Here is a 43,763-nt window from a genome sequence, read left to right on the forward strand (position 1 = left end):
ACCTGCTCAGAGGCATGGCGGCGGTTCGCTCTGCGATACGGGCCGCGTCCGGCCGGGGGTCCCGAATGAGTCATTCGCGACCTCCCGGTGACCCCGGCCGTGGCTGGAGTCACTCCAGGTCGTTAGCAAAGCAAACGATTACCGCCTAAGCTCGCGGCCATGGAGTTTCGTCGTCTCGGCCGCAGCGGCCTCAACGTCAGTGAGATCTCGTACGGGAACTGGCTCACCCACGGTTCCCAGGTCGAGGAGGACCAGGCCCGGGCCTGCATCCAGGCCGCCCTCGACGTCGGCATCACCACCTTCGACACCGCCGAAGTCAGGCAGTCACAACTACCGTACGCGCCCCTCCCGCCGCGGATCCAGAGCGTAGCTCCCAACCCACCCGGCGGCCCGTTGGCCGCCGTATTCGCCGCCGATCTTGTAGGACGCCCACCCCACCCAATGGCCCGTGGTCGTCCTGTGCCACTGGTGGATCATGCCCGGGACGACCGCCTGAAGATCTAGGCCGTGCGGGTACACGCCGAGCGGCTCACCGAAGGGGTAGATGCGCGCTAGGTCAACCCACACCGGCTTCGGCGGCCGGAGAGCACGGATTTCTTTAAGGCTCGGGTGCGGTTCACCCTGCGGCACTTGTCCGAACATGCGTTCGAGTATGCGTCAAGCGCTGGACCGCGGCAACGGCGCCGTCGCCCTCGGTAGGCTCGGACGCATGAGGATCACGAGAGCCGTCGAGCTGACCGAGGGCACGCAAGAGGAGTTGCTCGCCGAATTGCGCCGGCTGAAAGAGGGTTGGGAACACTTCGGGAATGACCGGCTGGCAAGCGAAGCCGGGCAGGCTATCGACGCGCTCACTCTCGGCGCATCGTCCGTACGGGTGGGACACACCGTGTTCGACGTGACAGAGACATAGATCACGCGTACTGTCGCTGGAATCCGCCCGGCAACGGGCCGGGCCTGATTGAGGACAATTCCATGATCACCCAAGCGGACACCGCGTACGCGGTGAGAAGGTCACTTGACTCTCAGCCCGTTGCGGGCCTGTGGGCAAGCGAGCAAGACAGCTTCCCCGGGTTCCGGCGGGCTGAGTCATGACGGCGTTTCAACCCGAGTTCGTCGAGCAATTCACATTTGACTCGTCTGGCAACCGCGTTGCCGATTTGCCCGTCCAAGAGCGCGTCGAGTACTGGCAACGGCGCGGCGCGGTTTACCCCACCCCGGCGGATGACCGGGAGGAGGTGACCGAGTCGTGTGGTTAAACCTCCGTGTCTGGTGGGCGAACAAACGTCGCCCGCTCCGCAAGGGGTGGCGGTGATGACGACCGTGTCCACCCCTAACCCCTCCGCCAGTCTGCCCCTTGAAGACCTGTTGGCGAAGCTTCGTGAGCGCCGTTGGACGCTTCATGTCTTCGGACCGCCCGACGCTCCCGATCTCTACGCCTCTTCCGTCTACTGGGGCGGCTACACCGACGTCCTTCTTATCCGCAGCGAAAAGTCCGCCACGGCGTATCGGGTGCCGATGCTCCCGGGCGTCGATTTCCTCGCTCCGCGCGAAGTCGTGTGGCAATACCACTCGGCGCCGACGTGGACGGTGCGGGCCGTCCTGGCTTTGCCGGCGCCGGGTTTGCACGGGGCGCCCTCGAAACCCGAGCGGCCCAACGTGTTGTGCAAAGTGCCACAGGAACTGCGGCAGCGACGAACAACCAGGCGATCCGGGCTGAATCAACCGCCCGACTGGTCCTGGTTCTAAGACCCCGGCCGGCGTGCGTGACCTTCGACCCCTCGCGCCGGCCGGGCCCCCAACGGAGGAAACGAGATGGCACCACGAGAAGAGGCGCAGGGGGACGAGCCCACCGACGCCGAGAAACGCCGCGTCGCGGAGGCGGCTAAAAAGGCGGTGGAGTGGGCCGTGGGCACGCCAGAGCCCGAGGACTAACCCCGTAAACGCGAAAAAGCCCCCTCCTGAGTCCGCTAGGGACCCGGGAGGGGGCTTCGCTTACTTCTGCCTGCGTTTCAGGGCCTCGGCCATCAGGGAGGCGCCGGCGATCAGGTCTAGCAACTCGTCGTATCGGTCGCCGTCGTCCTCCGCGGTTAGGGCCTCCCAAAGCTCTTCCTTCAGCAGGGAGTCCCACCCGAGGGTCTTCGTCCTCCGACCGTGTTCGACTTCGCGCCGGGCGGCCGTGAGACGCCGGCGGTACTTCTCCCGCCGGTCCGCGGGAAGCGGGCCGCCGATGTCGGGCAGCTCGTCCCCGTTGCCCCACCGGTCGCGTACGGCCTCGATCCGGCCGGCGATGTCGTCCTGAACGCTCACGCTCTCCAGTGTGGCACGGTCCGGGATTACCAGCTCTCGCACGACAACCCCGGGCCACACCACGACCGTGTGGACGGTCACTCGTACTCTTCCCACTCGACGGCCGCGCGCTGAGTGCGGTACGGCGCCCGGCGGGTGTCGCCCCACCGTGCGTCTCTCTTGCCCAGTCTGGTTGCGTGCCGGCGGGCCGTCCCGCGGTCCGTGTAGGCCACGGGGTTATCCCGCCCGACGGCGACCGCGCGGCCGTCGTTGTCGACGACCCGGTAGACGAACTCGGTCATGCGGCCTTTCCCTTCGTCAGCTCCGCGCGCCACGCCGTGAGCGCGGCAATGGCCGCGTCAACCCTCGCGAGGTCGTCAGCGTCGTTGTGTAGGAACGGGAACACCGCTGACCGCAACCGCCCCCGCAGGTCCGCGGCGGCCACCTTGACGGCCGTCGGGCTATCCGGGTGGACGGCCTGATAGTGGTAATGCGACCACGCGGCCGTCCCGAGGGACTTCGTCCGCATGTCCCGCAAGCGGAACCGGTGGGAGAAGCCCTCCACCGTGAACGAAAGCTTCGCCACCGTGCGAACGGTCGTCAGCGTGAGGCCGCCGTCATCACGGCCGGCCGTGTAGTAGGCGATCGGTGCGCCCGGCTTGATCCAGTCGGTATCAGGCACCGGCGGCCACCTTCACGACCCGGTTCGCCGCCGGCCAGCACACCCGAGGCGAGTACACGGAGTGCACCTTGCCGAACATCGATTCGAAGTCCACCACGATGCCGATCCGGCCGTCCTTGGCTACCTCGGCGACGCGGCCGACGCGAGTCTCCGCGGTGTTGCCCGAGCGGACCGAGTAGGCCACGCGGTCGCCCGGCTCGACGGCGACGCCGAGCATGTCGACGGCCCGCGAGACGTCCTCGACAACGCCGGCGGTGTCCACCAGGAAACGGGTCATGGCAGCAGTTCCTTCCAGGGTCGAACGGGCATTGAGAGGGACTTCGCTACGCGGACTTCGAGCCGGGCCCCGGGGCTGCCGCGCCATCCGGGCAACGTGGCCACCCGGTCACACGTGACGAGAACGCCGAGGTCGTATCGGAGGTAGTCCGCCCACGCCCACCCGGGAACGATCCCCTTGTCGGACGGGTCTTCCACCGTGATGCCGGCCGCGCGGAGCTCCGCGGCGGCGGCCCGGAAGGCCGGGAAGTTGTTGTCCGGCAACCCAGTCATCGGGCCGGAGAGGTACACCTTCACGCGGCCTCCCGCTTCGCCGTCAGCGCGTCGCGGATCCGCTGAAGCACACGGAGCGGGTGTTGCTCGCCGAAGACGAGCGACCCCGGGCCGATGGAATCGACGACCCGGAGAGCCTCGACGATCCGCGGGTCCTCGGCCGGCGGAGTCTGCGCCATCTTCCAGCGAATCAGCTCGATCGCCTGAACGTTGAACCAGCACGCGGCGGCGTGGTCTTCGTCGTCCTGGCCGGCCAGCAGCTTGAACGTGTGCCGGAGAAGCGACGCCTTCGCGTGCTCCAGGGCCTCGGGCCCTGAGAACTGCTCCCAGTTGCGATCCGCGTACTTCGCCGCCCCGAGGGCCATCCACCGGGCGGCCCTGGTCAACATCTGGGCTTCGTACGGCTGGCACTCCGTCCACAGAAGCTCGAAGCGTTCCTTGCCCTCGGCGGTATCCCGGATGCCACCGCCGGCGAATTCCTTGCGGTTGCCGGAGTCTTCCACGTTAGCCCTCCTCTGCTGCTTGGTATTCGATTTCGTCGGCGACCGCACGGAGAGCACGTGCTAGCGCGCCGTCCGGGTCCGCCTTCAGGTCGGCCACGTCCACCCGGTAGACCACGTGGGGGTCCAGGTGGCCGAGCTGGATCCGGAGCGGGAGCTTCGTCATCCGCGGTCCCACTTCTCCGGCACCGGCCGGCCGAGGGCACGGAGAACGTCTCCGGCCTTGTCCTTGCCGACGACAGACGCCACCTTCTTGAAGTCGTCGCGGTAGTCCGTCTCCCACGAGATCTTCCAGTCGTCTTCGTTGATCTCTTCGACCGAGAAGATCCGGGGTCGTGGCGGCCGGATCAACAGGTCGGAGTGATAGAACTCGAACTCGTGCTCCGGCTTGGTCGTGAGCAGCGGGCTACGCGGGTTCTGGTTCCGGGCCTCGATGACGATGCGGCGCAAGTAACGGTGCTCGTTTTCCATCAGTAGTGCTCTCCGTTCGCGTCGGCGAGACGGTCGGCGACCGCCTTCAAGGACGCTTCGAGCTCTCCCAACGGGACTTCGCCGATCAGGCGAAGGTCTTCGACGGCCGACGTCATCGCGCGGGACAGTCGCTGGGCCAGTCGGCCAGAATCGTCCAGGTCGACGCCCATCGTGCGGATGGTCGACTCCGAGAGCGTCACCTCCGCGTGCAGCTCTTCGATGGCACGTTCCTTGCCGGCGAGCCGTTCGCCGAGTTCGAGGACCTGCGCGTGCAGCTTCTCGTTCTGCTCGGCCAGCTCGGTCTCCCGCGCGGCGCGGGCCAGCTCCGAATAGATCGACATTCGTTCTCTCCTCTTAGTCGTGGGTGGCGAGCATCCACGTGGCTCCGCCGGCGCCCGAGGACGCCGGGAAGTCGATTCGCTGCCCCTTGCCGTGCTTCGGTAGGTGGCTGTAATTCATCAGGTTGAGTACGTACGCCTGGTGCCGTTCGATGTTCTTTTTCGGGATCGACATCACGAGTTCGTCGTGAATCTGCGCCTTGACTCGGCGCAGGACCGGGAGCGGCATCTTCAGCAAGGCGTCACAGATGATTTCCCGAGTCGTCGATTGGCCGATGAGGGCCGGCGCTTGCGTGTACTCCCGGCCTTTCTCGACCCGCATCACGCGGCCCCAGTCGTTCACGACGTAGCCGTGTCGACGGGCGAACTTGACCATCGCGTCCTGCCAGGCGACGACCCCGCGGAACGCCTTGTTCATGTTGTCCAGGAACAACTTTGCTTCGGCTACGGGCTTCTTCCACAGTTTCGCCAACTTCGGCGGGCCGACCCGGTAGCCCCACGCGTGCCCGCCGGGCTTCGCCTGGTCGCGGTACTTCGCCGTCACCGGGTCGTGCTTGTCGGTGCCGACGACGTCCTTACCCCACGCCGCCCACGCGTTGATCAGGTGACCGTCCTTGCCCGGCTGGAACCGCTCGGCGAAAGCCACGTCGCCGCTCTCCGCGGCGACCGCGCGGGCATCCGCGTTCGAGTAGTCGAACGAGACGAGCAAGTCGTCTTCGCTGTCCGGCAGGTAGTAATCCCGCTCGACGCGGCCCGGGCCGCGGGCCGTCCACACGGTGAGCCCAGGCTTCGTCGTCGACCACCGGCCGGACGCCTGAACCATCGTGATGTCCGGGTGAACCCGGCCGTCCGGGTGGATCGAATCGAGCGTGAGCTGTGCGAGAGACCTTTGCCCCTTCAGCTCGGCCAACGCCGCGCCGAGTTCCTCGGCGTCGGTGTCCTTGGTCAGCTCGATCAGCGTCTCGCCGCCGAGGGATAGCCCGTAGGCCACCGGCCACGGATCCGCTTCGAGAGCGGCTATCTCGGCTTCGTGTTCCGCTATGCGCCGGGTCTTCGACTCGACGGATCGCCGAGTCAGCGCACGGCCGCTCTTCGCCGACACGCCGGCTTCGAGCTCCGCACGCCATTCGTCGACCTCGGCCTGACGCTTCTCGATTTTCGCCCGGACCTTCTCCAGGAACTCGGCCCGCTTCTTGTCCGAGTCAGCCGGCGTCTTCGGCCAGTCCGGCGTGTTCTCCGGCGTGATCCCGCGGTCAGCGAGGGCCGTCAAGATGGCGGCCTTGCCTTCGTTGGTGTCCCACGGTGCGTCGCCCTCGGTCGGCAAGCCGTAGTCGCGCTCCAGCTCCCCCACGATGACGTCCCGTCGGGCCGCGAGTTCGTCCCTGCGGGCCGTCGCCCCTTGCTCGTCGACAAGCCACCCGTTCGAAGAGATGACCGCGGCCCGCGCGGCGATTTCCTGTTCCCGCATCGGGTACCCGACGTATTTCCGGCCGAGGTACTCGTACGTCTCGCCGCCGCCGGACAGCTTGCCGCGCTTCAGCAGCGCGGCGGCCACCCGCTCGGACGCCTCGACGTCGCCGACCAGGTACGCCTGATAGCGAGGGTCGTCGAGCGGGATCCGGCCGTACCCGAGGGAGATGTCTTCGCCGGGCTCGACGAACTCTTTCGCCAACGCGGCGAGGTCGTCCGTCTTGCCGGACACGCCGAGCTGGTACGCCTGTTCGTCGAGCCCGAACCACTTCATCGCCTTGCCTGGTGTGTCGGCGATCAGCTCGTACCCGTGGCGGGACATGTACTTGTACGGCGCCTGATTCACCAGGCCGGCGTGAGTCAGGGTGTCGTACACGCGGCCGGCCATCGCGAACTTGACCGGCTCGTTCGACCAGCACCCGAAGATCACTTTCAGGTCGAACATGTGAATGTTGTGGCCAACAATCCACCGCGCCCGCCGGATCATTTCGCGCATCTCTTCGAGGTCGGTCGTGATCACGACTTCCGACTCACCACGCCACCGGTAGCCACCGATGCGGAACATCTTCTCCGGCGGCAACGTGTAGAGCTCGCTCGCCGAGAACGATTCAACATCGAACGTCAGCGTGCCGGACGGCTTCCGCATCGGCGGACCCTCCTATCCCGGATACGACTGGATGATTTCCGCGAAGACCCGGCGCGTTTCCGTCCACCCGTTCCGCCGAGCGTGAAGGACGTAGAACCGGGTTTCCTTGCCGGCTTCGTCTCGGGCCGCGTACAGCCGGCGGAGCAAGTCCGCTTGCCAGTCGGTGAGGGCGAAGCCGTGGGCTCGCGCCCACACGGCGACGTCAGCCACGGTGGTAGATCCCGCGGACGATGCGGGAGACGGTCGCGCGGTTGACGTCGTACGCGTCGGCGATTTCCCGCTGACTAACTCCGCCGTGCCCGTACCACTGCCGGATCCGGAAGACTTCGTCCTCCGTCAGCTTCTTCGCGTTCGAGCGCGGTTCCCGCTCGATCGCCGCGAGTGCGTCGGTCAGCTCGCCGGCGGCGAACCGCAAGCGGGCCGCTGCCTGGATCACTTCGGCGTGCTGCTTGGTCAGTGCCATTCGTTCTCTCCTCTGGGAAAAGACCCGGGGTCCCGCGTGGGACCCCGGGTCCGCGTTCAGTTATTGGCCGATCAGAAAGGCGGGTCGTCGTCGTAATCGGCCGCCGGCGCGGCCGGGGCCGGCTCCGCCTTCTTCGCCGGTGCCGCCTTCTTCGGCGCGGCCTTCTTCGCGGCCGGCTTGCTCTCGCCGGCGCCGCGGTCGACGAACACGCGCGGGAGTGCGTAGGTGTGCTTTCCGTCCTTCGTCTTCGCCGACTCGATCACCACCTTGATCCGGTCGCCCGGGTTCAGGCCGGCGGCCTCGATCCGCTCCAGCAGGATCTTCCCGGCGGGGAAATTCGCCTTCGTGCCGTCCGGGGTGTCGATGTCCACCCACCGCACCGGGCCGTAGTCGCCCTCGCGGAGGTTGCCGACGCGGACGACCGTGCCTTCGAACTCGGCGCCGATCTTCGTCGACAAGCGCTCGCGCTCTTCGTAGTCGCCGCCGCCGTTGCCCTCGACTTCGTCCCAACCCATGTGTCAGTTGCCCTTCTTGTTCGGCTTGTTGATCCAGACACCGGCGCACTGGGCCGGATCCGGGTACCTCACGGCGACGCACTCCCAGACGTGCCCGATAGAGCCGTCCCGGTTGTTCGTCGACTTGTATTGACGCTTCAGGCCGTGGTCACAGTCCGGTGCTTCGCCGGCCCACTCGGGGGCCTCGACGCTGCCCGGCGGTTGCCCCGGCCTCAGCCTTTTCCCTGATCGCCCTCCGGCTTCGCCTTCGCCGCGGTCTGCTTGAACCACGTGTCGATGGCGACGGCCTGTTTCATCAGGGTGGAAATCCGGCCGTCGAAGTCCTTCACGTTGAGCGTCTTCGCGACGAACTCCGGATCACCGTGCACGGTGCCCGAAAGCTTGTCGTACCCGGAGTCACCCAGGAACGTGAACGACACCCAGTTGTCCTCTGCGGCCATGATCGGGCCACTCTCCTTCCAAGGGTCGTCGGACGGCGTCGAGCCGGCCGGCTTGTCTGCGGGCGATTCCTCGGCCGGCGGAGCTTCCGTCTGCGCTTCGTCGGCGTCGTCGTCCTTGAACGGATCCCAGTCGGGGTCGTCAGTCGACACGGGTGTACACACCCCCGCAGTAGGCTTCCCGGTCCTCGGCCGGCCAGTGGTCGACGCACATCGGCCGCTCTTCCGGGTAGAGCTCCGGGACCACGGCCGCGCGGTACATCTCGCCGCGGTCGATCGTGATGTCGAACAGGTTCACGCTCACTGGGCGCCCCCTTCGAATCGGGTCAGCGACTGGGCCGCCGAGTTGGACACGACCCGGCGAGAGCCGGGGCCGTCGTGCACCGCGTTCGCCGCCTTGCGGGCAGCGTTCATCGCCACGGCGAGCGCGTCCCGGGCACGGGTGAGCGTCTTCCCGTTGTCCCCGGGCGGTTCCACGTAGTCGCCGGCGACGTAGTAGCAGAAGATCACTTCGGCGTACCACGGCGAGATGCCGCCGAGGCCGGCTTGCGTGTCGAGCCACTCGACGTGAGAAGGCGACCCCGGAACCTGGTCGGCACCGCCGTTTTCCAGGATTCGCCGGACGTCGTCCGTCGAGTAGGTCACGTTCGCGCTGAAGTGCTCCCGATCCGCCATCTCGGCGCCGGCGCACTGCCGAGCGATGGCACGCAACACCTTGCCGCGCTGCTCGGCCTCATAGGACAGCAGGGCGGGCAGAGTCCGCGGGGACTCCAGGATCTTGACCCACATGTCCTGTTCGATGTCCTCGGCGTCGAGTGCACCCGTCCACGAGCGGGTGGCCGACTTCGCCGCCCGGGTGACTTCCGGGAGTAGGAAGTCTTCGATTTCGACCGTCAATTCGTTCTCTCCTCGGGTACGCGTTCAGTTTCAGACGCGGTATTCGACGCCGTCGACTTCGAATCGGCCGCCGATGATGGGAATGGGGTACGCGTGCACCCGCTTGCCTTCGACCTTGACGACGGCGAACCCCTGCTGCCAATTCGGCGTGGCACCCTTCAGGTAGCCGGCGAGCTTCGGGTTCATCAGGTGCCCGACCTCGACACCCGTCAGGATCTTCTCGGTCCCGCCGACGCCGTGGGTTGACCACATCTTGCCGAGCCGGTGAGTGTGACCCATGATCACCGACTTGAGCGTCTTTTTCGCCGCTCCGTAGGCCGTCATGCCGGCGTTCTGTGTCAGCCGGATCCCGCCGCGGTGCCCGTGCGTCATGATCCAGTCGGGGGCGAACTCGTAGAACTCCGGCGCCTTCTTGAAGCCGAAGTCGTCGAAGTGCAGAAGGTTTTCCATGTCGAACGCGTGCGTCCCGGCGAGCGCCGGCGCGTACTTTTCGAGGTAGACCCTCGGCCGCTCGTCGTGGTTTCCCTCGAAGATCAGAACCTCGCCGTTGAAAACCTCCCGAAGCGGCTTCGAGAACCTCTCGGTGACGTGTTCGGCGTCGCGGTAGATACTCCCCTCGAACTCTCCGCGCGAGTCCTTGTTCCAGCGCGACGGTTGCGGGAAGTCGGCGAGGTCGCCGATTTGCACGACCGTGTCCGGCTGGTAGTCGCCCACGAAGTTGAGCACGGCCCGCAGGGCCTTGCGATCCTCGAACGGCGCTTGCACGTCCGAGATGACAACGTACGTCTTCGTCATTCCTTGCCTTTCTTTCGGCCCTTCCCGAGCCTTTCGAGATACGCCGCTTTCCCGTGTTTCACGACGACGGAGTTCACGTCTTCGCCGTCCGGCATCGGGCAGTGCCGGGCGTTGCTCGGCAATTCCGAAAGGACCTTCTCCGCGAAGCCCTGGCCGGCCGTGTCGCCGTCCGCAGCGACGTAAACCGTCTGGTAGCCCTGGAACGGCGGGTTGAAATGGGGCTTCCAAGCCGTCGCGCCGGGGGCGCCGACTGCCGGTTGTCCGCACGCGGTCGACACGATCGCGTCAATCTCGCCCTCGGTCACAACGATTTCGTCGTCGTGGTCGATCAGCGCAATCGTGTTGAACAGCCGGGGCCGGCCGCCCGACGTGGCCATGTACTTCTTGTGGTGCTTGCCCTGCGTCTTGCAGTCGTGGTCTTCGATGCACCGGAATTTGATGTCGACGACCGTCCACTCTCCGCCGAGCCCGCGACGGAGATACGGGATGGCGAGCATCCCGCGGAACTTTTCATGCCCCACCAAAGGATCGGCGACGTACCCGAGCCTGAACTTCGCGACGGCCTCGGCCACGCTCGGGGCCATCAGGCCGCGCCTCGCCAAATGCTCGGCGGCCGGACTGTCGGGCAACGCCGCGTGGTATCGCTTCGTCGCCGTCACCAGAAAATCTCTCTGCAATGCGGAAAGCCTCTGCATAGGGAACCTCCTCCCCCGGCTTCTCCATTTGCCGGATGATCGATACGACGTCGCCGGCGAACCCGCAGGCTTGGCACTTCACTGCCCCGAGCTCGTAGGAGACGGCGGCCGACGCCCGGCGCTCTGTGTGCGCCGGGCACCGACACGCGTTCCACTTCCGCCGATCCGCCGGCGGGATCCATCCGGGGAAGTAGTGCGTCAGCACGCGGGCAATGGGTTCATCCATTGCCCTCCCGTCAGAATCGGACGACGCGGAATTGCCCGCTGTCACGGAGATCGGAGTACTTCGACCAGATGGCCGCCGACGACCACTTGCGGGAACTGGCGAACCAGTACTCCGCGGGTGCCTCCGGACCGTCGCCGGAGACGACGCGGTAGAGCCGGCCGCGCCCGCGGAAGTAGACGTACTTCTTCGGGTCGACGTCGGCGCCCGTCTCCGGATCCCGCTTCAGCAGCGGGATGACCCGCTCCGGCGGGTCGGCCGGCTTGCCGAAGCTGCCCGGCTTCAGCGGCGGCCCGCAGTAGATCCACTCGTCGAACGACGCGCCCGGCTTGAACAGGTTCGGGTGGGCGCCCGGGTCGAACAGGTGCGTCTCGTCGAAGGCGAGCAGTGCAGCCGTGAACGCGCTGTCGACCGTCTTCGCTGCGCCTCGGGTCGTCCACGCTTTCTGTGCCGCCGACGGTCGGCCGGGGGTGAACGCGTTGGTGGCCGTCAGCGTCCGGGGCTTGACGGCGAGGGCCGGCGGTTCCAGCCACGCGAGGTACTTCTCTGCCCGCTTGATCACCTCGGCCGGCTCGTCGCCGATGTCGGACAGCGCTACAGCCGCGTCGAGCGCGGCCCGGCGGTTCTTGTCGCTCACTCCGTCACCTCGGCGCCCGTCTCGACGTCCACCAGGCGGTAACCGACGTTCGGCAGGCCCCACGAGTAACCGGCCCCTTCCGCGTCCTCTCGGGAGTACGCCCAGACGAAGCGGCCGGGGCGGACCTCGTAGGCGCGCTCCCGTTCGACGAACGAGCCGTTGTCACGCCACCCGATGCACGTCCGCAGCTTCGCCGGTGCCGGCTCGGGCGCCTCTGTCGTCTCCGGCCTCGCGCCGAACTTCTCGTTCAGCGCTTCGGTGATCACCGCGGCGAACTTGCGGTAGTGATCGATGCTTGCCGGGCCGTCGACTTCGAACGCGAATCGTCCGTTCGCGTCCCTGACGCGGCGTCCCTCGACCGAGAAGGGCGCCGGGTACTCGGGAACGTCAGCCGGCTTCGGCCCGATGAAAGTCGTCATTCGTTCTCTCCTCTGCGCTTTGGACGGGCGGGCTACTTGGACGGCTTGCACCGGGGGTCATCCGGGATCACGGCGATTCCGGATGCGAGGCCGCCGCCGTTCTGGCCGCCGGCGAAGTCGGAACCGCGGGAGGTGACGACGAGCATGTTGCCGCCGTCGTCGCACACCTCGGCGACATTGCGGAACCCGTTCGGCAGACCGACCACCTGGTGCGGCGGGACCATCTGGATCTGTGCCGGCGTCGGGTCGGGCGCCGATTCCTTCGTGGCGCCGGCGCACGCCGACACGGCCAGAGCGACGGCGGCGAGGCTACCGGCGAATACGAGCTTGCGCTTCATTCGTTCTCTCCTCATGAAAAAACCCGCCGAGCCGGCGGGTTGGCGAGATATTCGATTGCCCTTCGGAAGAAATCCGGGCTGTCCCCGGCTCTCCCTAGCTCCTGATTGCAGGGGCCGCACAGCAACCCCCGCACGCACCGACCGCACGAAGTCGGCCCGGCGCAACACGCGTGGTCGTGGTCGACGGCTAACGCCTTTGTCTTCCCGGTGGCCCGTCGACACCACGCACACTTGCCGCCCTGCGCCTGGTAGAGACGCTGGTAGTCCTCGGCGGATATCGAGTACACCTTTTCGAGCCGCGCAGCTCTGGCGCGCTCTCGGGTGTCTTTACGCCGAGCCCGGAAGTGCGTCACGCACAGGGGCGTCCTCGGCCCGCCGTGCGGGGTGTCCCTGTATCGCGGCACGCCGTCCCGGATGCAGTCGACGCAGACGGGGCTACTCGGCACCGAAGTGCGCGTTCAGCAGTTTGACGACCAGCGCGGCGAACTCGCGATCCTGGCCGGCGGTCGTGACGGCCCCGGAGATCCCGCCGACGTGCTCGCCCCGAGCGTCCAGGATCGCCGCACGGTCGACGCGGAAAGGCGTCTGAATGACAGGCCCTTCGACCGGCTTCGGCGCTGGCCCGACGAAGTCGAGCGACACCAACCGCTCGATGTTCTCCGGCAGGACACCCGAGGGTCGCTCGCCCTTGTCCCACGTGACGTAGACGTTCCCGGCGTTCGCCTGTTCCCGCACGGTGCCCACGGCGCCGGCCAGATCGCGGGTGTAGGTGCCGCTGTAGCGGACGCGGTCGCCCGGCATGAAGGTCGACATTCGATTTTCTCCTCTGTCAGTACGGCCCGGCGGCCGAGATCGGCCGCTCGGGGTCGCGAATCAGGTACTTGTCGCCGATGAACTCCAGCTCGGCGAACGTGTTTCCACTCGCGTCCGCTTTGCCGCCGCGGTTCTTGACCGCGGACACCCCGATGATTTCGGGGTTGTGGTCGTCGCCCTTCTGCTTGTGCAGCGTCAGGACCATTTCCGGCACCCGGGTGATCTGGCCTTTGACCCCGGACAGTGGGATCGGCTTCTCGCCGTCGTTGAACCCGCCGGTGACGTGGTGAAGCCCGATGACGGCGGCCTCGGTCTTCCGGGCCATGTCGTGCAAGTAGTCCATCAGCCCTTCCAGGCCGCTGAACGGGTCGCCGTCGTCACCGCCCATCCCCGACTGCACGTTCGTCACGTTGTCGACGACGACCAGCGCCGGCGGGCCGTCGAAGACCTCGGAGAATGCTTCGAGGCTGAGTTCCAGTTCGGACAGCGTCGGGCTCGCCGAGTAGTTGAACCGGATGGGAAGCGCGGCGAGCTTGCGTTCGACCTCGGACAGGCCGGGCGCCTTCGCCAGTCGGACCGCGGTCGGCTCGTCCACCCCGCCGACGACGCACAGCGTGCGGACGTACTGCGTGAACGGGTCCGAGTCGGCCGAGAAGTAGAACGTAGGTACGCGCGCCTTCAGCGCGTACGTCAGGGTGAAAATGGACTTCCCGGTTCCCGGGCCGGCGCACACGAGCGTGAACTGTCCGCGCCGGAGCTGGATCTTCTTCGTCTCCAGGGAACGAAAAACGACCGGTAACGGATCACCGGTCGCACCCATTGCCCTCTTCGATTGGATGGCGCTAAGCATCGGCCCTCTCGATCTCGTCAGCCATCGCGGTGAAAGTCAGCCGGTACGCCGGCGGCACGATCCCGGCCACTTCGCGAAACGCCGCCACGACGGCGGGCTTCACGCCGGCTCGGAAGTCACCACAGCAGCCGACGCCGTAGCACGTGGTGTCCTCGAAGGCCGGCCCGCCGGCCTCCTCGGCGGCCTTGAGCACCCGTGCGGCGAAGTCGCTCACTGCGCCCCCGTCCGGTTCGGCGGGTCGTTGGGGTCGCCGGGGATGACGTACAGGGCGTCCAGGAAGCGCTCCAGCGGACCCATGTCCGGGTGGCCGTAAAAGAACGCCATGACCTCACGGTCCGAGACGTGCCGGCGCACGCGCCGGGCAAAGTGCTTGCCGGCGGACGTCCACTGTCGTTCTGCCTTGTCCGTCCACGGGCCGGTGTAGGTGCACAACCAGGCGCCGTCCGCGAAGTTGCGGACGCGGATCTCCCACGCCTTGCCGGCCTCGTAGCTCTTCCGTCGCATCACGCCACCTCCGCGACGCCGGCCACCTTGCGAGCGGCGGCGAGTGCCTCACCCCACGTCTTCCCGTTGTCCTGCGCTTCCTGCGCGGCGGCGAAGACCGCGATTGCGCCGGGCGCGGTGTCGATCGGGAGCACGTCGTCCGGCATGTACTCGATGGGCCCGCCGTACATGTCGTCCATCCGGAGGACCTGTTCGACCGTGGCTCCGGCGAGCCCGTACGCCGTGCCGACGATGCACGAGCACTCACCACCGCTGACGTAGAAGCACCCGTTCGGCCCGTCGGAATTCGGGTCGACGTAGTCGGCGCCGTTCTGCTCGACGGCCAGTTCGATCAGCTCGACGGCCTTCGCTGCGTCGATCGTGTCCATTCGCTCTCTCCTCAGTTTCTGAACCCACACCGTGGGTACCCGTTCAGTTATCGGCCGCACGAAATTCGCACGACGATGCCACGGAGCATCGCCGGCACTGCTCGCCCGGTTTCGGATCCCAGTTGCCCGCCTTGATCCCTTCGTCAGCACGATGGAACCGCTCCGTGAGGACTTCGACGGGGATCGTGGTCAGATCCTTCTTGACCACCTGCGCCGCGCTCACGCGGCCCGTCGGCGTGGGTTTCTTCGCCGTCATCAGGTACACGCCGTCCCGCACCGGGAGGCCCGTCTTCCGCCGAGCGGCCTCGGCGTACGTCGCAAGCTGCCCCGGGTCTTCCGGGGTTTTCGAGCCCGCCTTGACGTCCTCGATCACTAGGTCGACGACTTCGCCGGACGGCTCGACGACCTCCGTGATCCGGTCCGCGGACCCGATCACCTTCACGCCGTCAAGGTCGAGCTCTATCGGCCACTCGACCGCCGGTGTCTCGCCGTCCGGCCGCCAGATAGGCCGCCCGGTGTGCTTCCTGATCATGAGGAAGTTGCCCAGGTGCCGGCGGAGATCCTTGAACCGGCGCGGGATGTCGTCCGGCCCCTTGTACGGCCCCGAGGACTGCCAGTACTCCGCGTTCGGCGTTTCGGCGAGACGTTCGTTGATGTCCGCCCGAAACGCGTCCTCGGCGACGCGGACCATGTCGTCGAGCGTCGGCGCCGTGCCCTTCTCGTGGGCCTCTGCGGCCGTGTGCACGCCGAGCCCGGTCGCGAACCACGCGGCCGGCCGCTGCCAGGCCCTCACGATGCGTCCGAGGTAGAACGCGTGGGGGCACTCCTCGAACCCGGTCATTTGCGACCACGACCGCGGCCGGTTCCTGTACGCCTCCCAGCGTTCGTCAGTCGTCGTCACCCGACACCGCCCGCAGTAGTACGCCCACCCAATCGATCGTCTCGGCTTGCTCCGCCGTAACGATGCCCCGTCGCACGCTTTCCACTCGGGTGCACTCGGCGGTCTTCTCGATATCCCGGCGAAGCTCGTCGTCAACCAGCAACACAGCGGACCTCCCGGGCGCAGTCGTGTTCGTACGGCGGGCATTCCGCCCACACCTTGTAGACAGTTACCTCGGCGTCGGCGAGCCATGCGGGTTGCCCCTCACGGCCGACGTTCGGACCGCGGTAGCCGAGGGTCGTGCATCGGCCGTCCATCTCGTTGCGGACCGGCTCGAAGGCCGGTCCGAACGGCGAGACTTCCGGGCCGCGGGCAATCACCAGCAACGCGCCATCACGGTAGGCGTAGACAACGCCGGGGACGTCCGCGACAACTTGCTCTGACAACTCTGTCTCCTACTCTGGCCAATCCTCCCGCGGGGGGAGCTTCCACCGGTCTCGGTCTTCTTCCGCAACCGGCGTGTGCTCGTCGAATCGGAGGATGCTGTCTCCGTCCGATTCTTCGCGCGGGACGTATTCAAACCCCCCGAAGCGCTGCCCCGGACGGGGCGGGATGGCCGGGTCGTACCTGACAACCATTTTGAATTCTTCAAGTTTCTTGTAGAAGCCGCGGAGCTTGCGACGCTTGTCGGGCGTCAACGCCTCATCCCCGGCTTCCATGAATTCGAGATGCCACTGAGCGTTGCGGTAGGGGGCCGCTCGCACCTGGTCCCCCGTGATGTCCCACGGCAAGAGTTTCTTGACGCGTTCCACCAGGCTCAGTTCCGGTTCACCCCCGGTGTACTTCAGGTGATAGGTGATCCCGGCGTTAGAAATTCCGATGATCGTCATGATCTCGGCACGATCGAACCCCTTGTTTAGAAGCTCCTGGATCTCCGATCGGGAAGTAATCGGCTTCCGTGCCACTTCTGATCTCCTTTCGTGACCTTCGCACGGAACTTTACGCGTACCCGGGGTACCCGACAAGCGATGTCCACCTATCGTCCTGTTCGGGTGGTGCGTGATCCTCTGTCTGTCCTATCACTCAGTGTCGGAAAGTCGTTAGCGTTACCAAGGACGTCGATATGTCACCGTGACCCTACTGCCGGGTAAGAATTGGCCGCCTGACCTGCGGTGATGCACATGCACTAGAACACGTGTTCGGCTACGGTAACGCCTTTAACTACACACTTAGCGTGACTAAAGGCCGCAAAGGGCCATGATCAACGTTACTCCGAATGGCCCCATGTGACCCCGAGCACGCTCCGCGGGGACCACGGGTACCTGTCCAGTTATCGACCCGAGAGAGCCCGCCCGGGTGGGCGGGCTTTGGTCACGGGCAGATACCGGAGTCCCGGATTGTCTTCACGATGGCGACGGCTTTCGGGTCGTCCACTCCGAACTTTGCCCGGGTGAACGCGAGACGCGGTTCCGGCCTCTGGTCGGGCGCGTAACAGACGTCTTTGGCCTTCTGGATGGCCCCGTCTTCGTCGACGACTAGGCCGGCGTCAACGGCCTTCAGGCCGGCGAGAAGCTTGCTCTCGGCGTCCGACCGGCCGCCGCTGGTGGCCACGGCGATGACGATCACCAGGACGATCAGGCCGGCGAGGATGGATAGAATGATCTTGACCGGCTTGGACGCCGTACGGGTGTTTTGGGACATGTCTCCCTAGTCGCCCGTACGGCCGTACCAGTTACACGCCGGCGCGCTTCGTCAGGATCGCGGCGATCGTCTGCGCGTTCTCCGCCAACACCTGCGCGTCCTCGGCCAGACTCGGCCACCGGTCTGCACCCCGCCAAACCTCACGCACGCTGGTCAGCGCGTGGCGGAGGTTCTCGCCGTCTTCGCCGCCGAGCTGGTCCGCGAAAGCCATCAGCCGGCCGTCCAGGTCTTCCAGTTCGCCCACGTCGATTCAGCCCTTTCCGTTCGGGAGCCGGAGCCTACAGACCGGCGCCGGCCAGCAGCTCGGCCGCCACCTTCGACGCGTCGCTGATGAGCAGCTCGGCCACGCGCTGACCGTTGCCGGGGCCGAGCGTGTACAGGCCGGCCTGCCCCCGGAGCTCCCGGGCCGCCCGGCGGATGGCTGAGTGCGCCTTCTCCAGCTCGGCCGTCATCTCGTCGGCGAGCTTCAGCGCGTGGTCCAGGGCCGTCTTCGAGGCTCGGTCGGCCGCCCGGCTGTCCTCCGCCCCGCCGTACTCCGACATGGCGATAGCCGCTTCCGCGGCCGTGTGCGCCCCCCGGATGGCCTCCCGCAGCGCGGCGCTCACGCCGCCGCCTCCCGGGCACGCTCCAGGGCGAGGCCCCACGTGTGTCCGGTGTCCTGGACACGCTGCGCGGCCATGAATACGCGGGCCGCGTCCTTATCGATCTCGACGGGGAGCGCGTCGAGCTGGTCCCAATCGAGCAGGGCCAGGATCGACGACTTCGGCTGCTTGTCGAGCTGGTGGAGCTGGGCGACGGTCGCCCCCTCGTAGAACAAAGCGTGACCCACGATGCAGCCGCACGCGGTCGGTTTCACGCGGCTGTTCGCGTAGGTGCACCGGCCGTAGGTGGAGTTCGGGTCGACGTAGTCGGCCCCCTTCTCGGCAACCGCGCGTTCGATCAGCTCGACGGCCTTCGTCTTCGTGATCATTCGAGTTCTCCTCTCGACGTTTTGGAGGGCTCACCGGAACGGGGAGGCCGATGTCAATCCCCGAACCGGGAGCCCGGTTGTGCCCGTAGGCACAAGAAAGGCGCCGTCGCATTCGGCGCCCAACTTGCGTCAACGCGTCACCTCGGCCCACAAGGTGTTGGCCATCCTCGGCGCGTACCGCCACTTATCGAGATAGCCGACTTGCCGCGCGGCCGACTCACGGGAGCCGAGCCACGACCCGCAGAGCAGGTACCGCCCGACGTCGCGGGCGTTCTCGAACTGCCCGGCCACCTCGACCCACGCGCCTTTGACGCGCTTGACGCAACGGCCGTCGACCAACCACACGGACGCGGCGTACGGTCCCGGCGACCAGACCTCGCCGACGTCCTCGGCGCCGTCCTTGTTCACGAATTTCACTTATCGCCCCCGGGGTCCGCGTTCAGTTTCCGAGCAAAAAACTCGAGATTTGCCATCCAGACCACCCACCAGGCGGCCATGATGCCGACCAGAACCAGGATGAGTTCCAGCCGGAACGAGACGACGACGTCGTATGGGTTCTCGCGTCCGTCGGATGCCAGCACGCACAGCGGTGCCGTGTAGAGCAACAGCAGCGTTGTGGCGACGAACAGGGCCCGGCGGATGATCCAGCGCATGACAGCCTCCTAACGGGGTGGTGCGGAGCGCTTCGAGCCGTTCTTGACGGCCGAGCGTCGGCGAGAGGGACTCGCGCCGGCGGCAACGGTCCCGAGGGTCTTCGGAAGCGGCCCGTACGCGGGCAGCCCGAGGGCTGCCCGGTACGCCGCGTCGGCCGCGTTCATCGGGCCGTCAAACTGTGCTCGCCGAGGTACGCCGGGTAGCGGTAGCCGGGCAGCCTCACGGCGTACTCGGTTTCCTCTTCCGGCGTCTGGGCGACGGCGTAGACCTCTTCGATCCGGCCGGCGCCCCACCGCGGGTGTTCGACCCGCTGGCCCGGCTCGAACTTCGGCGTCATCACGCCACCCCCGGAGAGGTCAGCGCGTTGGCCGCGTCGATGTGGATGTCCTCGGGCGTCACGCTGTTCGTGATGGCGAGCATCCGACGGAAGTTCTCGTGGGTGGCCGGCGTGTCGTCGTCGGTGAGGCACCGGTCGGACTGGGCCGAACCCGTGGCTCCCACGCGGTACTTGACGTTCCAGGCTTCGAGCATGGTGGTTCTCCTCTGTGTGCGAAGTGCCCCGGACGGGATTCGATCCCGCGGCCTCGCGCCGTACTCCGGGGCGATAGATCAGCTCTGGTCGTACTGACTGGCGAAGTCCACGAACTCGCCGAAGAGCCCCGAGGGAAGTTCCGTCTCCGCCCGGTACAGGGCTTCGGAACGGTTGGTCGGGAACAGGTCGACCAGTTCGCGGTAGCGCACTCTTGCGGCTTCGACCTTCCGACGTTCGATCTCCGCCGTGATGTCTGCAATGGACCGCTCGGCCGTCTGGATCGTGGCTTCCCGCGTTCGGCCGCCGTAGATCGTGTTCTCGTTGTCCCGGTCGAACTCGGCGATCTTGACCAGCGTCGGCAACTCGGCGTCTTCGTAGTGCGTCAGTCGCTCGGGCGGGTAAAGCTGGTCGACCTTGTCGTAATCCGTCATTCGCTCTCTCCTCTTTCGCTTGGAGTGCCGCTCGGGGGAATCGAACCCCTGACGCCGTTCTCCGAGTCGCCCGCTAAGGCCGGTTCTCCGCGGTGTCGCTGCGGCCGGACTGTCCCGGGAAGATCATGTGAACCTCGAAGTCGGCGCCCGCTTCCTAGCCGGCGGCCATGTTGTTCAGCGGGCGCTAATGCGTCTCCCGACGCTCGCCGCCCCGCTCGCCCCCTCCGCGTGGTCTCCAGGGGCTCTCAGGCCCTGGTGGATGCTTCCTCGCTTTGGCGACGGATCCCGGTTTCCGTTGCTGCTTCTACCTCGCGGCGCAGTCCGTGTCTCCGGTGGTGTCTGGCTTCCCGGTGACCCGGTCGGCCTGACACGAGAAACTTAACCCGTACCCAGGGTCCCTGTCTAGTAATTCCTCGATCGGGTCACTCGTTCGGCGTAGCGCTAGCGGCGTTTCCGCAGGTCGGCCGTCGGGAGCGTCGGTCAGAGAAGTGACCTAGGTCACGATCCGGGGGTAGTCTGCCGGGAATCCGGCCGCCCGGCACCACCTACTAGGTGTATGGGGGAAACAGGGGGCCCAAGCTGACTGAGTCCCCTGAAGGCGTCCCACTTCACTCGGCCCTGAAGGCCGAGTCTGAAGACGCCTCTTAGTCGGCTTCGAGCTAACGAAGTCTTCCGGCCGGTTGAGCTGTCTTGTGGGTAGCGGAGTCCTCTCCTCCTCCGCGGTCCGAGATAGCTCCCGGCCGGCGTAGCTTGCCCAACCGAAGACGAAGGACTCCCACGTGAACATCCGCCTTGCTGTCTTCGGTCGGGAAATCCTCTCCCTGGACATCTCCCGGGACCTGGTCGAGTACGCCGAAGAGGTCGACTACGCCGAGCCTGACGGCTCGTCGATGGTGCGACTCAGCGGGCCAGTGGTAGAGCACGCCGCCGACGAAGGCGACTTCGAAGACCACGCCTACGAGGAACGCCCGCACCCCTTCGGCTTCTCCCCCGTCAGATAGCCCCCGTGCCTACTTGGACCCCCGGCTATACCGGGTTCTCGAAGGCCGTCAAGGCACGCGTACTGCGTAGGCACAGGGTGTGCCAGGTATGCGGTGTGCGTGCGTCGACTGAGGTGGACCACATCATCCCGTACGCCGAAGGCGGCACGGACGACGAAGCCAACGCACGCGGTGTCTGTGCTCCCTGTCATGACGAGAAGTCCAAGGCAGAGAGAGCACGCGGGCTAGCAAGGTACCGGGCCAGTCGGCGAGGGCAGGCACGCAAGCCTGAACGTCATCCGGGACTGCTCGACTGATGACCTCGGCCGGCGAGCCAGCTCGACGCCGTCAAGGGGTGGCGGGGGACCCCCTGCCGGGCCCCACGGCCGGATGGAAGGTGCTGCGGCTGAGGTTCTCTACGGGTCTGGGGATTTCGTAGCCAGCCGAGCGGGCGCCCGTCTACGGCCCGTTCAGGGCCGGGAATCAGCCATCTGAGAGGGCCGTATGCAGGCGAAGCGCTACACGATCGACGAAGCCAGCCGCTACTACGAATGGTCCGCGGAGATCGCCGGCCACCCGTACCGCCGGCAGACTGTGGGCGTAGACGGCCCGATGGCCGTCAGGACCCGCGTGGTCAACCACGGCCGCGGTTGGGAAATCCGGTTCGTCGACCCGGCCGGCGTCGTTCACGGCGTCTGGTGCCGCTACTGCTAGCTCGAAAGGAAGGGTCGCCGATGGCCGGCCGAGGACCAACGCCGAAGCCCGCCGCCGCGCGTGCCCGTACGAACTCGGACCCGATGGGGGTCCGAGTCGTGAAGTCCGAGCCCTCGCCGGCGCCCGAGCTGCCCGAGCTGATGCCGGACGGCGAACCGTGGCCGGCGCAGACGCTGACGTGGTGGCGGAACTGGATCGGCGACCCGCTCACGGCCGAGTTCCGCACGGCCGATTGGGACGAGCTACTGATTTCTGCTGTGCTGCACGGGCGTTTCTGGTCCGGGGACACGAAGGTGGCCGCGGAGCTCCGGCTCCGGACGGCGAAGTTCGGCGCGACGCCCGAGGACCGAGCGCGACTCCGGATCACCTACGGCGCCGCGGATGACGCCGACGACAAGGCGGCCCGCCGGCGAGCGCGGACCGACGAAGGGCCGGCCACCGCCGGCAAGCGGTACAGCAAGCTTCGCGCGGTCGCTGACTGACGGCGCGCGACCCGGCGAGGTTTGAAGCCGCCACCGGGTGACCAATGGCGGCCCAGCACGTACGCGGACCCTGGCCCACGCCGGCGTCTGTGTCCGCCCACGCCGGGCGGTTAAGGCGGGCCGGCGAGATGCAACCCCGGACACGGGGCCTATTCCCGCTGGCCCGTCAGGCGCGAACGGGGGTGTAGCTCAGTGGAAGAGCAGCGGTCTCCAAAACCGCCGGCGGGGGTTCGATTCCCCCCACCCTTGCGTTAGTCCCCCGGCTGCCTCTCCCAGATGCACCCTGCCGGGGCCCTTGGTCGCTAGCTCAATTGGCAGAGCACCCCGCTGTTAACGGGGGGGTTCCTGGTTCGAGTCCAGGGCGATCAGCACAAGCCTAATCCGAAACGGAGAATTCGCGTGCCCTGGAAGCCTGAATTCCCGGGCGAATTCCCCACGCTCGGATGGTACGTCCTCGATTGGGTGTCCGAGTACCTCGCGACCCCGGACCGCACGGACTATCAGCCGCTCGTCCTCACGGACGAGCAAGCGAAATTCGTCCTCGACTTCTACCGGCTGGATCCGGAGACGGGCCGGCGCGTCTACCGGCGCGGCTTGTGGAGCCGGCCGAAGGGCCACGGGAAGTCCCCGCTGCTGTCCGCCTTCGCCATCGTCGAAGGCCTGGCCGACGTCGTCCCCGACGGATGGGACGCGAACGGCCGGCCGGTCGGCAAGCCGTGGTCGGAAGTCCGGACGCCGTGGGTACAGATCGCCGCGGTTAGCGAGGACCAAACCAAGAACTCGTGGGCCCCTCTGCTGGAAATGCTCCGCGAGGGCCCGATCATTGACGAGTACCCGGGTATCTACCCGATGGAGACATTCGTCGCCCTGCCGAAAGGCAAAATCGAATTCGTCACGTCGTCGTCGTCCTCGCGCGAGGGCAACCGGCCGAACTTCGCCGTCCTCGACCAAACCGAAGAGTGGAAGCCCGGGAACGGCGGTGTCAAGCTCGCCGCGGTCATCCGCCGAAACCTCGGCAAGGTCAACGGGACGTCGATCGAGTCGCCGAACGCGTTCATCCCCGGCGAACAGTCTGTCGCCGAGGACTCCGCGCGGTACGCCGAGCGGATCCGCGAGGGCAAGGTTCGCGACGCCGGCTTCCTACTCGACCACCGCGAAGCGCCGGCAGACACCGACCTCGAAGACAAAGAGAGTCTTCTCCGCGGCCTCGCGATCGCCTACGGCGATTCCGCGGACGTCGCCGGCGGTTGGGTCGACCTCGAACGCCTGGTTCACGAAATCTGGGACCCCGGCACGACCCCGCAGGACGCCCGGCGCTACTACCTGAACCAGATCACCTACGCCGCCGATGGCTTCTTGAGCCAGCCGGAGTGGAATGGGTGCAAGGACACCACGAAGACCGTCGCCGCCGGCGACACGGTCACGCTCGGGTTCGACGGCTCCCGCGGCCGGGCGAAGGGCAAGCCCGACGCTACGGCGCTGATCGGGTGTCGTGTCAGCGACGGCCATCTGTTCGAAATCGCCGTCTGGGAAGCCCCTGACGGCCCGGACCAGAACAAGTGGACCCCGCCTATCCCGGAGATCGAAGCGGCCGTCGACGACGCGTTCAAGCGCTTCCGCGTGGTCGGCTTCTACGCCGACCCGGCGAAAGACTGGCGCAGCTACGTCAACGCGTGGGAAGCCAAGTACGCCGGCCGCTGTCCTGTGAAGGTCTCCGTCAACCACCCGTTCGAATGGTGGATGACCGGCGGCCGGTCGGGGCTGAATCAGCGGGCTATCGAGATCTTCGAAGGCGCGGTTCGAAACAAGGACCTGACGCACGACGCGGCTTTCAAGCTGACGCAGCACATGCTGAACGCCCGGACGCGATTCCGGAACGGGAAGCTCACGCTCGAAAAAGAGCACGACTACTCGTCAAACAAGATCGACGCGGCCGTTGCCGCGGTTCTCGCGTGGCAAGCGCGAATGGACGCCGTTGCAAAGGGCATCGGCGCCAGGAAGACCGGTTTCGTCCGCAGAATGAGGTGACGTCGACTTGCCGGATCCCCAATGGTGGCTGACTCACCTCACCGCCCGAATGGACAACCGCGCCCCCCGGGTCACGGCGCTACGGCGCCGTCTCGAAGGTGACGCCCCGCTACCCGAAGGCGCGGACAACTGTCGCGAGGCTTACGTCAAGCTTCAGCGAAAGGCGCGCTCGAACTACGAAGCCAACATCGTGAGCGCGGTCACCAACCGCATGACGATCGCGCAGTTCCGCGTGGGCGACAACCGCGAGGACGACAACCGAGCCCGGAAGCTCTGGAAGCGGAACAAGGCGAACACCTGGTACGGCGATGTGCACCGGGAAATGGTCGGCCTGTCCGAGGGCTTCGTTGCCGTTCAGCCCGGCGACTTCGGCGCGGAGTTTTTCCGCGTCCGCCCGGAACAGGCGATCGTCGAGTACGACCCGGTTCGCCCGGACAAGCGCCGGGCGGCCCTGATCGCCGTCCGCGACTTCGTCAGTGAGACGGACCTCGCGTACTTGCACCTGGTCGGCCGGGTGTGGCGTTTCACGCGGCCGGCGTTCACCACCGACTCGGAGACCGAGCGGCGCAAGCCGATCACATCGATTTCCGGCGGATGGACTCTCGACGAGACTTACTCGGACGCCGAAGGCCGGGCAACCAGCCTCTCCCGGATCCCGGTCGTCCCCTTCGTCAACCGCGGCGGCCTCGGCGAGTTCGAAGCCCACGTCGACCTCCTCGACCGGATCAACTGGACCACGCTTCAGCGCATGGTCTTGACGGCCATGCAGGCGTTCCGTCAGCGCGCCGTCAAGGGTGACCTTCCCGAGAAAGACGAAGCCGGGAAGCCGATCGATTACGAGAAGATTTTCCAGCCGGGCCCCGGGGCTCTCTGGAATCTTCCCGAGGGCGTCGATATCTGGGAATCAGCACAAACCGATCTCCGCGGCATTCTGGATTCGGCGAAGGCTGATCTCACGGAACTGTCTGGCGTGACTAACACGCCGATGATGTCGCTTATGCCCGAGGGCGCCAACCAGACAGCCGAAGGCGCGGCCACCTCAAAGGAGGGGCTCGTCTTCAAGGTCCGCGATATCAACGAGCGCGCCGGCTCTTCGTGGGCCGAGGTTCTCTCGCTCGGAATCGAGATGGAAACACAGGAAGTCGTCGACGTCGAAGTCGACTTCGTCCCGCCCGAGAATCAGAGCATGGCCGAGCGCTTCGACGCTCTCGCTAAGTCCGGCACCGACGTTCCGTGGCGAACGAAGATGACCGACATTCTCGGATTCGACGGCGACAAGGTCGACCGCATGGCCGCTGAGCGCGCGGAGGACGCGGTCTTCGCGGCCTCATTCGCCCCCGCCCCTCCGGCGTCGCCGGGCGCACCACAGACAGCGCCGGCAACGGAGGAAAAGCAGGATGGCGGAGAGGCCGGAAGTACTGACGGCGGTGAACCGCGCGATAGCAGCGGACGCCCAGGTTCGAGCGCGGGTTAAGGATTTCATCACCCGCACATGGTTGGGGCTCGGGAACTACCGAGACGCGGACGTCGAGATCTTCGTCAACCGCGTTCTCCCGGTAGTTCTCGGGGCTCAACGTCAAGTCGCGTCCCTGACGGACGCGTATCTAGCGCAGGTAGCAGCGATGACCGTGGGTGGCTCGGCCGCCCCGCTCGGGCTTCGTCCTGCGGAGGTGACCGGAACGGCCCTCCGTGGTGTCGACCCCCGCGAGGTCTATCGCCGGCCGGGCGTACAGGTGTGGACGTCATTGTCCGAGGGACGCACGTTTGACGAGGCCGTGAAAGACGGCCTCCGCCGAGCCGTGTCCGTCGCCATGACGGATCTTCAGTTGGCCAAAACCCACACCGCCCGCAAGGTGTTCGAAAACGACGATCGTGTTGTCGGCCACCGCCGAACCCTGACAGGTTCGGAAGACTGCGCCATCTGCCGCGTTGCGGCAACACAGCGGTACCACCGCGAAGACTTGCAGCCCATTCACCCGGGTTGTGACTGCGGGGTCGCGCCGATCTACGGCGATTCGGACCCCGGACAGGTGATTGATCGAAAAGGGCTCGAAGACGTGCACGACGCCGTGGCGGAACGCTTTGGCGAATCGGCCGCGGACGCCCGCGCGATCGATTACCGAAAGCTGATTCTCGTCGAGAACCACGGCGAAATCGGGCCGGTGCTGACCGTCAAGGGCCAGCACTTCGACGGCCCACCACGAACGTAACCGCTACCCGAAACGGGGAAACGAAACATGTCTGACACCACCGCTTCCGCTGCTGCCACCGACGGCACCGCGCCCACGGGCGACCAGAACACGGCGCCGGCCGGCGGCACCGACAACACCGCCCCTGCGGGTGGCGAGGTCGACTACAAGGCCGAAGCGGAGAAGTGGAAGGCACTCAGCCGCAAGAACGAGGCGACCGCGAAGGCGAACGCCGACGCGGCAAAGAAGCTCGCCGACATCGAAGCGGCTCAGCTCTCCGAGACGGAGAAGCTGACGAAGCGTGTCGAAGCCGCCGAGGCGCGCGCGGCCGAGCTGGAACTCAAGGCCCTGAAGGCCGAGGTTGCCGCGGAGAAGAATCTCCCGGCCAACCTGCTGAACGGCACCACGCGCGAGGAACTCGAAACGCACGCCGACGAGCTGATTCGGTTCCGCGGTCCGGCCGGCACGAACGACTTCGGCGCCGGAAAGACCGGCACGAAGGACATCAGCGACGGCAAGTCCGGCCAGCTCACGCGCGACGACCTCAAAAAGATGTCGCCGGCGGAAATCGTCGAAGCCAAGAAGGCCGGTCGTCTCGACGCCGTCCTTGGCAAGTCCTGACATATCATTTCCCCGAAGTAAGGAAATCACCACATGGCTATCTCCAATTTCGTTCCGGAGATCTGGAGCGCCGAACTCCTGGTCGCTCTGGAGAAGGCTCTCGTCTACGCCGCGCCGGGCGTCGTGAACCGCGACTACGAAGGCGAAATCGAGAACGCGGGCGACACGGTGCACATCACCGGCCTGGCGGACCCGACCGTCGGCAACTACACCCCGCACACCGACATCACGATCGAGGACGTCGACGACACCACGCTTTCTCTGATCATCGATCAGAGCAAGTACTTCGCTTTCGAGGTCGACGACGTCGAGAAGCGTCAGGCGAAGTCCGGCGGCGCCGTGCTGTCCGAGCAGGCTCGCAAGGCCGCGTACAAGCTGCGCGACGTCGCGGACCAGTTCGTCGCCGGCCTGATGGCCGCGGGCGTCTCGGCCGGCAACCTGGTGGCGGAGCAGACGCTTTCGACTGCCGCGGACGCGTACGACCTGCTGGTCGACCTCGGCGTCCTGCTGGACGAGAGCAACGTTCCGACCGAGGGCCGGTTCGTCGTCGTCACGCCGAAGTTCCACGGCCTGCTTCAGAAGGACCAGCGCTTCATCGCCGCGGGCGACGCGTCCGGCGCGAGTGTCCGTGCCAACGGCCTGATCGGTGAGGCCGCGGGCTTCTCGGTCCGGAAGAGCAACAACGCTCCGAACGGTCCGGGCGCCGGCGCCGGCAAGCTGGTGATCGCCGGCTCGGCGATCGCCACCACCTACGCCGAGCAGATCTCGAAGACCGAGGCCGCCCGTAAGGAGAAGGGCTTCGCGGACATCGTGAAGGGTCTGCACCTGTACGGCGGCAAGGTCGTTCGCTCGACTGCTCTCGCTGCGGCGGACGTGATCATCTGATGGATGCCGGAGAACAGCTCCGGTTCTACGGCCCCGCCGGTGCGCCTTTCGTGGTGACCGTCGGGGCCGCTTTCACTCCCCGCTACATCCGTGCGCGGATCGAGGCGGGCGAGTGGAAGCCCTTCGAGGCGGAGACGCCCGAACCGCCGGCCGAGCCGGCTCCGGAGCCAACACCCGATACCCCCGCTGAGGAACAACCGCCGGCGCCGGTGAAGCGCCGTCCCGGTCGTCCCCGCAAGAACCCGTAGGGAGTGAAGTCATGCCGTTGCCCCCCTTGGCAACGCCGGCGGACGGCGTGACCTACGGCTACCCGGAAGTCTCGCCCGCGCTGTACGCGCGGGCGTCCGTCCGCGTTCGCTCGTTCGTCGAGCAGGACATCACCCGAGCCACGTCCACGCTCACGCTCTCGGGTTGTGGCCCGTGGTATCTCCCGCAGCGGCCCGTGGTGGCCGTGACGTCCGTCGTGAACAGCGTGGGCGATGCCGTCGCGTTCTACGTGGACGGCGCATGGCTCTACGCCGACCCGCGCCACCCGAGCGGCTACCCGCTCACGGTCACCTACACCCACGGGTTCGATCCGGTACCGGATGCACTGGTCGAACTCGTCTGCGCCGTCGCAACGCGCATGTCGTCCGTCCCGGACGCCGTCGCGTCGGGCGTCCGAACCGAACAGGCGGGCGCCGAGGCGGTCACGTGGGGCGTTGAGGCGTACAACGCGTCTTCGGGCCTCACGTCGACGGAGGAAGCCCGGCTACGCCGGATGTTCCCGAAGCTGCCCCGGACGATCACGATGCGGCCGGCGCCCATTCGGGGGTTCTGATGGCCGTTGTTTCCTTTGGCTGCAAGACGGTTACGCGCTTGCGGGCCACGACGGTCGTCGAGCGCGGAGACACGGTCTACGTGTGGGACACGCCGGCAACGCTCGACGTCGCCGGGTGTGTCTTCCAGCCGATCCCCTCCGAGGAAATCCAGCGCGACCGGGAGAACCGCGATGCGGTGATCCGCCGTTGGCGGCTGATCACGCCGCCCGGCGCAGACATCAACGAACACGACCGGGTCGCCGTCGACGGCGTCGTCTACGAGGTCGACGGATTCATCCAGCGGTGGCAGGGCCCCACGGGCGCGCTCGCTCACGACGAACTCGAACTGAAGAGGGTGGACGGCTAATGGCGGGCAAAGTGACCCTGAAGCTGAATTCCGCCGGCGTCGTCGAGCTCCTGAAGTCCGAAGGTGTCTTGTCCGACCTCGCCGACCGGGCCGACGCGATTGCAGCGGCGGCCGGCCCAGGATTCGAATCCGACTGGGAGCGCGGCCCGAAGCGGGCACGCGCTTCTGTCCGGACTACTGACTACGAGTCCCGTCTAGCAGAGGCGCGCGAACGCGCTCTGACACGGGCTATCGACGCCGGGCGGTCCGGATGAGTCAGCCGATCCTGTTTCCTGACGCCGAAGATCTCCTAGTCGACTACCTGACGGCCGAGTTCGCCGAGCGCGCGATCACCGCCACGGCGCACACGAAGGTCCCGAATCCGCGGCCGACGAAGTTCGTTCTCGTCCCCCGGGTTGGCGGTGTTCGTCGGAACATCGTCGTCGACGCGCCGACGATCGGGTTCGAAGTGTGGGCGGACCGCGACAAGGCGGCTTCCGACCTCGCGCAGATAACGCGAGCGCTCGTCAACGGAATGGCCGGCCGCCGGATTGGCGGCGTTCAGTGCTACCGGGTCGAAGAGCTCGCCGGCCCGACGAATTTCCCCGACGGGGTTTCCGCGCAATCCCGATACGTCTTTACCACAACTCTCAGCTTCCGGGGCACGGTCCTTTAGCGGTTCGTCGAAAGGTGCGTCCTTTCGCGCCCAATTACTGCACCGTACCCGGGGCGCCCGTTCAGGAAAGGAACGCCTAAATGGCGCTCAACGCGGATAACGTCTCCGTCGCCGTCACCGGCGCGTGCTCTTATGCCCCGTCGGGTTCGACGGGCCCGACCGATGCCACCACCACTCTCGACGCGGCCTTTCTGGACGTCGGCTACATCTCTTCGGACGGCGTCACCGAAACCCGCGACCGGTCGACGTCGACCGTGGTCGCGTGGCAGAACAGCGAAGTGGTTCGGTCGGTCATCACCGAATCGAGCATTTCGGTTCAGTTCGTGATGATCGAGACGAACAAGGCGAGTGTCGAGCTGTTCTACGGCGCCACCGTGTCCAGCTCGGACGGAAGCGTCGAAATCCGTCCGGGTAGCACCGGCGGCCGAAAGATGATCGTCGTCGACTACGTCGACGGTGAGGACCTGGTGCGGCTGTTCCTGCCGAACGCCGAGGTTCAGGAGGTCGGCGACCAGTCGCTGACCGCCGGCGACGCCGTCGGGTACGACGTGACGATCAAGGGCTACCCGGGCCCCCAGGGCTGGTCGGCGAAGAAGTGGTTCACGAAGTTGGACACCACTCCCTGATGGCTTGACGCCGGGGTGTCGCGCGGGCGCCTCGGCGTCATTTCCCTTTCCCGCGCATCGAAGTTAGGACCACCCGCGCATGTCCCGTAACCGCAACCGTCGCGCCAACGTCGAGCGCGTGGCGAACGGCGATTTCACCTTCCACCACAAGGGCCGTCAGTTCAGCCTGCCCCCGGCGTCCGAGTGCGCCCAGGACGTTCCGGCCGGCGTCATGATGGACGCCGTCATGAGCGGCACGGAGCAGGACGGCATTCGGCTCGGCCTCGCCGCGGTGAACTCGCCGAAGATCTCGAAGGCCGCGCGCGACGCGCTTCGCGACAAGACGACCCGCGAGTTCACCGAAATTCTCTCCCGGTGGATGAACGCCGGCGGGGTGAACCCGGGAAAATCCGAGTAGTCCTCGAACTCATCGGCGACCACACGGAAGCGATGGCGTACGACTTCCGAGCCCGGTTCGGGCTCGGACTGTCCGCCCCTTTCGACGGCACGATCACGTGGGCGGAAATGTGGGACCTCACGTCACAGCTTGTTCGCGATCCAACGGCGCACACCTGCGCCGCGCTGAACGGTTGGGAGTACCCGATTTCCCGCGAGGCTCAAGCCCTCGCGTCGCTCTATGACCTCACGTTGGTGGCTAACACGGATTCCAAGAAGCGGAACCAGGTTGAGCCATACCCGCGGCCGTGGCCGAGCGAGGACAAGAACCGCTCGAAGGCACCAACTGTAGACCAGCAGACCATTCGCGAAGCCCTCGCGAGGACAAGGGAGAACACGCACCGTGGCGACTGAAATTGCGTCCGCCTATGTCTCCCTTATCCCGACGTTCAAGGGTGGAAAGGCAGCAATCGCCGGGGAGCTCGGCGCTCCCCTCGAACAGGCCGGCGAGGAAGCCGGCAAGAAGGCCGGCGAGAAGGGCTCGAAGGGGTTCGGCGGAGCCTTCGCCGCGGGCGCGAAGTCGCTCGCCGGCGGGCTCGCCCTCTTCGGCGGTATCAACCTGATCAAGGACGCTTTCGACCTCTCGGTTCAGCAAGCGTCGCTCCCTTCGATGCTCAAGCAGCAGTTCGGTTTGGTCGGCCCGATCGCCCAGGAATCGGCGGACGCGGCCGGCCGGCTGTTCGCCGCCGGGTGGGGCGAATCCCTTACCCAGGTGGGCGAATCGGTCGGCGTCGTCGGCCGTGCACTGAACGAGCTGGGCGACAACGGAAGCGTCGAGAACGTGACGCGACAGGCCGAGGCACTGTCGAAGACGTTCGGCGAAGAGGTTCCCTCGGTTGTCCAGGCCGCCGCACAGCTTGTGCGGACCGGGCTCGCTCCCGACATGGCCGCCGCGATGGACACCATTGCGGCCGGCTTCCAGTCCGGCGTGAACTCCGGACAGGACTTTCTCGACACGATCGGCGAGTACTCCGGCCAGTTCCAGAAGCTCGGCCTGGACGGGCCGATGGCAATCGGCCTGATCAACCAGGCTCTCGCCGCCGGCGCGCGGAACTCGGACTTCGTCGCTGACGCGATCAAGGAATTCAGCATTCGCGCGGTCGACGGCTCGAAGACGACGGCCGCGGGCTTCAAGGCGATCGGCCTTGACGCGACCGCTGCGGCGGCCGAGATCGCGAAGGGCGGTCCGGCCGCGGAGACGATGTTCTCTCGCGTCCTCGAAGGTCTCCGAGGGATCAAAGACCCCGTCGCGCAGTCACAGGCGGCCGTCGCGCTGTTCGGCACGAAGGCGGAAGACCTCGGTAAGGCGTTGTTCGCGATGAACCCCGCGACCGCTGCGGCGGCCGGTGGGATGGACAACGTCGCGGGCGCGGCCGACCGGGTGGCCGGCAACATCAGCGGGAGCCTTAGCACACAGCTCGAACAGCTTTCCCGAACCTTCAAGGAAGGGCTCGCTTCGGCGCTGACGGGCGTTCTGCCGGTCCTCTCGGCGTTCATGGGATTCCTACAGCCCATGCTCCCGATCCTCGCCCCGATCGCTATCGGAATTGGTGTCATCACGGCGGCGCAATGGCTTTGGAACGCGGCTATGGCCGCGAACCCGATCGGCCTGGTTATCACTCTGGTGGCCGGCCTCATCGTCGGGTTTATCGCGTTGTGGAACAAGAGCGCCGCATTCCGCGATTTCTTCATCGACATTTGGGAGTGGATCAAGAACGCCGTTTCGGCGGTCGTCGACTGGTTCCCGGTTGCGTGGTCGGCCGTGATCAATTTCCTGACGGGCCTGTGGCAGGGGTTTCTCGATTTCCTGACTTGGATTTGGGACACGATTAAGTCGCTCGTACGAGCGTACATCGATTTCTGGATTCTCGTATTCACGACGGCATTCGAATGGTTCCGTTCTGCCTGGAATAGCGTCGTCGAATTCCTGGCAGGAATCTGGGCGGGCATCGTTTCCGCAGTTCAGGCCGTGATCGACTGGTTCCGCAATGCGTGGGACTTGGCAATCATGACACTGCGTCTCGCGTGGGAGAATTTTAAGGGATTCTTCACGGGCCTGTGGAATGGGATATCTTCTTTCGTCTCGGGAATCTGGAGCGGAATTGTCGGCGCAGTGACCCGAGCCGGTAACGCGCTGATGGATGTGTGGAACGGGTTTAAGGCAGGAATCAACCGGATTTTCCAGGGCATCGCCGATTTCGGTTCGGGAATCTGGGGCGGCATCGTCGGCGCGGCTAAGTCCGCGATCAACGGCGTGATTCGCGTCGTCAACGGCGCCATCGGCGGTATCAACTCCGTGACCGGGGTTGTGGGCATCCCGGGGATTCCGAAGATTCCGATGCTCGCAAAGGGTGGCGTGGTCGACCGGCCGACGTTGGCAATGATCGGTGAGGGCAACGAGTCCGAAGCCGTCATGCCGCTGTCCAAGCTGAACACGATGCTCGCTACCGCAGAGGGCAACGGCGGCGGCGAAACGGCCGTTTACGTCTACCTCGACGGCGAGCCTGTCCGCGCCATCGCGCGGACGGAAATCCGCAAGGACAACCGAGAGACGGCGCGTGCCGTCATGCAGGGAACGGGGAAGCTCCGGTGACGCTGACAGCGACGTACAACGACGACCTAGCGCGTGTACAGCTTGCCGTCACCGGGGCTCCGGCCGCCGCGGACTACGCCCGCTTCGAGCGCACCACGGACAACATCACGTGGACCGACGTTCGGGGCGGGCAGACCGTCGGCCTTACCGGTGCGGCTTGCCGGCTCGACGACTTCGAGTTCGTTCCGGGAGTCACGAACTTCTACCGGGCGTCCTACGTCGACACCGGCGTGATCCCGGCGACCACGCTCGGCCAGGACACGGCGAACCTCACGCCGAGCATGGTCGACGTGTGGCTGAAGAACGTGCTGCGGCCGAACCTGAACCAGAAAGTTCGGCCAGCCGGCCGGATTTCGATCAGCCGGAAATCCCGGAGTGCCACGTTCGACATCGTCGGCCGGACAGTGCCCGTCGCTGTCACCGACGTCCGCGGCGCGAGGGAGTTCCAGCTTCAGCTACTCGTGGACACCTGGGCTGAGCGAGACGTCCTCGACAACGTCCTTGGCACCGGCGACGTACTACAGCTTCACGTACCGCCGGGCTCGCCGACGACGTCGGCGTTCGTCATGGTCGGTGACACCACATACGACGACGCGACGGGGCTCTACACGTTGCCCCTGACGGAAGTTGCTCGGCCGGACGGAACCCTGATCGGCGAAACGATCCTGTGGTTGGACGTCACCGCCGAATACGCGACGTGGGCCGACGTCCTCGCGGCCGAGCCGACGTGGTCCGACTTGGTCTCTCAAATCGCTAGCGGGTCGTCGACGATCGTCCCGTAAGAAAGGACGAACATGCGGCCGGTCACAGATCGGTTCCTGTCGGTTGTCCGATCCAGTCACAAAATGGTGGCCCGGGCGCGAATTGTCGCGCCCGGTCAGATCGGCGTAAACCCGGTCGGGACGGAAATCCCGATTATCTCCGGCGATGTCACGATGGACATCAACGCCGACGTGACGGCGACGCTCTCTCTGGAAACTCAAATCACGTGGCCGGCGTTCCCGACGGCCCTCGGGACGCCGTACGGACAAGAGATCTTCGTTGAACGCGGTGTCGAGTACGGCGACGGCGGCACGGAGTGGGTTGGCCTCGGGTACTTCCGAATCGACTCTGTCGAGCAGGACGAAGTGCCGAACGGAACGATCCACATCTCGGCGAGCGACCGCATGGCGCAGCTTGCCGACGACCGCCCCATGTCGCCGATCCAGTTCGGCGCCGGCGCTTCGGCCGTCGCCACGATCCAGGCCGTAGCCGGACAGGCGATCCCCGGTATCCCCGTGGTGGCCGACTGGGACGGCACTTTCGCTTCGTCCCACGTGCTCGACGACGATCGGGTGAAATTCATCCGGGATATCGCTTCGTCGTACGGGAAGATCGCGTACTTCGACTACGCCGGCCGCCTTCAGGTGAAGAGCGCGCCGGATCCGACGAAGGCGTCCGTCTTCACGGTCAACGCCGGGCGCAATGGCGTCATGGTCAAGATGAAGCGAGCCCTCACCCGCGATGGCGTCTACAACGCCGTCGTCGCGACAGGCGAAGGCGTCGGCGAATTGCCCCCGGTGCGCGGTGTGGCGACCGACGATGTCCCGACGTCGCCGACGTACTTCGGGGGCAGCTTCGGCCACGTGCCGCGGTTCTACTCGTCTTCGTTCCTGACGACCGCCGATCAGTGCACGATCGCCGCGCGGGCGATGCTCGTTCAGGCGACCGGGCTCCCCTACGCCGTCTCGCTCGGCCTGGTGCCGAATCCCGCTCTCGAAGCGGGCGACGTGCTTCGCGTCCAGTACTCCGAACGCGGCCTCATCGAAACGCACATCGCGGACAAGATCGTGTACCCGCTCGTCGCCGGCGGCGTGATGACGATCGAAACGCGGAAACAATACCTGTAGGAGAACCCCTTGCGTTCCCAGGACATCGCCGCGCTGATTCAGGCCGGCACCGCGCCGGCGCCGGGCGACCAGGACATCTCTCTCCACAAGGGCACCGTGCGGTCGTGGGACCGCCAGTCCGGCGTGAACACCGTTGAGGTCAACGGAACGGTGCTGAACAACCTGGACAGCCTTCAGGGCGGAGTCCCCACCGCTTACGCGGTGGGGGACGTCGTTTTGGTCGCTCGCAAGCAATCGACGTATTTCTTGCTGGGCAAGGTGGCCTCGGCCGCCGGCCTTGCCGGCTCGGCGCCGGCGTTCCAGACGTCGGGCTCGGCGGCTACGTACAACGCTTCGACCGCCGGTTATGGGGACCTAGCGAGCGGCACCACGCCGGCCGTTTCCACCTACATCGGGTCCAACCGAACCGCGTTGGTCCTCTGGCAAGCGAAGATCGACGCGACCGACGCGACGGCGGATGTTGCCTGGCAAGTGTCCGGCGCGTCGAGCATCGCGCCCGGCCAATTCACCGGGATGGGTATCACGTCGGGCGTCCGATTCTTCAATGCGGGCACGACCACGGTGACCACGTTCGAGACGGTTTCCGGTTCGTACCTGATCGGCCCGGGCGCCGGCCTCAACCCCGGATTCAACACGTTTTCGATGAAGGTCCGGGCGAATGTCTTCAACTCGGGCTCCGTCGCTATCAGCGCACTGGGAATCACCGTTATTCCCCTGTAGAAAGGCGGCTTCGTGCCGAACACCCCCGTCTACTCGCTCCCCTACCCGGCGTCCACCGACGCGCCGAATGGGCCGGCGCAGATTCAGGCTCTGGCGACGGCCGTCGAAAACAAGTTCGTCAGCAACGACGCGGCGATTGCCGCGTCCCGATGCCTCTCGGACGTTCCGGTTACGACCAACTCGTCCAACACGTCGGGCACCGGCCGGGTCATCTGGGTTAGCCGCACGGTGACCCTGGTTTCCGGCAAGCGCTACAAGGTCACGTTCGACACCGGTTATGACTCGGCGTCGACGTCGACGGTCATTTTCGAGATGTACTACGTCGCCGGCGGTTCGGCGACTCTGACCGGCGCGACCAAGTTCTACGAGCGTTACCAGCGTGCGCTTCAGGGTGGCGCGTTCCTCGCCGCCGTCGGCAACGGGACGTTCGTCGCCCCGGGCTCCGGATCGTTCACGGTCATGGGCGTTCTGTGGAACTCGGACTCCGCGGTGACGAAGACCAACGGCGGCACTCCGAATGGCTCGGACAACCGCGGCCGGTTCCTCATCGAATTGGACTGACCATGACGACTCCCGACCCGACGAACACGATCATTCTTCAGTTCATCCGTGAGGAATTGGGCACCGTGCGGACTTCGATGCACGAAGAGCTGACCGGCCTCCGCGCCGACATTTCCGGCCTCTCGGACAAGCTCGGCGGCCACATCACGGACACCGCGTCCCGTGTCTCCGTTCTGGAACACCAACACCGCGTACAGGCGGCGGAGATTTCCGAGATGCGGGCCGACGACCGCGCGGAACGCGCGGCCTCGAACGCGGACGAGAAGGCGGCCCTCGCCGTCCGACGGGCGAACTACACGTTCGCCCTGTCCACGCTGATCGCGGTTGCCGGCGTGGTCGTCCCGATTTTCGCGAAGTGAGGAACTTCGAATGGCCTACTTGACCAACCTCGCCGACTTCGCCCGGTCCGCCGGGCTCCGCGTCGTCGAACAGCCGGGGTGGAAGACCCGCGGGCACGGGAGCTTCGGCGCCGTGCTTTCGGTGGTCTGCCACCACACCGGCACGCCGACGACTTCCGGCAACTACCCGTCTCTCAACGTCGTCACCAACGGACGCGCGGATCTCGCCGGTCCGCTGTGCAACTTCGGCCTCGGTCGTGACGGCACGGTCTACGTCGTCGCCGCCGGCGTTGCCTGGCACGCCGGTGCCACGGTTAACGATGCCGTCTACGGCAACAACCACTCGATCGGCATCGAAGCTGAGGGCACCGGCAAGGACGCGTGGCCGGAAGCTCAGCTCGACGCGTACGCGCGTCTGTGTACCGCGCTGACGAAGGCGTTCAGCTTCCCCGTAAGCCGGGTCCAGGGCCACAAAGAGATCTGCTACCCGCACGGCCGGAAGCCCGACCCGAACTTCGACATGAACGCGTTCCGCGGCCGAGTCTCGGCCGTGCTCGCCGGCAACCCTGTCCACAATCCCACCCCGAAGGAACGCAAGATGATCACGCCTCAGTCGCTCCCGTACTCGGCGGACTGGTCCTACGAGATGTTCCCCGTCGAGTCCTCGGGTAACTCCGGGATCATGTCGGCCGTCTGGTTCCGGATCGCCACCGGTTGGGGCGGGTCGTGCGAGTACGAAGTCAACTTCGTCAACCGCGCCGGCGAAGCCGTGGCTGCTCCGGGTGGCGATTGCAACTTCGGCCCCAACGCGGGCAAGACGCCGAAGCAGCACGACACCATGCCGAACAACGGCTTCGCGTACTGGTCCCTCCCGGCCGACTGCACTTCGATCGGTTTCCGGTACCGGAACCTGACGAAGGAAAACCGTCTCGGCCTCTCGTTCCCGCAGAAGGAAAAGGCTGCCTGATGCCCTCTGCCCTGTTCACTCGCGCCTGGTTGGTCAGCACGGCCGAGCGGGCGATCAAAACCGCGGCACAGACCACGTTGGCGATCGTCTCCGTTGGGACGGCGTTTGTCGGCGTGAACTGGACGGTCGCCGGCCTGACGATCGCGGCGGCAACGGTCAACTCCGTGTTGACCTCGATCGTCTCGGCGCCGACGTTCGTCGCCGTTCCGACCCTGCTCCCGACCCCGCCGGCGCCCCGGCGCTGACGACAAAGCCCCCGCTCGGCAACACGCCGGCGGGGGCTTTCTGTCGTTTCAGGGGTCTTACGGGTTTCCTACTGAGCCGCCGCGGTAGGCGGCTCGTAGTCTGGCAACCGCTTCCGAACTGTATCGACCGGGACGAAGATCCCGACTTGGAGCGGGTCGGCCGTGGCGGTAACGGTGATTCCGTGATCCATCAGCATCTCGCGCCGTTCCGCGGCGCCCATTCGTTCCCACGCCTCCCGGTACGTCTCGCCCACCCCTTGCTGCTCCCAGCGTGCTTCCTGGACGGGTACGGATGCAATCTTGCGCCGGCGTTCCATCAACGATTGCAGGCGACTGAAGTAGCCGTCGTCGTCGCCGTCGTACAGTCCGAGATCGCGTTCCTTTCGAATGCTCTCGATGGCCAGGTCGACCCTCTCCAGCTCGGCACTGAAGCCTGTCCCCGCGATGAACACCTTTTCGGTACGCTCGTAATTTCCCAGGTCCCCGAGAAATAGTTCCTCGACGGTCGATTCGAGTTGCTCGGCTTTCAGCCCGGGACGGCTACAGTCGTTCCTTCGCTTGATTTTTCCGGAGCACCGATAGTAGCGGTAGTCTTTCCCACGGCGATGCAGGACCCACTGATAGAGCCACTCGCCGCACTCACACTTTGCGACGTTTAGCAACATCGCCGTCCCGTGCGCCCGCTTCTTCTGTACCTTGCGGTTGTCGAGCGCCGTTTGGATTTCCTGCCACCTCTGGTAATCAGGGTCGCCCTCGGGCGTCGCGAATATCGGGGGCGCGAACTGCGCGGGCATCCCGTCGTTTTCGAGGATCACGGCGCCCTTGTGTGTCTTCTGTCCGAGGATCCATCGGGAGCGAAGCATCCGAGTAACCACGGCGGGCCCCCAATGCCCGCCCCGGCGGGGGCGGAACTCCGTGGTGTCGAGCCATCGGCAGATACCGTTCACAGAGTGGCCTTCGATCACCTTCTCGCCGATGTGGCGAACTAGCTCGGCCTCGCGCTCTTCGAGGGCCAGGCGCCATCCGGCCTCTTCCATCGGTTCGGGCTTGTACCCGAATGGAGCAGTGCCGCCCGGCCAGCGACGGAGCCCGCGCAGCTTCGCTGCGGAGCCCGCGGTTCGCTCTTTGATCGCCTCCCACTCGCCTTCGGCTACCCCCGCAAGCACGTTGGCGACCAGTCGCCCGACCCAGGACGAGAAGTCCAGGTTTTCGGTGACCGACACGATGGTCTTGTCGTTCGCTTCCGCCCAGCTCAACAACGCGTTGAGGATGATCGACCCGGCGCCGAGCCGGTCAAGCTTCCAGACGGCCACGATGTCGTATTGCGGGATCTTCTCGGGGTCGTTCAGCCACGGGCCGAACTCCGGCGCTTCGAACGGCATGGTGCCGCGGGAGAAGTCGACGTCGTCCGCCCACCCCACGATCTCGTGGCCGTGGGCCCTGGCCCACGTCTCGATGATCTCGCCTTGTCGCTCGATCGACGTCGATTCCTTCGTAAACCGGCTCAACCTCCGACGGCCGAGTACCCTTGCCATGCGGCATCTCCTCTACCAGCGCGAACGTGTTATTGACTACTGTACCTTCGACACCGCCGATGCCTACGCCAACACCGCCGCCGAGGCCGTGCTCGGGCGGGGCCTCAAGGGCCAGCGGCGGGAAAGCCTCGAGATCTTCACCAAGGTCTTCTGGCCCACCGGCCCCAAGGGGCCCAACGACCGGGGCCTGTCCCGCAAGCACATCATGGAGTCGGCCAACGCCTCACTGACCAGGCTCGGCACCGACTACGTCGACCTCTACCAGGCGCACCGCTTCGACCGGCACACCCCGCTCGAAGAGACCATGCTCGCCTTCGCCGACCTCGTGCGCCAGGGCAAGGTGCTCTACGTCGGCGTCTCGGAATGGACCGCCGAGGAGATCTCCCGCGGGGCCGCCCTCGCCCGCGAGCTGCACGTCCCGCTCGTGTCGAACCAGCCGCAGTACAACATGCTCTGGCGCGTCATCGAGGAGCAGGTCATCCCGGCCTCCGAGCGCGAAGGCCTGAGCCAGATCGTCTGGTCGCCGATCGCCCAGGGCGTGCTCACCGGCAAGTACAAGCCCGGCCAGGCCTACCCCGAAGGCTCGCGCGCCACCGACGAAAAGGGCGGCGCCGACATGGTCGCCCGCTTCCTCGACGAGGACGTCCTCAAGCGCGTCGCCCAGCTCGAACCGCTCGCTGAGCAGGCCGGCCTCAGCCTGGCCCAGCTGGCCGTCGCCTGGGTGCTGCAGAACCCGAACGTCGCCTCCGCGATCATCGGGGCTTCGCGGCCGGAGCAGGTGCACGAGAACGTCAAGGCCGCCGGCCGGAAGCTCGACGCCGACCTCCTGCAGGCCATCGACGACGTCCTCGGCGACGTCGTCGAGCGCGACCCCAGCCTGACCAAGAGCCCCTAGTCCTGGTTGATCCGCCCCTGGAACGGCACCCCGAGGTCGAACGCGTCCTCGGGGGCCATCCGGGGCTCCAGGCCGAACCCGCGCAGGAGCCGGCTCGCCCCGGCCAGCCGGTCTCCACCGCCGCCGGCCACCCGAGAAGGCGCGAGACCGTGCGAGACGAGCAGGCTTTCGACGTCGTCGATCAGGCGGTACGGGTCGTACTCACCCACGGACCCAGGTCTTCCCGGTGATCCGCTCGTAGACCTCGGTGTAGCGCTGCCGCGTCTGCTCGACGATGTCCGCCGGGATCTCCGGCCCGGGCGGGGTCTGGTCCCAGCCCGTCGACCGCGACCAGTCGCGGACGAACTGCTTGTCGAACGCGTGCTGCGGACGGCCCGGCTCCCACTCGTCGGCCGGCCAGAACCGCGACGAATCCGACGTGAGGACCTCGTCGCCCAGGGTCAGCGTGCCGTCGGCGTCGAAGCCGAACTCCAGCTTCGTGTCGGCGATGATGACGCCCTGCTCCGCCGCGTGCTCGGCGCCCTTCGTGTAGATCTCCAGGGTCAGCTCGCGCAGCCGCTTCGCGGTGTCCTCGCCGATCTCGTTCAGGACCTCGTCGAAGGTCATGAACTCGTCGTGGCCGGTGTCGGAGATCTTCGTCGTCGGCGTGAAGATCGGCTCCGGCAGCTTGTCGCCCTCGACCAGGCCCGGCGGCAGCGCGACGCCGGAGATCTTGCCGTCGCGCTGGTACTCGCGCAGGCCCAGGCCGGCCAGGTAGCCGCGGGCGATGCACTCGACCTGGACCATCTTCAGCGGCTTGCAGCGCATCGCGCGCCCGGCGAACTCCTCCGGGACGTCGGTGGTCGAGACGACGTGGTTCGGGACCACGCCGGCCATCCGGTCGAACCACCAGGCCGAGAGCTGGTTGAGCAGCTTGCCCTTGTCCGGGATCGGCGTCGGCAGCGAGACGTCGTAGACCGAGACGCGGTCGGACGCGACGAGCAGGATGTCCCCGCCGTCGAGTTCGTACAGGTCACGGACCTTGCCCGCGTGGATGTGCTTCATTCGCCGTCCTCAGTCGTGTACTCGTAGAAAACCCAGTGGTCGGGCAAGGCGGCGGATTCACCGTACTCGACGACCGTCCCGTCGGCCGCCAGGAAGGTGCTCCGGCCGAGCAGCACCGGCGACCCGGCGGGCAGCCCCAGCTCGGCCGCCTCCTCCTCGCCCGCGCGGCCCGCCGCGTGCCGTTCCTGCGTCGTCGCGATCTTCGTGCCCAGCCGGGCGGCCGCGTGGGCCGCGGTGCCCTCGACGATCCGCTCCGCCACCAGCAGCGCCGGCGCCTTGGCCGACAGCGCGCCGTCGAACCACGAGGTCGACGTCGACAGCGGCCGCGAGTCCGGGCCGTAGGTGGTCCGGCGACGGCGGATCACCGGGGCGCCCTCCTCCAGGCCGAGGGCGGCCGCGGCGCGCTCGGACGCCGGCTCGAGACCGGCCGAGCGGATCACCGCGTAGTGGCCCGGCGGGTAGATCCGGCCGGTGCGCGCCGAAGCGGCGCTGCGGTCGCGGGCCGTGCGGTGCAGGCCGCCGCGGTCGACGACCGTGCCGACGCCGCGCACGGGCCGGACCAGGCCCTGCGAGCGCAGCGTGGCCAGCACCTTGGTGGCCGTCGCCATGGCGACGGTCCAGGTGCGCGCGATCTCGCGGGCGGACGGCACCGCGTCGCCCTCCTGCAGCCGGCCGGACAGGATGTCGTCACGGATCCGGCCCGCGATCTGCAGGTACGGCGGCTCAGGGCGATCGAGGGTGGGCAAGGCGGCTCCTCACGAGGACAACACGCACAAGTGTTCTAGCACGCCGGGGGGTGTCCCACAAAGGCCTGTTCAGAACCACCCAGGTGTACTAGTACACACACTGGACTGTGCTCTAGTACGCAAGTTACCCTCGAAAGTGTGTCCCCGCCCACACCACACTCCGGATCCAGCGGCCAGGGCCTCGAGGAACTCCTCGAGGAGCTCCGGCGCCGCAACTGGGTGCTGCACCTGTTCGGCGGCCGCGAGGCCCCGGAGATCTACGCGGCCGTGCACCGCTGGCCGACCTGCGCGGACGTCATCATCCTCCGCGACGAGCACCGGGCCAGCGCCTACCGGGTGCCGACCTTCCCGGGCACGGACGTGTTCAGCCCGCGGGTCGTCACCTGGCAGTACCACGCCACCCCGGTGTGGACGCTGCGAGCGGTGCTCACCCTGGCGGAGCCCGGCACCCCGGGCGCTCCGCTGCAGGCGCTCCGGCCACAGCCGGACTGCCGGATCCCGCCGGAACTGCGCCACGACGTCACGATCCGGCCGACGGGGACGCCCCGGGAGGGGGACGACGGCGGCGGCCCGCCCGCGTGCGCCTAGCGGGCGAGCAGCCGCTCCGCGACGACGAGGTCGTGGGGATAGGTGATCTTGAGGTTCTCGGGAGCACCCGGGACCCAGCGGATCGGCAGGGAGGAGAACCGCTCCATGCACGACGAAGTGTCCGTACCCGAGAAACCTTCGCGCTCGGCCTTCTCGTAGGCCTCGAGCAGCGGTCCGGCCCGGAAGCCCTGAGGCGTCTGGACGCGGATCGCGCCGGGCACCTGGGCGACCAGGTGCCCGGCATCCACCTCGACGACGTCGTCCGCGGCCAGGCCCGGCACAGCCCCCCCGTCCTCGCGTGTCCGGGCCAACACCGCACCGACCAGCTCGGGGTGGACCAGCGGCCGGGCCGCGTCGTGCAGCAGCACGGCGTCGACCCGGCCGCCCGCTATGCGCGGGGCGAGGTGGCGCAGCGCGTTGAGCTCGGAAGCCTGGCGGGTGTCGCCGCCGTGCACGATCTCGACGCCGTCACCCGCGACCTCTTCGGCGAGCTCCCGGTCCTGCGGCCGGATGACGAGCACGAGCACGCCGATGCCGGGCACCTCCCGGAAGGCGTCGAGCGACCAGGCGACCACCCGCCGCCCGGCCAGGGGCAGGTAGACCTTGTTCAGCTTCGCGCCGACGCGGGTCCCCGCGCCACTGGCCAGCACCACCGCGGCCGCCGTCGTCTCCACGAGCCGCGAGACTACCGGCCACCAGGCGCGGCGGAACGTCGCGAATGACTCATTCGGGACGTCCGACGCGCAATCCGCGCACGTGGCTGCCGATGCCGGCTTCATGGGCGGGGTTGACGGTG

71 protein-coding genes, 2 tRNA genes and 2 pseudogenes are annotated in these 43,763 nt (G+C 66.7%); 31 read left to right on the forward strand and 44 right to left on the reverse strand.

Annotation, left to right across the window (positions count from 1 at the left end; genetic code table 11):
* Positions 1-159: 159 nt before the first annotated feature.
* From ACWDN5_RS27385 to ACWDN5_RS27395, 3 genes and pseudogenes are all read left to right on the forward strand, one after another.
* Positions 160-318 (forward strand): annotated as a pseudogene (locus tag ACWDN5_RS27385) (aldo/keto reductase); the annotation flags it as partial.
* A gap of 391 nt (positions 319-709) precedes the next feature.
* Positions 710-910: a hypothetical protein gene (locus ACWDN5_RS27390; protein ID WP_449678282.1), complete on the forward strand. Its 201-nt coding sequence runs from the start codon at positions 710-712 to the stop codon at positions 908-910.
* 401 nt (positions 911-1,311) lie between these two features.
* The gene (locus tag ACWDN5_RS27395) at positions 1,312-1,746 is read left to right on the forward strand and encodes a hypothetical protein (RefSeq protein WP_449678283.1); all 435 of its coding nucleotides are present in this window, start codon (positions 1,312-1,314) and stop codon (positions 1,744-1,746) included.
* Between the two features lie 246 nt (positions 1,747-1,992).
* On the opposite strand, the gene ACWDN5_RS27400 is transcribed toward ACWDN5_RS27395, so the two are convergent.
* From ACWDN5_RS27400 to ACWDN5_RS27590, 39 genes and pseudogenes are all read right to left on the reverse strand, one after another.
* Positions 1,993-2,388: a hypothetical protein gene (locus tag ACWDN5_RS27400; RefSeq protein ID WP_449678284.1), complete on the reverse strand. Its 396-nt coding sequence runs from the start codon at positions 2,386-2,388 to the stop codon at positions 1,993-1,995.
* Positions 2,385-2,588: a hypothetical protein gene (locus tag ACWDN5_RS27405; RefSeq protein WP_449678285.1), complete on the reverse strand. Its 204-nt coding sequence runs from the start codon at positions 2,586-2,588 to the stop codon at positions 2,385-2,387. Before ACWDN5_RS27405 ends, ACWDN5_RS27400 begins: the two co-directional genes overlap by 4 nt.
* On the reverse strand, positions 2,585-2,968 hold the full coding sequence (locus ACWDN5_RS27410; RefSeq protein ID WP_449678286.1) for a hypothetical protein: 384 nt from the start codon (positions 2,966-2,968) through the stop codon (positions 2,585-2,587). Before ACWDN5_RS27410 ends, ACWDN5_RS27405 begins: the two co-directional genes overlap by 4 nt.
* Positions 2,961-3,245: a hypothetical protein gene (locus ACWDN5_RS27415; RefSeq protein WP_449678287.1), complete on the reverse strand. Its 285-nt coding sequence runs from the start codon at positions 3,243-3,245 to the stop codon at positions 2,961-2,963. Before ACWDN5_RS27415 ends, ACWDN5_RS27410 begins: the two co-directional genes overlap by 8 nt.
* Positions 3,242-3,541: a DUF4406 domain-containing protein gene (locus tag ACWDN5_RS27420; RefSeq protein WP_449678288.1), complete on the reverse strand. Its 300-nt coding sequence runs from the start codon at positions 3,539-3,541 to the stop codon at positions 3,242-3,244. The genes ACWDN5_RS27415 and ACWDN5_RS27420 overlap by 4 nt, the downstream gene beginning before the upstream one ends.
* Complete coding sequence (locus tag ACWDN5_RS27425; RefSeq protein WP_449678289.1) at positions 3,538-4,020, reverse strand: dATP/dGTP diphosphohydrolase domain-containing protein; 483 nt, start codon at positions 4,018-4,020, stop codon at positions 3,538-3,540. Before ACWDN5_RS27425 ends, ACWDN5_RS27420 begins: the two co-directional genes overlap by 4 nt.
* Before the next feature lies 1 nt (position 4,021).
* Positions 4,022-4,183 carry a hypothetical protein gene (locus tag ACWDN5_RS27430; protein ID WP_449678290.1) on the reverse strand — a complete coding sequence of 54 codons (162 nt, stop codon included), beginning with the start codon at positions 4,181-4,183 and terminating at the stop codon, positions 4,022-4,024.
* Positions 4,180-4,488, reverse strand: coding sequence for a hypothetical protein (locus ACWDN5_RS27435; RefSeq protein ID WP_449678291.1), 309 nt, complete (start codon positions 4,486-4,488; stop codon positions 4,180-4,182). Before ACWDN5_RS27435 ends, ACWDN5_RS27430 begins: the two co-directional genes overlap by 4 nt.
* Positions 4,488-4,829: a hypothetical protein gene (locus tag ACWDN5_RS27440; RefSeq protein WP_449678292.1), complete on the reverse strand. Its 342-nt coding sequence runs from the start codon at positions 4,827-4,829 to the stop codon at positions 4,488-4,490. The genes ACWDN5_RS27435 and ACWDN5_RS27440 overlap by 1 nt, the downstream gene beginning before the upstream one ends.
* A 13-nt stretch (positions 4,830-4,842) precedes the next feature.
* A complete protein-coding gene (locus ACWDN5_RS27445; RefSeq protein WP_449678293.1) occupies positions 4,843-6,942 on the reverse strand; it encodes a DNA polymerase in 2,100 nt (699 codons plus the stop codon).
* Positions 6,943-7,144: 202 nt separating this feature from the next.
* Positions 7,145-7,405 carry a helix-turn-helix domain-containing protein gene (locus tag ACWDN5_RS27450; RefSeq protein ID WP_449678294.1) on the reverse strand — a complete coding sequence of 87 codons (261 nt, stop codon included), beginning with the start codon at positions 7,403-7,405 and terminating at the stop codon, positions 7,145-7,147.
* A gap of 71 nt (positions 7,406-7,476) precedes the next feature.
* A complete protein-coding gene (locus ACWDN5_RS27455) occupies positions 7,477-7,920 on the reverse strand; it encodes a hypothetical protein (protein WP_449678295.1) in 444 nt (147 codons plus the stop codon).
* Between the two features lie 212 nt (positions 7,921-8,132).
* Positions 8,133-8,510: a hypothetical protein gene (locus ACWDN5_RS27460; RefSeq protein ID WP_449678296.1), complete on the reverse strand. Its 378-nt coding sequence runs from the start codon at positions 8,508-8,510 to the stop codon at positions 8,133-8,135.
* Positions 8,500-8,661: a hypothetical protein gene (locus tag ACWDN5_RS27465; protein WP_449678297.1), complete on the reverse strand. Its 162-nt coding sequence runs from the start codon at positions 8,659-8,661 to the stop codon at positions 8,500-8,502. Before ACWDN5_RS27465 ends, ACWDN5_RS27460 begins: the two co-directional genes overlap by 11 nt.
* Entirely contained in the window at positions 8,658-9,254 is a 597-nt protein-coding gene (locus ACWDN5_RS27470) for a hypothetical protein (RefSeq protein ID WP_449678298.1), read from the reverse strand. Before ACWDN5_RS27470 ends, ACWDN5_RS27465 begins: the two co-directional genes overlap by 4 nt.
* 30 nt (positions 9,255-9,284) lie before the next feature.
* Positions 9,285-10,049, reverse strand: a complete 765-nt coding sequence (locus ACWDN5_RS27475; protein ID WP_449678299.1) for a metallophosphoesterase — start codon at positions 10,047-10,049, stop codon at positions 9,285-9,287.
* Entirely contained in the window at positions 10,046-10,744 is a 699-nt protein-coding gene (locus tag ACWDN5_RS27480) for a toprim domain-containing protein (protein ID WP_449678300.1), read from the reverse strand. Before ACWDN5_RS27480 ends, ACWDN5_RS27475 begins: the two co-directional genes overlap by 4 nt.
* A 31-nt stretch (positions 10,745-10,775) precedes the next feature.
* Positions 10,776-10,970: pseudogene (locus ACWDN5_RS27485) on the reverse strand (CHC2 zinc finger domain-containing protein); the annotation flags it as partial.
* Positions 10,971-10,980: 10 nt separating this feature from the next.
* A complete protein-coding gene (locus ACWDN5_RS27490; RefSeq protein WP_449678301.1) occupies positions 10,981-11,604 on the reverse strand; it encodes a hypothetical protein in 624 nt (207 codons plus the stop codon).
* Positions 11,601-12,023 carry a hypothetical protein gene (locus ACWDN5_RS27495; RefSeq protein ID WP_449678302.1) on the reverse strand — a complete coding sequence of 141 codons (423 nt, stop codon included), beginning with the start codon at positions 12,021-12,023 and terminating at the stop codon, positions 11,601-11,603. Before ACWDN5_RS27495 ends, ACWDN5_RS27490 begins: the two co-directional genes overlap by 4 nt.
* Positions 12,024-12,055: 32 nt before the next feature.
* Positions 12,056-12,361 carry a hypothetical protein gene (locus ACWDN5_RS27500; RefSeq protein ID WP_449678303.1) on the reverse strand — a complete coding sequence of 102 codons (306 nt, stop codon included), beginning with the start codon at positions 12,359-12,361 and terminating at the stop codon, positions 12,056-12,058.
* A gap of 11 nt (positions 12,362-12,372) precedes the next feature.
* Positions 12,373-12,807, reverse strand: a complete 435-nt coding sequence (locus ACWDN5_RS27505) for an endonuclease VII domain-containing protein (RefSeq protein WP_449678304.1) — start codon at positions 12,805-12,807, stop codon at positions 12,373-12,375.
* Entirely contained in the window at positions 12,797-13,174 is a 378-nt protein-coding gene (locus ACWDN5_RS27510) for a hypothetical protein (protein WP_449678305.1), read from the reverse strand. The genes ACWDN5_RS27505 and ACWDN5_RS27510 overlap by 11 nt, the downstream gene beginning before the upstream one ends.
* Before the next feature lie 16 nt (positions 13,175-13,190).
* On the reverse strand, positions 13,191-13,994 hold the full coding sequence (locus ACWDN5_RS27515) for an AAA family ATPase (protein ID WP_449678306.1): 804 nt from the start codon (positions 13,992-13,994) through the stop codon (positions 13,191-13,193).
* 22 nt (positions 13,995-14,016) lie between these two features.
* Positions 14,017-14,238, reverse strand: coding sequence for a hypothetical protein (locus tag ACWDN5_RS27520; protein ID WP_449678307.1), 222 nt, complete (start codon positions 14,236-14,238; stop codon positions 14,017-14,019).
* Positions 14,235-14,528 (reverse strand): hypothetical protein, encoded by a 294-nt coding sequence (locus ACWDN5_RS27525; protein ID WP_449678308.1) that lies wholly within the window; start codon positions 14,526-14,528, stop codon positions 14,235-14,237. Before ACWDN5_RS27525 ends, ACWDN5_RS27520 begins: the two co-directional genes overlap by 4 nt.
* On the reverse strand, positions 14,528-14,896 hold the full coding sequence (locus ACWDN5_RS27530; RefSeq protein ID WP_449678309.1) for a hypothetical protein: 369 nt from the start codon (positions 14,894-14,896) through the stop codon (positions 14,528-14,530). The genes ACWDN5_RS27525 and ACWDN5_RS27530 overlap by 1 nt, the downstream gene beginning before the upstream one ends.
* Positions 14,897-14,939: 43 nt before the next feature.
* Entirely contained in the window at positions 14,940-15,797 is an 858-nt protein-coding gene (locus ACWDN5_RS27535) for a PD-(D/E)XK nuclease family protein (RefSeq protein WP_449678311.1), read from the reverse strand.
* Between the two features lie 131 nt (positions 15,798-15,928).
* Complete coding sequence (locus tag ACWDN5_RS27540) at positions 15,929-16,222, reverse strand: hypothetical protein (RefSeq protein ID WP_449678312.1); 294 nt, start codon at positions 16,220-16,222, stop codon at positions 15,929-15,931.
* A gap of 9 nt (positions 16,223-16,231) precedes the next feature.
* Positions 16,232-16,741 carry a hypothetical protein gene (locus ACWDN5_RS27545; RefSeq protein WP_449678313.1) on the reverse strand — a complete coding sequence of 170 codons (510 nt, stop codon included), beginning with the start codon at positions 16,739-16,741 and terminating at the stop codon, positions 16,232-16,234.
* A 406-nt stretch (positions 16,742-17,147) separates the two neighbouring features.
* A complete protein-coding gene (locus ACWDN5_RS27550) occupies positions 17,148-17,477 on the reverse strand; it encodes a hypothetical protein (RefSeq protein WP_449678314.1) in 330 nt (109 codons plus the stop codon).
* A 31-nt stretch (positions 17,478-17,508) separates the two neighbouring features.
* Positions 17,509-17,721: a hypothetical protein gene (locus ACWDN5_RS27555; RefSeq protein ID WP_449678315.1), complete on the reverse strand. Its 213-nt coding sequence runs from the start codon at positions 17,719-17,721 to the stop codon at positions 17,509-17,511.
* A 34-nt stretch (positions 17,722-17,755) separates the two neighbouring features.
* Positions 17,756-18,082, reverse strand: a complete 327-nt coding sequence (locus ACWDN5_RS27560; RefSeq protein WP_449678316.1) for a hypothetical protein — start codon at positions 18,080-18,082, stop codon at positions 17,756-17,758.
* Positions 18,079-18,447, reverse strand: a complete 369-nt coding sequence (locus ACWDN5_RS27565) for a hypothetical protein (protein ID WP_449678317.1) — start codon at positions 18,445-18,447, stop codon at positions 18,079-18,081. The genes ACWDN5_RS27560 and ACWDN5_RS27565 overlap by 4 nt, the downstream gene beginning before the upstream one ends.
* A gap of 129 nt (positions 18,448-18,576) precedes the next feature.
* A complete protein-coding gene (locus tag ACWDN5_RS27570; protein ID WP_449678318.1) occupies positions 18,577-18,864 on the reverse strand; it encodes a hypothetical protein in 288 nt (95 codons plus the stop codon).
* The gene (locus ACWDN5_RS27575; RefSeq protein ID WP_449678319.1) at positions 18,861-19,100 is read right to left on the reverse strand and encodes a hypothetical protein; all 240 of its coding nucleotides are present in this window, start codon (positions 19,098-19,100) and stop codon (positions 18,861-18,863) included. Before ACWDN5_RS27575 ends, ACWDN5_RS27570 begins: the two co-directional genes overlap by 4 nt.
* 161 nt (positions 19,101-19,261) lie before the next feature.
* Entirely contained in the window at positions 19,262-19,438 is a 177-nt protein-coding gene (locus ACWDN5_RS27580) for a hypothetical protein (protein WP_449678320.1), read from the reverse strand.
* Entirely contained in the window at positions 19,438-19,632 is a 195-nt protein-coding gene (locus tag ACWDN5_RS27585; protein WP_449678321.1) for a hypothetical protein, read from the reverse strand. Before ACWDN5_RS27585 ends, ACWDN5_RS27580 begins: the two co-directional genes overlap by 1 nt.
* Before the next feature lie 78 nt (positions 19,633-19,710).
* Positions 19,711-20,064 carry a hypothetical protein gene (locus ACWDN5_RS27590; protein WP_449678322.1) on the reverse strand — a complete coding sequence of 118 codons (354 nt, stop codon included), beginning with the start codon at positions 20,062-20,064 and terminating at the stop codon, positions 19,711-19,713.
* Positions 20,065-20,843: 779 nt separating this feature from the next.
* On the opposite strand from ACWDN5_RS27590, the gene ACWDN5_RS27595 reads away from it, so the two are divergent.
* The 26 genes from ACWDN5_RS27595 (at position 20,844) to ACWDN5_RS27720 (ending at position 38,159) form a co-directional block, all read left to right on the forward strand.
* Entirely contained in the window at positions 20,844-21,065 is a 222-nt protein-coding gene (locus tag ACWDN5_RS27595) for a hypothetical protein (protein ID WP_449678323.1), read from the forward strand.
* A 77-nt stretch (positions 21,066-21,142) separates the two neighbouring features.
* On the forward strand, positions 21,143-21,361 hold the full coding sequence (locus tag ACWDN5_RS27600) for an HNH endonuclease signature motif containing protein (protein WP_449678350.1): 219 nt from the start codon (positions 21,143-21,145) through the stop codon (positions 21,359-21,361).
* 187 nt (positions 21,362-21,548) lie between these two features.
* Positions 21,549-21,758, forward strand: coding sequence for a hypothetical protein (locus ACWDN5_RS27605; protein ID WP_449678324.1), 210 nt, complete (start codon positions 21,549-21,551; stop codon positions 21,756-21,758).
* 20 nt (positions 21,759-21,778) lie between these two features.
* Complete coding sequence (locus ACWDN5_RS27610) at positions 21,779-22,240, forward strand: phage terminase small subunit (RefSeq protein WP_449678325.1); 462 nt, start codon at positions 21,779-21,781, stop codon at positions 22,238-22,240.
* A gap of 178 nt (positions 22,241-22,418) precedes the next feature.
* Positions 22,419-22,489 (forward strand) — tRNA-Trp (locus ACWDN5_RS27615).
* A 47-nt stretch (positions 22,490-22,536) separates the two neighbouring features.
* Positions 22,537-22,609: transfer RNA gene (locus tag ACWDN5_RS27620), tRNA-Asn, on the forward strand.
* 30 nt (positions 22,610-22,639) lie between these two features.
* The gene (locus ACWDN5_RS27625) at positions 22,640-24,268 is read left to right on the forward strand and encodes a hypothetical protein (RefSeq protein ID WP_449678326.1); all 1,629 of its coding nucleotides are present in this window, start codon (positions 22,640-22,642) and stop codon (positions 24,266-24,268) included.
* 7 nt (positions 24,269-24,275) lie between these two features.
* Entirely contained in the window at positions 24,276-25,742 is a 1,467-nt protein-coding gene (locus tag ACWDN5_RS27630; protein ID WP_449678327.1) for a phage portal protein, read from the forward strand.
* Between the two features lie 148 nt (positions 25,743-25,890).
* Entirely contained in the window at positions 25,891-26,478 is a 588-nt protein-coding gene (locus ACWDN5_RS27635) for a hypothetical protein (protein WP_449678328.1), read from the forward strand.
* Between the two features lie 27 nt (positions 26,479-26,505).
* A complete protein-coding gene (locus tag ACWDN5_RS27640; RefSeq protein ID WP_449678329.1) occupies positions 26,506-27,078 on the forward strand; it encodes a hypothetical protein in 573 nt (190 codons plus the stop codon).
* Between the two features lie 33 nt (positions 27,079-27,111).
* On the forward strand, positions 27,112-27,963 hold the full coding sequence (locus ACWDN5_RS27645; RefSeq protein ID WP_449678330.1) for a hypothetical protein: 852 nt from the start codon (positions 27,112-27,114) through the stop codon (positions 27,961-27,963).
* A 259-nt stretch (positions 27,964-28,222) separates the two neighbouring features.
* Positions 28,223-28,783 carry a hypothetical protein gene (locus ACWDN5_RS27650; RefSeq protein ID WP_449678331.1) on the forward strand — a complete coding sequence of 187 codons (561 nt, stop codon included), beginning with the start codon at positions 28,223-28,225 and terminating at the stop codon, positions 28,781-28,783.
* Positions 28,783-29,130 (forward strand): hypothetical protein, encoded by a 348-nt coding sequence (locus tag ACWDN5_RS27655; protein ID WP_449678332.1) that lies wholly within the window; start codon positions 28,783-28,785, stop codon positions 29,128-29,130. The genes ACWDN5_RS27650 and ACWDN5_RS27655 overlap by 1 nt, the downstream gene beginning before the upstream one ends.
* Positions 29,130-29,384 carry a hypothetical protein gene (locus ACWDN5_RS27660; protein ID WP_449678333.1) on the forward strand — a complete coding sequence of 85 codons (255 nt, stop codon included), beginning with the start codon at positions 29,130-29,132 and terminating at the stop codon, positions 29,382-29,384. Before ACWDN5_RS27655 ends, ACWDN5_RS27660 begins: the two co-directional genes overlap by 1 nt.
* Positions 29,381-29,785: a hypothetical protein gene (locus tag ACWDN5_RS27665; RefSeq protein WP_449678334.1), complete on the forward strand. Its 405-nt coding sequence runs from the start codon at positions 29,381-29,383 to the stop codon at positions 29,783-29,785. Before ACWDN5_RS27660 ends, ACWDN5_RS27665 begins: the two co-directional genes overlap by 4 nt.
* Before the next feature lie 80 nt (positions 29,786-29,865).
* Positions 29,866-30,411, forward strand: coding sequence for a phage tail tube protein (locus ACWDN5_RS27670; RefSeq protein ID WP_449678335.1), 546 nt, complete (start codon positions 29,866-29,868; stop codon positions 30,409-30,411).
* Between the two features lie 118 nt (positions 30,412-30,529).
* The gene (locus ACWDN5_RS27675; RefSeq protein ID WP_449678336.1) at positions 30,530-30,808 is read left to right on the forward strand and encodes a hypothetical protein; all 279 of its coding nucleotides are present in this window, start codon (positions 30,530-30,532) and stop codon (positions 30,806-30,808) included.
* Between the two features lie 32 nt (positions 30,809-30,840).
* Positions 30,841-31,200 carry a hypothetical protein gene (locus ACWDN5_RS27680; RefSeq protein ID WP_449678337.1) on the forward strand — a complete coding sequence of 120 codons (360 nt, stop codon included), beginning with the start codon at positions 30,841-30,843 and terminating at the stop codon, positions 31,198-31,200.
* Complete coding sequence (locus ACWDN5_RS27685; protein ID WP_449678338.1) at positions 31,190-33,439, forward strand: phage tail tape measure protein; 2,250 nt, start codon at positions 31,190-31,192, stop codon at positions 33,437-33,439. The genes ACWDN5_RS27680 and ACWDN5_RS27685 overlap by 11 nt, the downstream gene beginning before the upstream one ends.
* Entirely contained in the window at positions 33,436-34,221 is a 786-nt protein-coding gene (locus ACWDN5_RS27690) for a hypothetical protein (protein ID WP_449678339.1), read from the forward strand. The genes ACWDN5_RS27685 and ACWDN5_RS27690 overlap by 4 nt, the downstream gene beginning before the upstream one ends.
* A 63-nt stretch (positions 34,222-34,284) precedes the next feature.
* Complete coding sequence (locus tag ACWDN5_RS27695) at positions 34,285-35,328, forward strand: DUF5047 domain-containing protein (protein ID WP_449678340.1); 1,044 nt, start codon at positions 34,285-34,287, stop codon at positions 35,326-35,328.
* Positions 35,329-35,337: 9 nt separating this feature from the next.
* Positions 35,338-36,048 carry a hypothetical protein gene (locus ACWDN5_RS27700; protein WP_449678341.1) on the forward strand — a complete coding sequence of 237 codons (711 nt, stop codon included), beginning with the start codon at positions 35,338-35,340 and terminating at the stop codon, positions 36,046-36,048.
* A 12-nt stretch (positions 36,049-36,060) separates the two neighbouring features.
* On the forward strand, positions 36,061-36,609 hold the full coding sequence (locus ACWDN5_RS27705; protein WP_449678342.1) for a hypothetical protein: 549 nt from the start codon (positions 36,061-36,063) through the stop codon (positions 36,607-36,609).
* Positions 36,610-36,611: 2 nt separating this feature from the next.
* Positions 36,612-36,968 (forward strand): hypothetical protein, encoded by a 357-nt coding sequence (locus ACWDN5_RS27710; protein ID WP_449678343.1) that lies wholly within the window; start codon positions 36,612-36,614, stop codon positions 36,966-36,968.
* A 10-nt stretch (positions 36,969-36,978) separates the two neighbouring features.
* Entirely contained in the window at positions 36,979-37,914 is a 936-nt protein-coding gene (locus ACWDN5_RS27715) for a peptidoglycan recognition protein family protein (RefSeq protein ID WP_449678344.1), read from the forward strand.
* Positions 37,915-37,943: 29 nt separating this feature from the next.
* Positions 37,944-38,159 carry a holin gene (locus tag ACWDN5_RS27720; protein ID WP_449678345.1) on the forward strand — a complete coding sequence of 72 codons (216 nt, stop codon included), beginning with the start codon at positions 37,944-37,946 and terminating at the stop codon, positions 38,157-38,159.
* Between the two features lie 68 nt (positions 38,160-38,227).
* Here the strand turns inward: ACWDN5_RS27720 and ACWDN5_RS27725 are convergent, their stop codons facing one another.
* Positions 38,228-39,694, reverse strand: a complete 1,467-nt coding sequence (locus ACWDN5_RS27725) for a recombinase family protein (protein ID WP_449678346.1) — start codon at positions 39,692-39,694, stop codon at positions 38,228-38,230.
* Here ACWDN5_RS27725 and ACWDN5_RS27730 point away from each other — a divergent pair.
* Complete coding sequence (locus ACWDN5_RS27730) at positions 39,693-40,589, forward strand: aldo/keto reductase family protein (protein ID WP_449678347.1); 897 nt, start codon at positions 39,693-39,695, stop codon at positions 40,587-40,589. The genes ACWDN5_RS27725 and ACWDN5_RS27730 overlap by 2 nt on opposite strands.
* Here ACWDN5_RS27730 and ACWDN5_RS27735 read toward each other — a convergent pair.
* Genes ACWDN5_RS27735 through ACWDN5_RS27745 form a run of 3 tightly spaced genes read right to left on the reverse strand, consistent with a single transcriptional unit; the run spans position 40,586 to position 42,379 of the window.
* Positions 40,586-40,798, reverse strand: coding sequence for a hypothetical protein (locus ACWDN5_RS27735; protein ID WP_449678348.1), 213 nt, complete (start codon positions 40,796-40,798; stop codon positions 40,586-40,588). The genes ACWDN5_RS27730 and ACWDN5_RS27735 overlap by 4 nt on opposite strands.
* Positions 40,791-41,633, reverse strand: a complete 843-nt coding sequence (locus ACWDN5_RS27740) for a phosphoribosylaminoimidazolesuccinocarboxamide synthase (RefSeq protein WP_310977126.1) — start codon at positions 41,631-41,633, stop codon at positions 40,791-40,793. Before ACWDN5_RS27740 ends, ACWDN5_RS27735 begins: the two co-directional genes overlap by 8 nt.
* Positions 41,630-42,379, reverse strand: a complete 750-nt coding sequence (locus ACWDN5_RS27745) for a GntR family transcriptional regulator (protein ID WP_449678349.1) — start codon at positions 42,377-42,379, stop codon at positions 41,630-41,632. Before ACWDN5_RS27745 ends, ACWDN5_RS27740 begins: the two co-directional genes overlap by 4 nt.
* Positions 42,380-42,517: 138 nt before the next feature.
* Here ACWDN5_RS27745 and ACWDN5_RS27750 point away from each other — a divergent pair, with 138 nt between their 5' ends.
* On the forward strand, positions 42,518-42,967 hold the full coding sequence (locus ACWDN5_RS27750) for a hypothetical protein (protein ID WP_310977124.1): 450 nt from the start codon (positions 42,518-42,520) through the stop codon (positions 42,965-42,967).
* On the opposite strand, the gene ACWDN5_RS27755 is transcribed toward ACWDN5_RS27750, so the two are convergent.
* On the reverse strand, positions 42,964-43,641 hold the full coding sequence (locus ACWDN5_RS27755; protein ID WP_310977123.1) for an IspD/TarI family cytidylyltransferase: 678 nt from the start codon (positions 43,639-43,641) through the stop codon (positions 42,964-42,966). The two genes, ACWDN5_RS27750 and ACWDN5_RS27755, sit on opposite strands and share 4 nt — an antisense overlap.
* Between the last annotated feature and the right edge of the window lie 122 nt (positions 43,642-43,763).

Source organism: Amycolatopsis sp. NPDC003731, assembly GCF_053586895.1.

Excerpts from the sequence above, each read along its gene's own strand:
- ACWDN5_RS27390 (WP_449678282.1), top strand. The coding sequence starts at position 710 with ATGAGGATCACGAGAGCCGTCGAGCTGACCGAGGGCACGCAAGAGGAG.
- ACWDN5_RS27395 (WP_449678283.1), top strand. The coding sequence starts at position 1,312 with ATGACGACCGTGTCCACCCCTAACCCCTCCGCCAGTCTGCCCCTTGAA.
- ACWDN5_RS27405 (WP_449678285.1), bottom strand. The coding sequence starts at position 2,588 with ATGACCGAGTTCGTCTACCGGGTCGTCGACAACGACGGCCGCGCGGTC.
- ACWDN5_RS27415 (WP_449678287.1), bottom strand. The coding sequence starts at position 3,245 with ATGACCCGTTTCCTGGTGGACACCGCCGGCGTTGTCGAGGACGTCTCG.
- ACWDN5_RS27430 (WP_449678290.1), bottom strand. The coding sequence starts at position 4,183 with ATGACGAAGCTCCCGCTCCGGATCCAGCTCGGCCACCTGGACCCCCAC.
- ACWDN5_RS27435 (WP_449678291.1), bottom strand. The coding sequence starts at position 4,488 with ATGGAAAACGAGCACCGTTACTTGCGCCGCATCGTCATCGAGGCCCGG.
- ACWDN5_RS27440 (WP_449678292.1), bottom strand. The coding sequence starts at position 4,829 with ATGTCGATCTATTCGGAGCTGGCCCGCGCCGCGCGGGAGACCGAGCTG.
- ACWDN5_RS27445 (WP_449678293.1), bottom strand. The coding sequence starts at position 6,942 with ATGCGGAAGCCGTCCGGCACGCTGACGTTCGATGTTGAATCGTTCTCG.
- ACWDN5_RS27450 (WP_449678294.1), bottom strand. The coding sequence starts at position 7,405 with ATGGCACTGACCAAGCAGCACGCCGAAGTGATCCAGGCAGCGGCCCGC.
- ACWDN5_RS27455 (WP_449678295.1), bottom strand. The coding sequence starts at position 7,920 with ATGGGTTGGGACGAAGTCGAGGGCAACGGCGGCGGCGACTACGAAGAG.
- ACWDN5_RS27475 (WP_449678299.1), bottom strand. The coding sequence starts at position 10,049 with ATGACGAAGACGTACGTTGTCATCTCGGACGTGCAAGCGCCGTTCGAG.
- ACWDN5_RS27480 (WP_449678300.1), bottom strand. The coding sequence starts at position 10,744 with ATGCAGAGGCTTTCCGCATTGCAGAGAGATTTTCTGGTGACGGCGACG.
- ACWDN5_RS27495 (WP_449678302.1), bottom strand. The coding sequence starts at position 12,023 with ATGACGACTTTCATCGGGCCGAAGCCGGCTGACGTTCCCGAGTACCCG.
- ACWDN5_RS27500 (WP_449678303.1), bottom strand. The coding sequence starts at position 12,361 with ATGAAGCGCAAGCTCGTATTCGCCGGTAGCCTCGCCGCCGTCGCTCTG.
- ACWDN5_RS27510 (WP_449678305.1), bottom strand. The coding sequence starts at position 13,174 with ATGTCGACCTTCATGCCGGGCGACCGCGTCCGCTACAGCGGCACCTAC.
- ACWDN5_RS27515 (WP_449678306.1), bottom strand. The coding sequence starts at position 13,994 with ATGGGTGCGACCGGTGATCCGTTACCGGTCGTTTTTCGTTCCCTGGAG.
- ACWDN5_RS27525 (WP_449678308.1), bottom strand. The coding sequence starts at position 14,528 with ATGCGACGGAAGAGCTACGAGGCCGGCAAGGCGTGGGAGATCCGCGTC.
- ACWDN5_RS27530 (WP_449678309.1), bottom strand. The coding sequence starts at position 14,896 with ATGGACACGATCGACGCAGCGAAGGCCGTCGAGCTGATCGAACTGGCC.
- ACWDN5_RS27550 (WP_449678314.1), bottom strand. The coding sequence starts at position 17,477 with ATGTCCCAAAACACCCGTACGGCGTCCAAGCCGGTCAAGATCATTCTA.
- ACWDN5_RS27565 (WP_449678317.1), bottom strand. The coding sequence starts at position 18,447 with ATGATCACGAAGACGAAGGCCGTCGAGCTGATCGAACGCGCGGTTGCC.
- ACWDN5_RS27575 (WP_449678319.1), bottom strand. The coding sequence starts at position 19,100 with ATGCGCTGGATCATCCGCCGGGCCCTGTTCGTCGCCACAACGCTGCTG.
- ACWDN5_RS27580 (WP_449678320.1), bottom strand. The coding sequence starts at position 19,438 with ATGACGCCGAAGTTCGAGCCGGGCCAGCGGGTCGAACACCCGCGGTGG.
- ACWDN5_RS27585 (WP_449678321.1), bottom strand. The coding sequence starts at position 19,632 with ATGCTCGAAGCCTGGAACGTCAAGTACCGCGTGGGAGCCACGGGTTCG.
- ACWDN5_RS27590 (WP_449678322.1), bottom strand. The coding sequence starts at position 20,064 with ATGACGGATTACGACAAGGTCGACCAGCTTTACCCGCCCGAGCGACTG.
- ACWDN5_RS27605 (WP_449678324.1), top strand. The coding sequence starts at position 21,549 with ATGCAGGCGAAGCGCTACACGATCGACGAAGCCAGCCGCTACTACGAA.
- ACWDN5_RS27610 (WP_449678325.1), top strand. The coding sequence starts at position 21,779 with ATGGCCGGCCGAGGACCAACGCCGAAGCCCGCCGCCGCGCGTGCCCGT.
- ACWDN5_RS27635 (WP_449678328.1), top strand. The coding sequence starts at position 25,891 with ATGACCGTGGGTGGCTCGGCCGCCCCGCTCGGGCTTCGTCCTGCGGAG.
- ACWDN5_RS27640 (WP_449678329.1), top strand. The coding sequence starts at position 26,506 with ATGTCTGACACCACCGCTTCCGCTGCTGCCACCGACGGCACCGCGCCC.
- ACWDN5_RS27645 (WP_449678330.1), top strand. The coding sequence starts at position 27,112 with ATGGCTATCTCCAATTTCGTTCCGGAGATCTGGAGCGCCGAACTCCTG.
- ACWDN5_RS27650 (WP_449678331.1), top strand. The coding sequence starts at position 28,223 with ATGCCGTTGCCCCCCTTGGCAACGCCGGCGGACGGCGTGACCTACGGC.
- ACWDN5_RS27655 (WP_449678332.1), top strand. The coding sequence starts at position 28,783 with ATGGCCGTTGTTTCCTTTGGCTGCAAGACGGTTACGCGCTTGCGGGCC.
- ACWDN5_RS27660 (WP_449678333.1), top strand. The coding sequence starts at position 29,130 with ATGGCGGGCAAAGTGACCCTGAAGCTGAATTCCGCCGGCGTCGTCGAG.
- ACWDN5_RS27665 (WP_449678334.1), top strand. The coding sequence starts at position 29,381 with ATGAGTCAGCCGATCCTGTTTCCTGACGCCGAAGATCTCCTAGTCGAC.
- ACWDN5_RS27670 (WP_449678335.1), top strand. The coding sequence starts at position 29,866 with ATGGCGCTCAACGCGGATAACGTCTCCGTCGCCGTCACCGGCGCGTGC.
- ACWDN5_RS27680 (WP_449678337.1), top strand. The coding sequence starts at position 30,841 with ATGGCGTACGACTTCCGAGCCCGGTTCGGGCTCGGACTGTCCGCCCCT.
- ACWDN5_RS27695 (WP_449678340.1), top strand. The coding sequence starts at position 34,285 with ATGGTGGCCCGGGCGCGAATTGTCGCGCCCGGTCAGATCGGCGTAAAC.
- ACWDN5_RS27710 (WP_449678343.1), top strand. The coding sequence starts at position 36,612 with ATGACGACTCCCGACCCGACGAACACGATCATTCTTCAGTTCATCCGT.
- ACWDN5_RS27715 (WP_449678344.1), top strand. The coding sequence starts at position 36,979 with ATGGCCTACTTGACCAACCTCGCCGACTTCGCCCGGTCCGCCGGGCTC.
- ACWDN5_RS27730 (WP_449678347.1), top strand. The coding sequence starts at position 39,693 with ATGCGGCATCTCCTCTACCAGCGCGAACGTGTTATTGACTACTGTACC.
- ACWDN5_RS27725 (WP_449678346.1), bottom strand. The coding sequence starts at position 39,694 with ATGGCAAGGGTACTCGGCCGTCGGAGGTTGAGCCGGTTTACGAAGGAA.
- ACWDN5_RS27740 (WP_310977126.1), bottom strand. The coding sequence starts at position 41,633 with ATGAAGCACATCCACGCGGGCAAGGTCCGTGACCTGTACGAACTCGAC.